Raw genomic sequence first — 52,503 nt, forward strand, 5'->3', positions numbered from 1 at the left:
TGAAACGACCCATCCGACGCCTCCCGCTAACACCTCACAGCATAGCATATTACGTCGTTTTCACACAGCCTCAGTGGAAAGCGGACGTTCGCGATTAAGGTTCAGCGGTCAGCCCATGAGCGGAACGTCGCGATGAGACGGCCTAGATCGCGCGGGCCGCACCAACCCTTGAAATGCGAGCCCTCAACTCGGCAGACTAACCAAGGTACATCGCCGTCCAGTCCTTGAACCGGCTGCTCCTTTTCTGACACTCCCTCGTAGATTGGCGTGAAAGGCAGGCCGTTTAACGAAGTGTCTTGGAGATCGACTTTCAGGCTCCACCCCGGATTGTCGAGCGTGTCGATGTTCACGCCATATTGATGCTCCCAGTCCTCGTCGCAATGCGCGAGATACCATTGCATCAGCCAAGTTAGATCATCAGGCGTGCTCATGCTCTAATCCTACGCACCCGGCGCGAAGGTCCGCAAGTGGGCGAAACGCGACATTCGCCGCTGTCCTACAGACCACCCGCCATGCCATCCCCGCATAATGCGAGCCCAGGTCAGTCATCCAACCGCCATCGCCACCCCGGCCGCCGCAAGTCCTTGTTTTCACAAGAACTGGAAAGACGAATGGCACACCTCCACTTCCTCCACTTCCGCGGCGATTTCGCCGCGCAGAATCGGGCGGACGCCGCCACTCTCCGATGCGCAACGCAGCACACCGGGCGATCGTCACGCGCACGGCACCAGCGCAGCCGGTAGCGCCGACCGTCCGGTCGTTGTAACCAACCCGCATGGTCGCCATCCCCATCACCCGGTCGATCTGGATCGACGACAGCGAGCTGGCCGAAACCGCCACGCGCTCGGGCGGGGCGGGGGGGCAGCATGTGAACACCACCGACAGCGCGGTCATCCTGCGCTTCGATGTCGCGGCGAATACGACGCTGCCCAATGCGGTGAAGAACCGGCTGGCGACGCTGGCGGGGTCGCGGATGACGATCGACGGCGTGCTGGTCCTGCGTGCCGAGGGATCGCGATCGCAGCATCTGAACCGCCAGGAGGCGCGCGAGCGGCTGGTGGCGCTGATTGCGGAGGCCACCATCGTCCCCAAGAAGCGCCGCCCGACCCGGCCAACCAAGGCCAGCCAGACGCGGCGCGTCGACGCGAAAAAGGGCCGCAGCGCGGTGAAGGCGGGGCGGGGGCGGGTTTCGCACGATTGAGCGACCGGGGTCGGCCACACCGGAAAACCGCTGTCCTACACGGCGCGCATTCGCTCTACCCTCATGGATGGCCGTCGCTCCCACCCGCTTCATCGCATCGCGACCGTGTCGCCTCATCGCAGCAGAACGTTTCGCGCGTGACGTGGCGTGTGGTTCGTCCACTTCCGACCCTTCGCGTTTCCGATTCGACCCAATTGCGGCGGACGAATCGTGCCCCATTCCCATGGCTTCTGTCGCATTCCGGAAGCACCGGTTTTGCTTGTGATCGCGGCGGTTGTAAGGTCGGCCGATGTACGCCTTCGCCATCGCCGCCGGCAGCAAGACCGAACTCTACCGCGACCTCCTCGCCGCAGTCGATGCGTTGACCGCCGACGAGCCCGATGCGGTCGCCAACATGGCCAATGCGGCGGCGGTCCTGTGGCAATATCTGCCCGACCTCAACTGGGCGGGATTCTACCGGATGATCGGCGGCGAACTGGTGCTGGGGCCGTTCCAGGGCAAGCCCGCGTGCATCCGCATCGCGGTCGGGGCGGGAGTGTGCGGTGCGGCGGTGGCGACGGGCGCGACGCAGCGGATCGCGGACGTCCACGCCTTTCCGGGCCATATCGCCTGCGACGCGGCCAGTCGGTCCGAACTCGTCGTACCGATCGTGCGGGACGGCGTGGTGATCGGGGTGCTCGACCTCGACAGCCCGGTGCCCGACCGGTTCGACGCGGCCGATGAGGCGGGGTGCGAGGCGATCGTCGCGCTGATCGCCACGCGAATCGCGCCCATGGGTTGATCCGAATCGGGACACGCAGCGCGCTGGCCACTCCGGTCCGAGATTGGTAAGTGACACCTTAACGTAGACATTTGTTCGGCGCAGGGTGGGGCGTCGGAGATTAGGGAGACACGAATGCGTAGCCTTTTGATCGCCACTGCCGCCATCGCCGCGATGACCGCGGGTCAGGCATCGGCACAGCGCATGATCGCGCATGGACCGGGTGCACCCTATGCGACGCCGAACCAGGACCAGACGATGGCCCCGCCGCCGCCGGCAATGACCCGCACGACGAACTCCGTCGGCCATCCGCACGGCGATCGCTGGGGCAGCAAGGTCGGTGGTCGCTGGTGGGCCGGGGCGAACGCGCCGGGCGGCTGGAACGCCTATCGCCAGCCGCGTCGCGGGTCGCATCTGCCCGGCTATTGGAACTCGTCGCGCTTCTACATCACCGATTGGGCTGATTACGGCCTGTCGCAGCCGCCCTACGGCTATAACTGGGCGCGGTATTACGACGATGCGGTGCTGATCGACGATCGCGGCAGCGTGTACGATACCGTGGGCGGGCTCGACTGGGACGGCTATGGCGACGGCTATGCGGGCAACGAGACGGTGTATTCGGGATCGCCGGACGCCGGCTACGCGCAGGGCGGCGCGGTCCAGCAGACCTATGGCCAGTCGACTTACGCTCCCGACTACGACCGGCATCGCAGCAGCGGCGTCGGCGGGGCGATCGCGGGGGCCGCGGTCGGCGGCATCGCCGGCAATCTGATAGCGGGTCGGGGCAATCGTCTCGGCGGCACGCTGATCGGGGCGGGCGTCGGCGGGATCGCCGGCTATGCGATCGATCGCGGGAGCAGCGGCCCGCATCGTCCCCGCTACGGTGCCGACTATGGCCAGCCGCCCGTCGCACCCGCCTATGCGCCGCCGCCGCCTTCCGGCTACGCGCCGCCCCCGCCGCCGCGCGCCGGCTGGGTCTCGCCCGACGGCACGACGACGGTCACGACCACGACGGGCGGCTATAATGGCGGCGGATCGACGACCACGGTCGTCGTCCAGTCCGCGCCGGTCGTCACCACGACGACGACCGAGATCTACGAGGATGCGGTGACCTATACGCCGCCGCACAAGGTCTGGCGCAAGCGCGTCTGGCACAAGCCGGTGTGGCACAAGCCCGCCTGCGGCTGCCGCTGAGCCACCGGGGGGACGGCCCGACCACGGGCCGCCGGGGATGCCGTCCCGCGCGCCGCACGCGGGACGGCATTTTGGTGTCTCGAACAAGCCTTACTCGACGTTGCGCAGGGACTGGGCACCTTTCTTGACCAGTGTGTTACAAACCTATATCACCGCATAGGTAAACCCGTTTACTGTCATGGAATGGAACGCGACATGACCGATTATATGAGCGCTCAAGAGCTTCCGACCAACGGCGTTTTCAACGGCATCATTGATGGCGATGCGCGCGTAAAGCGCGGCTCAGACCTGGACGTTAAAGGCATTATCAACGGCGACCTGTTCGTGGAAGCAGAATCCAGGGTGCGCGTAAGCGGCATCGTGAACGGCCGCGTCATAAGCGACGGTGCCGATGTGGAGCTGAAAGGCATCATCGGCGGGTAGGGCTATGGAGGCTGCGCACCGCGTCAGTTCCGCGGCGGTCGTCCGGCGAAGCTCACCAGGCTCTCCGACCCGTCCGCGGCCAGCGCGGATACGCCGACGAAATGGTCGTCGACCGGCACCTGCGGCAGGATGATCGTCGTAGCGGTCACGTCGCGCTTGTCGGTCCAGTCCTGCAGATCGTCGCGCCGCCACCGGACGCGGTAGCCGACCGCGCCGGGCACCGCGGCCCACTTCACCGTCGTGTCGCGGGACAGCGCGCCCGACATCGACACGCCACCCGGTGCGGCGGGTGCGCTCGCCAGCCGGACGATCGTCGCCATGTTGATCGCGGTCACCTTCGCCAGATACGCGAAGTCCATGCCGTCGATCGTGTCGCCGTAGACGGTGCCGTTCTCGGTGCGCAGGTCCTGATGCTGGCGGTCCCAGTTCTCCGCCGCGACCGAGAAGCGGACCGCTGGATAGCCGAGCTTCAGGAACGGCTCGTGGTCGCCGCCGCGGCCGAACCGGTCGGGGCGGCGATCGACGAACACGTCGAGACCGCCGGGGATGGTGCCGGCGATGCCGTCGATCGCCTTGGCCAGCGCCCGGCTTGGGCCGTCGTCTTCCCCGCCGTCGGCCCGGCGCGCCTGTTGCTGCGGCAGGTCCTCGGCCGCGCGGATCCCTTCGGAGAACACGCGCACCGTCTTCGCTTCGCGGACGCCGCCCTGGCCGATGCTGTTGCCGATGATGTCGTTGTTGAGCATCGCGGATATCTGCCAGCCGCGCGTCTTCGCGGTTTCGGCGAGCAGCGTGGAGCCCCACAGGCCCTGCTCCTCGCCGGAGAAGATCGCATAGACGATCGTCGCGTCGAAATGCCGCTTCGACAGGATGCGTGCCGCCTCCAGCACCAGCGCGACGCCCGACGCATCGTCGTTCGCGCCCGGTGCGTCGGAGGTGGCGTTCATCTCGTTCGTCACGCGGCTGTCGATATGGCCGCCGACGATGACGACGCGGTTCGGATCGCGGCCCCGCTGGATACCGAGCACATCCTCGACCACCACGCCGTTCGGCGCGCGTGGTCCGGTGAAGCTGCGCGATATGCGATCGACCGTAATGCATCCGCCGCAATCCGCCGCGATCGCCCGGAACCGCGCCGCCGCCCAGTCGCGCGCCGCACCGATCCCGCGCTTCGGATCGGTCGTGGTCGATAGCGTGTGGCGCGTGCCGAAGCCGACGAGCGTCGTGACGGTCGCCTTCATCTGTTGTTGCGACGGGGCGGGAAGGGCGGCGGCGAGGAGAAGGGGGATGAGCATGGACGGATGGTGGCCGGAAACGCATCGCTACTCAAGGGCTCGTTCGGTGGCCCTAAAACGCCGTCAGCGCATCGATCGCGCCCTGCAGGATATACGCCGCCGCCATCTTGTCGACCAGTTCCGCCCGCTTCGCACGGCTTGCATCCTGTTCGATGAGCGTCCGCGTCACCGCGACGGTCGACCAGCGTTCGTCCCATAGCAGCACCGGTGCCAAGTCCTCGATGTTGCGCGCGAAGGCGCGGGTGGACTGGCTGCGCGGGCTTTCGCTGCCGTCGAGGTTGATCGGCAACCCGACGACGATCCCGCGCACCGCCTGAGCGGCAATCAACTGCGCGAGGATCGTCTTGTCCTTCTGGAACCTGGTCCGCCGCACGAGCGTCGCCGGGCTGGCGAAGCTCCAGCCCGCATCGCACAACGCCGTGCCTATCGTTTTGGTACCCACGTCCAGTCCCAATAGCCGTCCACCTTCGGGCAGGATGGCCCTGAACGCGCTGCGATCCCCGGTGATCACCGGTCGTCGAATGCGGCCAGCCGGCGCACGGCGTCCATCCGGACATTGGCCCAGAACAGGCTGTAATCGTACACATGGTAGTTGTTCCCCGGCAGAACGTAGCTGCCGAGGTTGGGCGGTTCCCCGATCAGCAGGAAACCGCGCCCGGCGCAGCGCGCGGGGACCCGGCCGGCAAGGATCGTCGCACTCGACAGGTCGGCGGAGGGATAGAGCGTGCCGAGGTTCGCCGCGGCTGGTGCGGCGGCATCCGGCGTGCCGGTCAGCGGATTGATGCACAGGATGGGCGTATTGATCCGCGGGTGACCGTCGAACCCCGTCGTCGCATCATAGGTGTCGAGGATCAGCGACGGATCGGCGGGCTCGGCAAAGCTTTCCCACGACAGGATGCATCCGGGCTGGTCGGCGGCGGCGCAGGCCGGCAGGCCGAGCGCGCCAAGATCGGCGGTCTTCGAGATCGGCCAGCCGATGACGTAGGCGGCGACGATCCGTTTCGCGAGCGCGGGGTCCTTCGCGACGCGGTCGCGCAGCAGTCGCTCGAGATGGAGCGCGCCCTGACTGTGCCCCGCCAGGATGATCGGCCGGTCGGGATCGACCTGTGTCAGGAACGCGTCGAACGCGGCCGATACGTCGCGGTAGGCAAGGTCGAGTGCTTTCCGTGCATCGGCGACGTCGGTCAGGAATGCGCCGAACGTCGCTTGGCGATAACGGGGGGCCCAGACCTGACCCGCCTCGTTGAACGCACTCGCCTGCCCGCGCAGGAATAGCGCGGCGCGGTCGTTCGCCTCCTTGTCGTCGAGCGGCGCATTCCAGTGATCGCGGGCGAGATAGGAGGTGGGATGAATGAAGAACACCGCGGCTTCGGGCGTTTTGCCGGGCGTGTATCCCGCGGGCACCCATAGCGTCGGATTGTCGGTGATATCCGGCCGCGCGATCCACATCGCCTTGTCGGCATAGGCGGCAGCGTCGATCGGCCGCTCGGCCCTGAAAGTCTCGCGGGGGACCAGCGCCAGCCGCAGCAATTGCGTCCCGTAGAGCCGGTACGCGAACGCCCCCGCGATTACGACGACGATCAGGACGGCGACGGCATAGAGGAACTTGCGGGCCAAAACGCTCTCCGGGGCGGACGGCGCTCCGTGCCCCAGCGCATCACCGCTGGCAATCCGGGTTGCGCGTGGGCGAGCCGCGGTGCTAGCCGCGCATCATGTCCGTAGAACCCGCCACCGTGAAGCGGATCGCGAGCCTTGCCCGCATCGCGATCACCGACGAGGACGCACAGCGCCTCGCCCCCGAACTCGACAACATCATGGGCTGGATCGAACAATTGAGCGAGGTCGACACGACCGGCGTCGAGCCGATGACCGCGGTCATCCCCAATACGCTGCGCCTGCGCGACGATGTCGTGACGGAGGGCGGCATCCGCGATCTGCTTATGAAGAATGCGCCCGAGGCGGAACATGGCTTCTTTACCGTGCCGAAGGTGATCGAATAATGGTCGATCTCACCGACCTGGGCGTCGCCGCGATCCGCGACGGGGTACGCGAGGGCGATTTCACCGCGCGCAGCGTCGCCGAGGCGTTCGTCGCCAAGGTGGCGAAGGCGAAACTGCTCAACGCCTTCATCGTCGAAACGCCCGACCATGCGCTCGCCGCGGCCGATGCGGCCGATGCGGCGCGTGCGGCGGGCGAGGTGCCGAAGCCGCTGGCCGGCGTGCCGATCGGCATGAAGGATCTGTTCTGCACGAAGGGCACCGCGACGACCGCGGCGAGCCGCATCCTCGAAGGCTTCGTGCCGCCGTACGAGAGCGCGGTTTCCGAACGGCTGTTCAATGCAGGCGCGGGGATGCTCGGCAAGCTGAACATGGACCAGTTCGCGATGGGATCGTCGAACGAAACGAGCGCATTCGGCAACGTGATCTCGCCGTGGCGGCGCAAGGGAGCCGACGGGATTGGGAGCAACGCCGCGCTCGCACCGGGCGGATCGTCGGGCGGGTCGTCCGCCGCCGTATCGGCGCGGTTGTGCCCCGGCGCGACCGGCACCGATACCGGCGGCTCGATCCGCCAACCGGCGGCGTTCACGGGCATATCGGGTATCAAGCCGACCTATGGCCGCTGTTCTCGCTGGGGGACGATAGCATTCGCCTCCTCGCTCGACCAGGCGGGGCCGATGGCACGCGACGTGCGCGACCTCGCGATCATGCTGGAAGCGATGGCCGGGTTCGATGCGCGGGACGCCACTTCGCTGCAGCTGGACGTGCCCGGCTGGGAAGCCGGATTATCGGGCGATCTCAAGGGTAAACGCGTCGGTATTCCCAAAGAATATCGGGTCGACGACATGCCTGAGGAGATCGACGCGCTGTGGCAACAGGGCATCGCCTGGCTGCGTGACGCGGGGGCGGAGATCGTCGAGGTCTCGCTGCCACACACCAGATACGCATTGCCGGCCTATTACATCATCGCCCCCGCCGAAGCCTCATCGAACCTGGCGCGCTATGACGGCGTCCGCTACGGCCTGCGCGATCTGCCCGCGGGGGCGGGGTTGCAGGACATGTATGCCGCGACCCGTGCGGATGGGTTCGGGGCGGAAGTGAAGCGGCGCATCCTGATCGGAACATATGTCTTATCTGCAGGCTTTTACGATGCTTACTTCACACAGGCAGCGAAGATACGTACACTGATCGCTCGCGATTTTGAACAGGCATGGGCAAGGTGCGACGTCCTGCTCGCGCCGACTGCGCCGAGCGCCGCCTTTGCTCTAGGTAAGAAGTCCGCCGATCCGCTCGCAATGTACCTCAACGACGTGTTTACCGTGCCTTCGTCGCTTGCCGGTCTGCCGGCGATGAGCGTGCCCGGCGGCGTCGACAAGGACGGCCTGCCGCTCGGGCTGCAGATCATCGGCAAGCCATTGGACGAGCAGGGCGTATTGAACGCGGGGCTGGCGATCGAGCAGCGGGCAGGGTTCGTGGCGCAGCCGGAGGCGTGGTGGTGAGCGAGGGAACGATGACGGACAGCTACCGCATCCACGGCGAAACCGGCGAATGGGAGGTTGTGGTCGGCCTTGAGGTGCACGCGCAGGTGACGTCCAACGCCAAGCTGTTTTCCGGCGCATCGGCGACGTTCGGGGCGGAACCCAATACGCAGGTGTCGCTGGTCGATGCCGCGATGCCGGGAATGCTGCCGGTGCCCAATGGCGAATGCATCCGCCAGGCGGTGCGAACGGGCATGGCGATCGATGCGGAGATCAACCGGTGGTCGCGGTTCGACCGGAAGAATTATTTCTACGCCGACCTGCCGCAGGGTTACCAGATCAGCCAGCTCTATCACCCGCTGGTCGGCGAAGGCGCGATCGAGATCGAGGATGGCAATGTCACCAAGGTCATCGGCGTCGAGCGGATCCATGTCGAGCAGGATGCCGGCAAGCTGATGCACGACCAGCATCCGACGCGATCCTATGTCGATCTCAACCGGTCGGGCGTCGCGCTGATGGAGATCGTCAGCCGGCCGGACATGGCGTCACCGGCGCAGGCAGGCGCGTATCTGCGCAAACTGCGCGCGATCCTGCGTTATGTCGGGTCGTGCGACGGCAACATGGAAGAGGGGTCGATGCGCGCGGACGTAAACGTCAGCGTGCGCAAGCCGGGCGCAGAGCTGGGCACGCGGACGGAGACGAAGAACGTCAATTCGGTCCGCTTCGTCATGGCGACGGTCGAGCACGAGGCCCGACGGCAGGTCGGCGTGATCGAGGGCGGGGGGACGATCGTGCAGGAGACGCGGTTGTTCGATCCCGACAAGGGCGTGACGCGGTCGATGCGATCCAAGGAGGACGCGCATGATTATCGTTATTTTCCCGATCCCGATCTGTTGCCGCTCGAACTTGACGACGCGTTCCTGGAGGCCTGTCGCGCATCGCTGCCGGAACTACCCGATGCGAAGCGGAAACGGTATGAGAAAGCGGGCGTAACCCGTTATAATGCCGACGTCCTCACCGCCGAGGTCGAAACCGCACGCTGGTTCGACGCCTTGGTGGAAACCGGCGCGCCTGCGGGGCCGGCGTCCAATTGGGTCACGTCAGAACTGTTCGGCGCGCTCAATCGGGTCGGCAAGACGATCGCCGATAGCCCGGTGGCGCCGGCGCAGGCGGCGGAACTGCTTGCGCTCGTCGCCGACGGCACGCTGTCGGGCAGCCTAGCGAAGCAAGTGTTCGAGGTGATGCTGGAAACGGGAGACGCACCAGCGAAGATCGTCGAGGATCGCGGGCTGAAACAGACCAGCGATACCGGCGCGATCGAGGCGGTCATCGCCGAGGTCATCGCGAAGAACTCCGGCCAGCTGGCGCAATATCGCGGTGGCAAGGAGGCGCTGTTCGGTTTCTTCGTCGGGCAGACAATGAAGGCGACGGGCGGCAAGGCCAACCCCGCGGTGGTCAACCAATTGTTGAAAGCCGCGCTGCAGGGATAGGTTCATTTCTGGTCGCGGTTGTGCGTTGACCGAAGCCGCGTCGGCGCGCTCAATAGTCTCTCGCACGCATCGTGAGGGCTATGGTTACCCATCGCCTTGCTTGTCGCGCGAGCGAAGGGGGCATTCATGGTACGGCGTCGGTTGTTTTCCTTGGCGGTCGCGCTGGGATTATCGTCGGCGGCGTCGTCGCAAAGCTTCGACAACAAGAGCGTCGTGGCGCTCCATAACGCGGGATTGGGCGACAACACGATCATTGCCAAGGTGAACGGGCTACCGTGCGATTACGACGTGTCGACCGACGGTCTGATCGCGTTGAAGCGAGCCGATGTCTCGGACGACGTGATCGCGGCGATGGTCGCGCGCTGCTCGGCATCTCCGCATCTACAGAGCGTCGGTGCAGGCTCTGCCGACCCGGTGGCCGCGCATCCACCGGGAATTTATGTCATGCAGGACTGGCTCGGCACCCCACAGATGCAGCTGATGCGGCCATCCAAGGCGAGCGGCATCAAGGTCACCGGCAACGGCAGCATCCTGCTGCCCTATGTCGGCAAGCTGGTGCTGCCGGACGAACACAGCCGTGTCGGGGTCAAGACCCATCGTCCGGTCTTCTATTTCTATTTCCTCGCCGGCGACCGGAAGGTCAGCGATTTCGGCACCCCGGACTCGGTCGCAGCCCAGTCCCCCGACGAATTCACCCTGGTCCGTTTCAAGGTTAAGAAGAACGAACGGGAAGTCGGTACCGGAAAGGTCTCCGCCTATAGCAGCCGCAGGGGCATCGATACCAGGGACGCGATCCGGTTCGAAACGAGCGAGGTCGGCGAGTCCGCATTCAAGGTGAGCGCATCGCAGGACCTGGAGCCGGGCGAATATGCGTTTGTCCTGACGGGGGCGAACGGGACGGCGCGGGTGTATGATTTTACGATCGCGTAGCCTTGCGTCGCCGTCACCCCGGCCGTGAGCTGTGCCCCGCTTCTTCTTGTCCGCCGAAAAAGCGGGACCCCGGGTCTAGCCCGGAGTGACGGAGGCTGGCCTGCGGACGGGTGCTACGGCCCATCCGATGTCGCTTCACCAGGTAGTTCGAGCGCGCTAGATATTGGCGATGACGAAATGGTTCGCTGCGCTCTTGCTCGCCCTGATAGCCGCGCCCGTGCAAGCGCAGCAACCGGCGATCGACCCGTCACTGCCGCGGGTCGCGATCGACACCACCGCGGGCCGGTTCATCGTGACCGTGGAGGTGATGAAAGCGCCGATTACCGCGGCCAATTTCCTGCACTATGTCGATCAGCATCGGCTCGACGGCGTCGTCTTCTATCGGACCGTCAAGGTCGCCGACCATTTCGGCTTCGTGCAGTTCGGGGTCGACAACGATCCCAAGCGGGTGCTGCCGCCCATTGCACATGAGCCGACGACACAGACGGGGCTACCGCATATCGACGGTACTCTGTCGCTCGCACGGCTGGCACCGGGGCCGGGGCGGGGCGACTTCACGATCGGCGTCGGCGATCAGCGCTATCTCGATGCCGATCCGACCAAGCCCGGCGACAATCTGGGATATGCCACTTTCGCGCGCGTGACCGAGGGGATGGATGTCGTCCTGAAGATCTTCGACGCGCCCGTTTCCCCGACAAAGACGCAGCGCGGCGCATTCAAGGGCGAAGTGCCCGAGACGCCCGTCACCGTCATCACGGCCCGCCGACTGCCATGACGACGCGGCGCGCCAGCTGCCGCTGCGGTCAGCTGACCGCCGTCATCGAGGGCGATCCGGTACGGCTATCGGTCTGCCATTGCGGCGCTTGCAAATTGCGGACCGGCGGCGCTTTCGCCGCCCAAGCCCGCTTCCCGAAGGACGCAGTCACGATCGCGGGCAAATGGAATGTCTGGGAACGCATGGGCGGTAGTGGCGCGAAGGCTTCGTATCGCTGGTGTCCTGATTGCGGCGCGACCTTGGCGTACGTCAACGAGGGGATGGACGATGTGATTGCGATCTCGCTCGGCGCGATCGTCGACGGGCCTCGGCTTCTCGATGTACGAGAACCGAGCACTGCCCTGGGTGGAGATCGTCGGCGAGGATGTCGTCCGCGACTGACGAATTGCTACTGCGCGTCGTCGTCCTGGTTCTTCGTCACGCCGCCGGTTCCGCCAATGCCGTCGGGCAGGCCGGGCTCGGTAATCGTCTCCGGTTCGGGCCCGCCTTCGCCGCGTTCGATCGCATCGGATCGTGCCTCGACCTCTTGTTCCAGGTCGCTTCGAGGGTCCTTTTCCTCGCGAATGCGGCGGGCGTCTTCCATGTCGGTATCGGTCATATGTCGGTCCTTCAGATTTCCGCAGGCTGCGCAGTGCCGGGGTCGGTAGGTATGGTGCCTGGGGAGGGCTGGTCGAAATCGGGGCCGATCGGTGCGATTTCGGGGGGCGGGGCGTCGGGCTGGACCGGCTGGCTATCGGGCACGGGGCTTTCTAGGGGCGGCTGGGTGGCCATCTTCTGCTCTCCTTCGTTCGTTCAACGATCGCATCGTCGCGCGGTTGCGTCGCCGTGCTTGCCCCGGACAGCTTCGCTGGTATAGACGCGCGCGTTCGACGGTGCCTCTCGCGGGCGTGGCGGAACTGGTAGACGCAGCAGGTTTAGGTCCTGCCATCGCAAGATGTGGGGGTTCGAGTCCCTTCGCCCGCACCAGTCCCGCGCGAAAGCGCGGGGTCCACGGCACCCGACATATTCTCCTGATTGAAGGTTTCCCATGCAGACTGTCGAGACGTTGAACGAGGGCCTGAAGCGGGGCTATACGCTGACCATCACTGCGCGCGAGATCGACGCGAAGGTGGACGGGGAACTGAAGCGCTTGGCACCGCAGATCCGGATGCCCGGCTTCCGCCCCGGCAAGGTGCCGACCAACCTGGTGCGCAAGATGCACGGGCCCGCGCTGATGCAGGATGCGCTGAACACCGCGATCCAGGAAGGCGTCCAGGGCCTCGTCGCCGAGAAGCAGTTGCGTCCCGCGATGCAGCCTGCGGTCGAGCTGGCCGAGGGTTACGAACCCGGCAAGGACGCCGCGATTGCGGTGTCGATGGAAGTGCTGCCGCAGGTCCCGACGCCGTCGATCGACGCCCTGAAGCTCGAGCGGCTGACCGTGCCCGTCGGCGACGAAGCGGTGGACGAGCAGCTGAAGACCTTCGCCGACCAGCAGAAGAAATGGGACGAAGCGGCCGAGGATCACGCCGCGGCGATGGGCGATCTCGTCACGATGGACTTCGTCGGCAAGGTCGACGGCGTGCCGTTCGATGGCGGTACGGGTGAGGACATGGCGGTCGAGCTTGGCACCGGCCGGCTGATCCCCGGCTTCGAGAAGCAGGTGGTTGGCGTAAAGGTGGGCGAAGAGCGCCAGATCAAGGTCACCTTCCCCGGCGATTACGCGGCGGAAAACCTGAAGGGTGCGGCGGCGACATTCGATCTGGTCATCAAATCGGTGAAGACCGCCGGCGAGAGCGCGATCGACGACGGTCTCGCCAAGTCGCTTGGACTCGAAAGCCTGGAGAAGCTGCGCGAATTGCTGAAAGGCCAGATCGAGCAGCAGCATAACGGGCTGACCCGCACGCATATGAAGCGAAAGCTGCTCGACCAGCTGGCGGAGGGCCACGATTTCGAGGTTCCGCCGTCGATGGTGGAGGCCGAGTTCGACCAGATCTGGCAGCAGCTCGATCACGAGGCCGGGCATGAGGCCGACCCCGAGGCGGCGCGCGCGGAAATGGAGACCGACCGCGCCGATTACCGCAAGATTGCGGAGCGTCGCGTTCGCTTGGGGCTGTTACTGTCCGAGATAGGCCAGGCGAACGGCGTCGAGATCACCAACCAGGAAATGAACCGGCTGATCGCGCAGGCCGCGCAGCAATATGGGCCCGAAGATCGCAAGCGCTTCATCGAATATGTCCAGGCGGAACCGATGGCCGCGGCGCAGCTTCGTGCGCCGCTGTACGAAGACAAGGTCGTCGATTTCCTGTTCGGGAAAGCCGCGATCACCGACCGCGAGACGACTCGCGAGGAACTGGAAGCCGCGATCGAGAGCGAGGATGGTTTCGCGACGGGCACGCATTCGCATGACCATGACCATGACCATGACCATGACCACGAGCCGAAGAAACCCGCCGGGAAGACGATCGAGGCAACCGACGAGGTCGCGGCGCAGCCGGTGACCGAGAAAGCCGGCAAGCCCGTGAAAAAGGCCGCGACGAAGCCTGTCGCGAAGGGCGATGCCGCGGGTGCGGTCATGGAGCCCGCCCCGGTGAAGCCGGCTACGAAGAAGGCGGCACCGGTCGACGTCGAGACGGCGCTGCTGGAGTCCTCGCCGGTCGCGGCGGAAGCGGCCGAGGGGACCGAGGCTGCCGACGCGCCGGTCAAGAAGCCGCGGGCGAAGAAGGTGAAGGCGGAGGGGTAAGCCATCCGTCATGCCGGACTTGATCCGGCATCCATCGTGCCGCAAACCAAACGGCCGTCGAATGTGCGGCACGATGGACCCCGGCTCAAGGCCGGGGTGACGGAGAGAGAGGCCTTGACCGAACCGACCATCGCCGTCCTGCTACCTTGCTATAACGAGGAAACCGCGATCGCGCAGACGGTTACGGGGTTCCGTGCCGCGCTGCCGACCGCGACGATCTACGTCTACGACAACAACAGCAGCGACCGGACCTGCGAGATCGCCGCGGCGGCGGGTGCGGTCGTCCGGCGCGAGCGCATCCAGGGCAAGGGTGCCGTCGTCCGGCGGATGTTCGCCGACGTCGATGCCGATATCTATGTGATGGCGGACGGCGATGCGACCTATGACGCGGCGGCCGCGCCCGGGCTGGTCGACCGGTTGCTCGACGAACAGCTCGACATGGTCGTCGGCAGTCGCATCCACGAGGCGGCGGAGGCGTATCGTCGCGGGCACCAGTTCGGCAACGCGTTGCTGACCGGCATGCTCGCGCAACTGTTCGGCCGCAGCTTCACCGACATCCTGTCGGGCTACCGCGTCTTTTCGCGCCGTTACGTGAAGAGCTTTCCCTCGCTCAGCGCCGGGTTCGAGATCGAGACCGAGATCAGCGTCCATGCGCTCGAACTGAAGATGCCGATCGCCGAGGTCGAGGCCCGGTATTTCGCGCGGCCCGAGGGGTCGATGTCCAAGCTGAGCACGTACGGCGATGGCTGGCGTATCCTGCAGACCATTGTCACGCTCTACCGGATCGAGCGGCCGTTGTGGTTCTTCGGGGCAATCGGCGGCATCTTCGCGCTGTTCGCGCTCATCCTCGGCGTGCCGCTGGTGCTGACCTATCTCGAGACGCATCTGGTGCCGCGATTTCCGACTGCGATCCTCATCACCGGGCTGGGATTGTTCGCCGCGCTGAACGTTTTCGCCGGCTTGATCCTCGACACCGTCGTACGCGGGCGGCGCGAGGTGCGGCGGCTGGCCTATCTGGCCTATCCGGCACCCCGTCGCAGCACTTGAACAACCAGCGCCAAACGCCGATGTTGGCGGTTCCGAGGGCATAAGAGAGAATTCCATGCACAACCCGTTCGACACCGGCGATTTCGCGCGGCCGCTGGCCAATGCCGGCATCGCCCTGCAGCAGACGCAGGCGGGGCTCGTTCCCATCGTCATCGAACAGTCGAATCGCGGGGAGCGCAGCTTCGACATCTTCAGCCGGCTGCTGCGCGAACGCATCGTCTTCGTGACGGGCGGCGTCGAGGACGGGATGGCGTCGCTCATCACGGCGCAATTGCTGTTCCTTGAGTCGGAAAACCCGAAGAAGGACATCTTCATGTATATCAACTCGCCGGGCGGGGTGGTCACGGCGGGCATGGCGATCCATGACACGATGCAATATATCCGCCCGCGCGTCGGCACGGTCTGTATCGGGCAGGCGGCGTCGATGGGTAGTTTTCTGATGTCCGCGGGCGAAAAGGGGATGCGGATGGCGACCACCAATTCCCGAATCATGATCCATCAACCGTCGGGCGGCGCGCAGGGCATGGCGTCGGACATCGAGATCCAGGCGCGCGAGATTTTGCGGATGCGTCACGATCTTAACACGTTGTACGCCAAGTACACTGGCAAGCCGCTGGAGGAAATCGAGCGCGCGATGGACCGCGATAAGTTTATGTCCGCCAAGGAGGCGCAGGAATTCGGGCTGATCGACGAGGTGTTCGACAAGCGCCCGGCCCCGGCGGACGACCTGGCGAAGGCGGCTTGATAGGACGCAGCGAGCGATCTTACGCGACCAGACGTTCGCATTAGCCATCATTGGCCGTTGAAATGTGACGGAGCCGGGTTACGATGCCCGGCCAAAGCGGGCCGCGCGACCCGAAACTCGCGGCGAAAGGTGATTGAATGCCGAAGCTTGATGGTGGCGACTCGAAGAGCACTTTATATTGTTCGTTCTGCGGCAAGTCGCAGCACGAGGTTCGCAAGCTCATCGCCGGTCCCACCGTGTTCATTTGCGACGAATGCGTCGAACTGTGTAACGACATCATCCGCGAGGAGACGAAGTCCGCGCTGGTGTCGAAGAAGGACGGCGGCGTGCCGACCCCGCAAGAGATCTGCAACGTCCTCGACGATTACGTGATTGGCCAGAAGCGCGCCAAGCGGGTGCTATCGGTCGCGGTGCACAACCACTACAAGCGCCTGAACCACGGTCAGAAGGGCGCGGATGTCGAGCTGGCGAAGAGCAATATCCTGCTCGTCGGACCGACCGGTTGCGGCAAGACGCTGCTCGCTCAAACCCTTGCGAGAATCCTCGACGTGCCGTTCACGATGGCGGACGCAACGACGCTGACCGAGGCCGGTTACGTCGGTGAGGATGTCGAGAACATCATCCTGAAACTGCTCCAGGCGAGCGATTACAACGTCGAGCGCGCGCAGCGCGGTATCGTCTACATCGACGAGATCGACAAGATCAGCCGCAAGGCCGAAAACCCGTCGATCACCCGCGACGTGTCGGGCGAGGGCGTGCAGCAGGCCCTGCTGAAACTGATGGAGGGCACCACCGCGTCGGTGCCGCCGCAGGGCGGGCGCAAGCATCCGCAGCAGGAGTTCCTGCAGGTCGACACGACCAACATCTTGTTCATCTGCGGCGGTGCATTTAGTGGCCTCGAAAAGATCATAGGCGACCGGTTGCAGGGAAAGTCGATCGGCTTCGGCGCTTATGTTGCGGCCCCCGAAGAGCGCCGGACGGGTGAACTGCTTCGTTCGACCGAGCCCGAGGATTTGCTGAAGTTCGGGCTGATCCCGGAATTCGTCGGGCGTCTGCCGGTTATCGCGACGCTCGAGGATCTCGATATCGATGCGCTAGTGAAGATTTTGTCCGAGCCGAAGAACGCGCTGGTGAAGCAGTATCAGAAGCTGTTCGACATGGAGCAGGTCGACCTGAACTTCACCGACGACGCGCTTGTGCAGGTCGCCCGCAAGGCGATAGAGCGCAAGACGGGTGCGCGCGGGCTTCGCTCTATCCTCGAATCGATCCTGCTGGACACGATGTTCGAACTGCCGGGGATGGACGGTGTGGACGAGGTGATGATCGACAAGGACGTGATCGACGGCCGCAAGGAACCGATTCGCGTCTATGCCGAAAAAAAGAAGACCGGCGACGCGGCATAGCGTCGCGCCGATCTGGTGGCGCATATTGCCGGTCCCCCGCGAACGCGGGGGTCCAGGGACACACAAGCGATGACCTGCGTTACCCTTGGCTCCCGCATTCGCGGGAGGCCCTGCCGGAATGACTCTGGAACTGCTTATCGCCGTTCGGCTCTTCACGATGACCTTCGCGTGACCTAGCATACTGCCCGGACGCGGCGGGAGATGGTGGGGTGATGCGTGCATTGATGACTGTCTCGGCGATCGGTGTCCTGGCCATGTCGGCCCCCGCGCTTGCCGAAACCAAGTGCACGGTCGGCCAGCTCATGGAATTCCCGGTGACCATGGTCGGGCTGAAACCGATGGTGACCGCGACGGTCGACGGTCATGAGGCGCGCTTCACGATCGACAGCGGTGCCTTTTACAGCACGATCTCGCCGGGCACCGCAGCCGAGCTTGGCCTGCATCTGTCCAGCGCCCCGGCCGGTTTTCACTTGCGCGGGATCGGCGGCGAGGCGACGAACACGCACGTCGGCACGGTCAAGACGCTGTCGGTGGCCGGTCATGATTTCCACAACGTGCAATTCCTAGTGGCCGGCAGCGAAGTCGGCGGTGCCGGCTTGCTCGGACAGAATTTCCTCGGTCTGGCAGATGTCGAATATGATCTGGCGGGGGGCGTCGTCCGGCTGATGCGGTCGCATGATTGCGACCGGGCGAATCTCGCCTACTGGGTGGCGGTGGGCAAGCCGGTGTCCGAACTGTCGATTGAGCCGCTGCTCGACGCGCGCAATCATACCAAGGGCACGGTGACCCTGGACGGGACGAAGATCGACGCGACATTCGACACTGGTGCGGGTCAGACCCTGCTGTCGACCACCGCGGCGGCGCGGGCAGGCGTTCGGCCGAATAGTCCTGGGGTTACCCCTGCGGGCTATAGCCGGGGACTGGGCCGCAAGTTCGTCCAGACCTGGATCGGCACCTTCAACGAACTGACCATCGGTGACGAGAAGATCCAGAAGATCCGCCTGCGCTTCGGGGATATGAGCGACGGCGGGTTCGACATGCTGATCGGCGCGGATTTCTTTCTGTCCCACCGCGTCTATGTCGACAATCATCGGCACCGGCTGTTCTTCACCTATAATGGTGGACCCGTGTTCGATCTGAAGACCAGGCTGCCCGCGGCGGAAAGCGGCACCGACGCGCCGCCCGCGGCCCAGCCGGTCGCGAGTGCGAGTGCGACACCCGCGGCGGTGCCGACCGGAGCACCGATGACGGCGGAGGCGTTCGCTCGTCGCGGCGCGGCCGAGACGTCGCGGCGCGACTTCGCCGCGGCACTGGCTGATCTCGATCGTGCGACCACGCTTGCGCCGGACGATGCGGACTATCGTTACCGGCGTGCGGTCATATTGACCGAAAGCGGCAAGTTGCCGGCGGCGCGGGCGGATGTCGATCGTGCGCTGACGCTGCGGCCGGGCCATGTCGATGCATTGATGCTGCGCGCCACGCTCCGCTTCATGGCGCGCGATCGCGACGGCGCACGGGCGGATCTGGACGCGATATCCGCGGCGGTGGCGAAGCCCGCGGATGTCCGGCTCGCGCTCGCGAACCGGTATTCGTCGCTCGGGGCGGAGGCCGCGGCGATCGAGCAGCTCGATCAGTGGATCGCCGCGCATCCCGACGACAGCCGCCTGCCCGGTGCGCTCAACTCGCGGTGCTGGGCGCGGACGATGGCGAATGTCGCGATCGACGACGCCATCGCGGACTGCAATAGATCGCTGCGGCTGCGCCCGCACATCGCCGCGACTTTCGACTCGCGCGGGCTTGCCTATCTGCGGCGCGGCGACCTCGATCACGCCGCGAAGGATTTCGAGGCTGCACTAGCGATCGACCCGAAAATGGCCTGGTCGCTGTACGGGCGCGGGATCGTCCGGTCGCGCGGCGGCGACAAGGTCGGCAGCGACTCGGACATCGCCGCAGCGGTCGCGATCCGGCCGGGGATTGCGAGCCAGGCCGAGCATTACGGGATCAGGCCGTAGCGTCTCAAAACACCCCCGGCACGAACCGCCGGACGCGGCGCGCATAGTCGTCATACGCGCCGCCGAACAACGCACCGAGCAGCCGTTCCTCTTCGCCGATCCGCAGCCAGGTTCCGATGGCGTATAAGGGTATGGCACCGATCAGATGGCTGACATGGCCATAGGCGATCGCCATCGCGAGCATGAGCAGGAACAGGGCGACGTAGATCGGGTGGCGGACGATCGCGAACGGGCCGGTTTCGACCAGCCGGTGGTCGTCGCGGGTCCGTGCGACGATGCTCCAGTTGCGCCCCATCGTCCGCGACGCCCATGCGAACAGCCCGACGGTACCCGCCATGAGCAGCGCGACCGCCGCCGCCTCGGCCATCGCCGTCGCGCCGAGCGGGTCGAGCGTCACGTCGATCGGGCCGAAGCCTGCGAGGACGATGCCGACCCCCTGCACCAAAATGCCCAGCATCGATCGCCGCGACCGGGTCGCGTTTCCCCGCGCCTCCGCCCCCGCACGCCGCCTGGCGGCGAGCAGCGCGACGAGAAAGAACAGCAACCCGATCGCGAACGACGCGACTCCAGGCAGCCCGACGGGGTGGTTCCGCCACATCACCGCCGCGGCCGCTGTGCCGCGGCCAGCGCGATGCCGCCTGCGATCTGGAGCAGCCCATACAGCCGCCGTCGCCCCGGACGATCGCCGAACGGGCGGACCAACGCGTCGACCGCGCCGATGTCGCTCCGCCACAGATCGACATGGCGTTCGGGCTGGAGCAGCCCGAGCAATCCGTCGCCGATCATGAAGACCGCCGCCATCTCCGCCGATCGCCGGAGCCCCGTTGCCACCAAGTCGTTCATTTGCGTGCCTTTCTCTGCGCCGATTGCCATGCCTGATAGGCCTCCACCGCCTCCGACCGCTTAAGGATGCGCGCGTTCGGATCGACGACGACCTGCGCGTTTCTGGGGACCGTCAGGGTTGCGCGGCCGCCGGTCATCGCCACACGCTGCAACCGTTCGCCGACCCGAACCTCGACCGGCATCGGGAAGGTCGTGCCGCCGGGCGCGACCCAATCGAGCGTCAGCCTGGTCCCGGTCCGGGTCTGCTCCAGTTCGGGCAATGCCGCCTGGCGCAGATACACGTCGAAGAACCAGCGATAATCCCTTCCCGTCACCTGCCGCACGAAGCGCTCATACTCCGCGGTCGATCCGTAGCGCGGGGTGAAGTTGCCCGGCTTCGGATCGACGCGGCCATAGACCGCCAGCCGGGTCACCGCGCCCCACGCCTTGTCGCCGATCAGCCAGCGAAGCGTATGGAGCATCCACGCGCCCTTGTAATAGATATCCTGTCCGGGCCCCCCGCGCGAGGGTTCGTACACATCCTCCTCGGTGATGACGCGGCCGCGGACGATCGGGACCTTGTTCTCGATCCGGTTACGCTGCCCGTCCATCATCGTCGCGTAGCGTGCATCGCCTTCGCGCCACAGCCCGTAGAGCGGCTGCATATATTCCTCGTAACCTTCGTGCAGCCAGTAATCGTCCCAGTTGGCCGCGGTCAGCTGGTTGCCGAACCATTCATGGCCGAATTCATGCTGGAACAGCCAGTCGAAGCCCTCGGGTGCCTTGGCATATTCATTGCCGTAGCCGTTGATCGTCTGGTGCTCCATACCCTTGTAGGGCGTCTCGACCACGCCGACCTTCTCGTCGCCGAACGGATAGGGGCCGACGACGTTTTCGTAGAAATCCAGCGTCGGTGCGAATTCGGCGAACAGCGCGGCCGCCTGCTTCTGCTCGCCGGGCAGATACCAGTAGAACATCGGGATGCTGTTGCCGAATTTGCTGCGGTAGGTGCCGCTGATGACCTCGTACGGTGCCACGTTGAGCGCGATGGCATAGGTGTTGGGGTGCTTGACCCGCCAGTTCCACGTCGTGCGACCGTCCGCCAGCGTATCGACGCCGAGCAGCACGCCGTTCGAAGGCGCCTTCAGCCCCTTGGGCACGGTGATGTGCAGCGTGACGATGCCCGGTTCGCCGGTCGGGAAATCGAGGCAGGGCCAGAACAGGTCGCACCCGATCCCTTCTGCGGTCGTTGCGAACCAGGGACGACCGTCGGGCGTCTTCGCCCAGACCATGCCCGAGTCCCATGGTGCCTTCACCGCGACGTGCGGCTGGCCACCATAGGCGATGCGCGCGGTGACGGCGCGGCCCGCAGCGACGGGGGTGGGGAGGGTGATCGACAGCCGGCCCTCCGGATTGGCCCACGCGGTTTGCGGTAACGGTGTGCCGTCGATCGCTATCGCGGTAACGGGCAGATTGCGGTCGAGATCGACCTTCAGGACGGTCAGCGGTGCCTTTGCGGTGAAGACCAACGTTGCGATGCCGTTCAGCGTCTGCATGTCGGGCACCACCTCGAACGACAGGTCCGCGCTGTCGAACGCGAGCTTCGCCTGATCGGCATCGATCGGGCCGCCGGACTTCTGCGTCTGCGCCGTGATCGGGGGCTCGCCCTTCTTGGGGAGCGAGGCGGCGGCGGCGAGTGCGAAGGCTAGGGCGATCATCGACACACGATAGGCGAGGACCGTGGCAGGACGAAATGATCTTCATCACCCCGGGCTCGTCCCGGGGTTCAGGGCCACAGGCCGTATCGTTCGTTACTCTGGATGCCGGGACAGGCCCGGCATGACGGAACTTCGGTAAAATGGCGGCTTGCGCCATGGCCCCTTTCCAGCCCCCGAGTCGCAGCCGACGATTGCAGCGGATGCAATCGGAAGTGGACGAACCACACGCTACGTCGGCACGAAAATCACCCTGCGCGAAGGTTTGACGGCGGTGCGTGGACCGGAAGCGGGTGTGGTTGGCTGCCATGATCGCGAGCGGATCAGAAAGCGGCCGTGTAGGACAGCGGTTCCATCAGCTTCGTCATGCCGGGACAAGCCAGCATGACGATCGAGGGTGCCAAAGCTGCGCGATTGATGGAACGTCGATCCACCCCATATAAAGCACCGAGGGCGGTGCCGCATTCGGGCCGCCGGGCGGAGCGTTCATGACCCAATATCCAGTCCTACCCCTTCGTGACATCGTCGTTTTCCCGCACATGATCGTGCCGCTGTTCGTCGGTCGCGACAAATCTGTCGCCGCGCTGGAGGCGGCGATGGCGGCGGACAAGGAGATATTCCTGGTCGCGCAGCTCGATCCCGCGAACGACGACCCGGCGCGCGACGACCTGTACTCGATGGGTGTGACCGCGACCGTGCTGCAATTGCTGAAGCTGCCCGACGGCACGGTGCGCGTGCTCGTCGAGGGCAAGGCGCGGGCGACGCTGGAGACGTTGAGCGATGCGGACGGGTTTCTGACCGCCGCAATCGAACCCGTGCTCGACCGCGAAGTCGAAGGCCCCGAGGTCGCCGCGCTGATGCGGTCGGTGGTCGACCAGTTCGAGAATTACGCGAAGCTCAATCGCAAGCTGTCGTCCGAGACATCGGTGCAGCTGTCCGAGATCGACGATGCGCTGAAGCTGGCCGACGCAGTCGCTGCCAATATCCAGGTCAAGGTCGCCGAGAAGCAGGCGCTGCTGATGGAGGGCGATCCGGTCAGGCGGCTGGAGATGGCGTTCGCGCTGATGGAAGGCGAACTGGGCGTCCTGCAGGTCGAGAAGAAGATCAAGAGCCGCGTCAAGCGCCAGATGGAGAAGACGCAGCGCGAATATTATCTTAACGAGCAGCTGAAGGCGATCCAGCGCGAACTCGGCAACGAGGGCGACGAGGGCGACGGCGACGAGATCGCCGAGCTGGCGCAGAAGATCGCGTCGCTCAAGCTCAGCAGGGAAGCGCGCACCAAGGCGACGGCGGAGCTGAAGAAGCTGAAGACGATGGCGCCGATGAGTGCCGAGGCGACCGTCGTGCGCAACTATCTCGACGTGCTGCTGGGGCTGCCCTGGGGCAAGAGGTCGAAGATCAAGAAAGACATCGCCGCCGCGCAGATCGTCCTCGACGAGGATCATTACGCGCTGGAGAAGGTCAAGGACCGGATCGTCGAATATCTGGCGGTGCAGGCGCGGACCAACAAGCTGAAGGGCCCCATCCTGTGCCTCGTCGGGCCACCGGGCGTCGGCAAGACGTCGCTGGGCAAGTCGATCGCCAAGGCGACGGGGCGGGAGTTCATCCGCCAGTCGCTGGGCGGGGTGCGCGACGAAGCGGAGATCCGCGGCCATCGCCGGACCTATATCGGCTCGCTGCCGGGCAAGATCGTCACCAACCTGAAAAAGGCCGGTGCGTCGAACCCGTTGTTCCTGCTCGACGAAATCGACAAGCTCGGCCAGGATTTCCGCGGCGATCCGGCGTCCGCGCTGCTGGAGGTGCTCGACCCGGAGCAGAACGGTAAGTTCCAGGATCATTATCTGGAGATCGACCTCGATCTGTCGGACGTCATGTTCGTGTGCACCGCGAACACGCTGAACCTGCCGCAGCCGCTGCTCGACCGGATGGAGATCATCCGGCTGGAGGGCTATACCGAGGACGAGAAGGTGGAGATCGCCGAGCGGCATCTGGTCGCCAAGCAGATCGAGGCGCACGGGCTGAAGGCGGGCGAGTTCGAACTGACGCATGACGGCCTGCGCGCGCTGATCCAGCGCTACACGCGCGAGGCCGGCGTGCGCACGCTGGAGCGCGAGATCGCGAAGCTGTGTCGCAAGGCGCTGCGCCGCATCCTGGAAGGCAAGGCGACGAGCGTGACGGTCACGCCCGACAACCTGTCCGAGTTCGCGGGCGTCCAGAAATATCGCCATGGCCTCAGCGAAACCGAGCATCAGATCGGCGCGGTCACGGGACTGGCCTGGACCGAAGTCGGCGGCGAGTTGCTGACGATCGAAAGCGTGACGGTGCCGGGCAAGGGCGCGGCGAAGATCACCGGCAAGCTGGGCGACGTCATGAAGGAGTCGATCGAAACCGGCTTCAGCTACGTCAAGGCGCGCGCGCCGTCCTACGGGATCAAGCCGAGCCTGTTCCAGCGCAAGGACGTCCATATCCATCTGCCCGAGGGCGCGGTGCCCAAGGACGGACCGTCGGCGGGGATCGGAATCGTGACGTCGATCGTCTCGACGCTGACCGGCGTACCGGTGCGGCGCGAGATCGCGATGACCGGCGAAGTGACGCTTCGCGGGCGCGTGCTACCGATCGGCGGCCTGAAGGAGAAGCTGCTCGCCGCGCTTCGCGGGGGCATCGAGACGGTGTTGATCCCGGCGGAGAACGAGAAGGATTTGGCGGAGATCCCGCAGAATGTGAAGGACGGGCTCCGGATCATTCCGGTCGCGCATGTCGACGAGGTGCTGCGATTGGCGCTGACCGAACCGCTTGCGGCGATCGACTGGACGGATGCGGACGAGCTGGCCGCTCTGCCGCCCGCGCCGATCCTGCCAGTCGGCGGCGAACTCCATCATTGATCGATTCCGGTGGTGACGATCGCGCGGGACTTTGCGTCCCGCGTGGTGGTTTCGTTTGACTCGGGCCGCGGGGACCGCCTTATTGGAAATTCGGCGTGCGCGATTCCCTGGCGGAACGGCGGCTCGCATCAATGTCGAACGGGGGGTATGGATGAACAAGCAGGAGCTGATCGGGACGGTTGCGGACACGTCGGGGTTGACGAAGAGCGATGCGTCGAAGGCGGTCGAAGCCGTGTTCGACGCGATCTCGTCGTCGCTCAAGAAGGGGGACGAGGTCCGTCTCGTCGGTTTCGGCACATTCTCGATCTCGAAGCGCAAGGCATCGACCGGCCGCAATCCGCGGACCGGAGAGCCGATGACGATCAAGGCATCGACCCAGCCCAAGTTCAAGGCGGGCAAGGGCCTGAAGGACTCGGTCAACTAGGCGTCCTCCGGGCGGGGCTGGACAGTCCGGCCCCCGCCGCCTAAAGGCCCGCTTCCGGCTCCGACACGGGCTCCGGGGCGCGTAGCTCAGCGGTAGAGCACACCCTTCACACGGGTGGGGTCACAGGTTCAATCCCTGTCGCGCCCACCATTTTCCCGAGGCGCACGTTTTTCGATCGGAGGGCGGCCGCTTTCGTTGCTCTGCGTTTCCCGTCTTTGCCGTTGCGCCGGAACATGGCAATGGAGGGCCGAGTGGCGGGGACCGGCCGATGCGATTGAAGATGAATGCGCGGACGCGTCGGCTGCTGGCGAGATTGCCCGCGGCCAATGTCTATTCGGTTATGGAATTGGCTTTGCTCGCCGCGCTGGCGGTGCAGGTCGCGCGGTTGCTGTGGGTGGTGGTCACGCCGGTCGGGCCGGTTGGCGACTGGCGTCCGGCGCAGCCGAGCGTGGCCGGGTCGGCGCGCGACATCCTGAGCGGCTTCGATCCGTTCTTCCGCTTGAGCGGCACAGGCCAGCCCGCCAGCGTCACCGCGCTGAACCTGACCTTGTTCGGCACCCGAATCGACGAGGCATCCGGCCGGGGCTCGGCGATCATCGCGGGCGCGGACAAGCTGCAGAAAAGCATCGCGGTCGGCGAGGAGATCACCGCCGGGGTCAAGTTGAAAGCGGTGGCGTTCGATCACGTCACGATCGACCGCGGCGGCGCGAGCGAGGATCTCTACATCGATCAATCAGGTGTCGCGCCGCCGATGGTGCCCACCCCCGGCCCCGCAGCGCCGCCACCGATCACGCCGTCACCGGTCGCGCAATTGCGCCAGGACATCGGTTTCAGCCCGCGGATCGACGACGGCCGGATCAGCGGACTGGTCGTTCGGTCGCAGGGCAGCGGCGTGCTGTTCCGCCAGGCGGGCCTGCGCGACGGCGATGTCGTCACCGCGATCGGCGGCCGTCCGGTGACCGGCCCGCAGGATGTCGACCGGGTCGCGCGCGATTTCGCCGGTGGCGGCGCGATCCCCCTCACCGTCGAGCGCGGCAGCACGACATTGCCCCTCTCCATCACGATCGCGCCGACCAAATGAGCATGAGATTTCGTCCGCTCCTCATGGTGCCCCTCGCGCTCGCGCTCGCTGCGCAGGCACCTGCGCAGACGACGCTGAACGTCCGCGACGCCGATATCCGCGCGTTCATCGCCGATGCGGCGAAGGTGACCGGCCGCACGTTCATCATCGACAACCGCGTGGCCGGGAAGGTGACGGTGGTGACGGACCGGCCGCTGTCGAGATCCGAATATTTCGAGGTGTTCCTGTCGACGCTGCGCGCGAACGGGCTGATCGCGGTGCCGACCGCGAACGGTGCGCTTCGTGTCCAGCCGCTCGACAATGCCGCGTCGCAGCCGAGCCATGTCGGGACCGCGGGCGTCGGCCGGAACAGCTTCGTGACCGAGATCGTGCGGTTGCATTCGATCGATGCGCAATCCGCGGTCGATACCATCCGACCGCTGGTCAGCACGCAAGGATCGGTCACCGCGAACCGCGCGGGCAACAGCCTGGTGATCGTCGATTTTGCGGACAATATCCGTCGTATCCGCGAAGTGATCGGCCGGATCGATACCGATCGTTCGGCGACGCGCGTCGTCGCGCTGCAGAATGCCGGCGCGCGCGAGATCGCGACCGCGCTGAACGCGCTGATCGGGCAGGGGGCGGGTGCCGCCGGTGCGGCAGGTGCCCCTGGCGGGGCTGCCGGACCGAGCGCGACCGTCGCCGCGGTCGAAAGCTCGAATTCGGTCCTGTTGCGCGGCGATCCGCAGACCGTGTCGCGGCTGGCGGGCGTGGCGCAGGAGCTGGACCAGAAGGCGCGCAACGGTACGCAGATCAAGGTCGTGTTCCTGGAGAATGCGGACGCGGAGCAGATGCTGCCCGTGCTCCAGCAACTGGTCGGGCAGCAGCCCGATTCGATCCAGGAAACGACGCTGTCGCACGGCAGTTTCAGCCAGGCGAGCGGCAGCAGCGGCGCCAGTACCAGTTCGGGGATCAACGGCGGCACGATCCAGGCTGCGCCGCAACAGATCGTGCAGCAGCCGCAGCCCGCCGCGCCCGGCGGCGGGGCTAACGCGCAGAGCGGACAGCAGGCCGCGATCAGCACGCAGGGCGGACGAAGCGCCGCGGTCGTGACCCGCTTCGCCGGGGCCAACGCGATCGTGATCGCCGGCCCGGCGGAGGTGCAGCGTCAATTGGCCGACGTGATCCACCAGCTCGATACGCGGCGCGAGCAGGTCGAGGTCGAGGCGGTCGTCGCCGAAGTCTCCGACGCGACGGCGAGCCAACTGGGCGCGCAGATCCTGGTCGGCAATCTGAGTGGCGGCGCGTTCGCCGCGACGAGCTTTGCCAACACCGCGCCCAGCCTGCTGACGATCGCCGGTGCGATCGGCGCGCGCGCGCTCAACACCTCGACGACGACGATCAACGGCAGTGTCGTCACGACCAGCACCAACAGCACGATCAGCGATACGCTCGCGCAATCCGCGTTGACCTCGATCCTCGGGACCAGCGGCGGGTTCGTCGGCGGCGCGGGCAAGATCGGCAGCACCGTCCTGGGCGCGATCGTCAACGCGGTGAAGAGCGATACCGCGTCGAACCTGCTCCAGACGCCGCACCTCATCACGCTGGACAATCAGCAGGCGCATCTGCTGGTCGGGCAGGAAATCCCGGTCACGACCGGGCAGGCGCTGTCGCTGGCATCGGCCAACCTCAGCAACGCGTTCCAGACGATCCAGCGCGAGAATGTCGGCATCACGCTGGACGTGAAGCCGCAGATCAACTCGTCCGGATCGATCAAGATGTTCGTGCGGCAGGAGGTTTCGTCGATCGCCGGGCCGGTGTCCGCGACGAACCAGGAACTGATCCTCAACAAGCGAGGGATCGAGAACACGTTCGTGGTCGACGACGGCGCGATCGTCGTCATCGGCGGGTTGCTGAGCGACGACGAACGGCGCACGATCGAAAAGACGCCGTTCCTCGGCGACATCCCCGTCGTCGGCAACCTGTTCCGATCGAAGGCGACATCGCGGACGAAGACGAACCTGATGATCTTCATCCGCCCGACGATCCTGCGCACGCCCGACGACAGCCGCCGCCTGACCGAGCAGCGTTACGGCTATCTGCGTCAGTTGCAGGGCTATGCGCAGCCGGGCGTCGAGCCGTCGATCGACCAGCTGGTGCGCGATTACATGAACGCCGCGCCGCCGATCCCGTCCGCGCCGCTGCCGGGCAATATCGCCGATCCCAACATCGCGGTGCCGGTGCAGACGCGCTCGTCCAAGGTCATCCGGCGGGGCGACAAGTGATGGCGACCGCAGTGGCGATCGACGATATCGCGCCGTTGCCGCAGTTGACGTTGCCCTACGGCTTTGCGCGTAAATTCGGCGTAGTGGTGCAGCATAGCGACGTCGACAGCCACCTGACCGTGGCCCTCAGGGAAGGCGCGGACCCGAAGGCGTTGCTGGAGGTGCGGCGGCATCTGGGGAGACCGTTCGATATCGGCGTGGTCGATGCGGCAGCGTTCGACCGGCTGTTGTCCGACACCTATGCGATGGACGGCCAGGCGACCGCGATGGCGATGGGCGGGATGGGCGAACTCGACAGCCTGGCGGAAGGGATTCCCACCGCCGAGGATCTGCTCGATACCGCCGACGACGCACCCGCGATCCGCCTGATCAACGGCGTCATCGCGGATGCGGCGCGCAATGGCGTGTCGGATATTCATATCGAGCCGTACGAGACCGGGCTCGTCGTCCGGATGCGGATCGACGGGGTGCTTCGCGAAACGCTGAAGATGCCCGCGCATGTCGCGCCCGTCGTCGTCAGCCGGATCAAGGTCATGGCGCGGCTCGACATCGCCGAGCGGCGCGTGCCGCAGGATGGGCGGATGGGGCTGACCCTGGGGGGCAAGCTGCTCGACGTGCGTGTCTCCACGCTGCCCAGCCGGGCGGGGGAGCGCGTGGTGCTGCGTATCCTCGACAAGGACAATGCGGGCATCGACCTGGAGGCGCTGGGACTGACACCGGCGATGTACGCGCTGTTGCAGGGGGTGCTGGCCGAACCCAATGGCATCGTTCTGGTCACCGGGCCGACCGGATCGGGCAAGACCACCAGCCTCTACGCCGCGCTCCGGCTGCTGAACGACGGCAGCCGCAACATCCTGACCGTCGAGGACCCGGTCGAATATGCGGTCGACGGGGTCGGACAAACGCAGGTCAATCCCAAGGTCGGGCTGACCTTCGCCGCCGGGCTGCGCGCGATCCTGCGCCAGGACCCCGATGTCGTGATGATCGGCGAGATCCGCGACCGCGAGACCGCGGAGATCGCGGTGCAGGCGTCGCTGACCGGGCATCTGGTGCTGTCGACGGTCCACACCAACGACGCGGTCGGCGCGATCACGCGGATGCGCGACATGAAGGTGGAACCGTTCCTGCTCGCCTCCACGCTACGCGCGGTGATCGCGCAGCGGCTGGTGCGCCGACTGTGCCCGAATTGCCGGCAGCCGGTCGCGGCGCGCGAGACGGTGGCACCGCTGCTGGGGATCGATCCGGAGGCGATCGTGTTCGCCGCGAACGGGTGCGACCAGTGCGGGCATAGCGGGTTCAAGGGCCGGATCGGGGTGTTCGAGGCGGTGCGCGTCGACGAAACGATCCGGCGGCTGATCAACGACAGCGGCGACGAGGGGGCGATCGCGGCGCACGCGTTCCGCAATGCACCGACGCTGGCGAGTGCGGCGCGGGAGCTGGTGCTGGCGGGGGCGACGACCGCGGAGGAAGCGGTGCGCGTGTCGCGGCGGGATGCGGTGGAGGGGGAGGGTGAGACTCCCTCTCCCCCTGTGGGAGAGGGAAGGGCCCCGCTCGCTGCTAGCGAGTGGGAAGGGTGAGGGGGACGTTGCGGTCTTCACTCCCCCTCACCCTTCCGCGCCTTCGGCGCTCCCTCCCTCTCCCACGAGGGGAGAGCGAATAGGTGGACTTCGACTATATCGCCATCGATACCCGCGGTGCGGAGAAGCGCGGGCATGTCGCTGCGACCAGCATCGACGCGGCGCGCGACCGGCTCGACCGGCAGAAGCTGTACATCGTCCGGATCGACCCCGGCGCACCGCCGCAGGCGAAGAGTCGACCGTTGTTCGGCCTCCAGCTCGGCCGCCCGAAGATGTCGGGCAAGAACCTCACGCTCTTCACCCGCCAGCTCGCGACGCTCAACCGCGTGTCCCCGCTCGAGGAAAGCCTGCGGACGATTACGCGCCAGACCGAACAGGACAGCGTCCGCGAGATCGTCTCCGTCGTCCATGCGGGTGTCGTCGAGGGCCGCCGCCTCGCGGACGCGATGGCGCGCGAGCCGAAGAGCTTTCCGCCGCTGTACCGCGCGATGGTGTCGGCGGGCGAGAGTTCGGGATCGTTGCCGACGATCCTCGACCGCCTCGCCGTGCTGCTGGAGCGTCAGGCGGAGATCCGCGGCAAGCTCATCACCGCGCTCGCCTATCCGACGATACTCGCGATCGTCGCGATGGGCGTGGTGACCGCATTGATGATGTTCGTCGTGCCGCAGGTCGTCGAACAGTTCGATACGGTCGGCCAGACGCTGCCGTTCCTGACCCGGATGGTGATCGGGGTGTCGAACCTGCTGGTGCACTGGTGGTGGGTCATGCTCGTGGTCGTCGCGCTGATCGGGTTCGGCGGCTGGCGGCTGTTGAAGGATCCGGCGATCCGGTTGGCGTTCGACGGTCGGCTGCTGCGCATCCCGCTGCTCGGGCGGCTGCTGCGCGATCTCCATGCGGCGCGGATGGCGCGGACGCTGGGGACGATGGTCGCGAGCCGCCTGCCGCTGCTCGAAGGGCTGACGCTGACCGCCTCGACGATCCACAACCGGCGGCTGCGGCTGGCGTCGGACGAGATCGTCGAGGCGATCCGAGGCGGCGGCAGCCTGTCCGCCGCGATGCGCCGCGCGGGCGTCTTTCCCCCGCTGCTGACGTATCTCGCTGCGAGCGGCGAGGCGGCTGGACGGCTGGACGAGATGCTGGAACGGGCGGCGGATTATCTGGAGCGCGAATTCGATCGCTTCACCGCGACCGCCCTGTCGCTGCTGGAACCGGCGATCATCGTCATGATGGGCGGTATCGTGGCGACGATCGTGCTATCGATCCTGCTGCCGATCCTGCAGCTCAACACGCTGGCGGGACAGTGAATTTGTGAGGACGTTCATGCGGTTTCCTTCCCCCACCGTCACCCTGGCCTCGTGCCGGGGTTCAGAGCCACGCACGCATCGCTCGCGGCCCTGGATGCCGGGACGAGCCCGGCATGACGACAGAGGGGAAGAACACGGCTTCACGCCCCTGAGGCGTTCCGCCGAACACGGCTTCACGCTGGTCGAGCTGATGGTCGTAATCGTCATCATCGGCCTGCTCGCGACGATCGTGGCGATCAACGTCCTGCCCGCGGGCGACAAGGCGAAGGGCGTGAAGGCCAAAGCGGATATCGCCAACATCCAAGGCGCGCTCGATCTCTACAAATTGCAGGTCGGCGCTTACCCGACGACCGCGCAGGGGCTGGCCGCGCTCAGCACCCCGCCCGAGGGCGTATCGGCCGCGGCGTACCAGCGCGGTGGCTATCTGAAGGGCAAATTGCCCGAGGATCCGTGGCATCGCGCCTATCTCTACGCGTCGCCGGGCAAGCATGGCGACGCGGACGTCTGGACCTATGGTGCGGACGGCAAGGAAGGCGGCGAGGGGATCGATGCCGATATCGGCAGCTGGGAATAGGGCGGCCGCGTTTCCACAGCGCGGCTTTACCCTAGTGGAGTTGATGGTCGTCGTGACCATCATCGCGCTGGCGTCTGCGGCGGTCGTCTGGGCGATCCCCGACCCCCATGGGCGCGTGCTCGACGAGGCCACGCGGTTCGCGGCGCGCGCGCGGGCGGCGCATGACGAGGCGATCGTCGGCGGCAAGCCGGTCAGCCTGTGGGCGACGACCGCAGGCTATGGGTTCGAGCGGCGGGAGGGCAGACAATGGTCGGCGATCGCGGACAAGCCGTTGCGGGTCGAACGCTGGTCCGAAGGCACTCGCGCGGCGGTCGGCGAGACGAGCGGACGGGTGCGGGTGGTGTTCGATCCCACCGGGCTGGCGGATCGGCCGGCGGACATCCGCCTCGATCGCCGCGGCGCTGGTGCGGTGGTTCGGATCGGGGCCGACGGCAGCGTGCGCGCCGATGCGGTCTGATCGCGACACCGGCTTCGTTTTCCGACGGCGTTACGCCGAAGACGGCTTCACGCTGATCGAGGTGATGGTCGCGCTTGCCGTCTTCGGGCTGGCGGCGCTGGCGTTGATCCGGCTGGAGTCCGCGACGATCCGCGGCGCGGCGACGCTCGACGGAACGGTCCTGGCGCAGATGGTGGCGGAGAGCGTCGCGGTCGATGCGGTCACGAGCGCGCAGCCGCCGGTGCTGGGACCGGCACAGGGCGCGATGGTGGACGGTGGCCGCAACTGGACCTGGACGCGCGTCGTCTCGCCGTCGGGGGGCGGCGGGATATTGCGGGTCGATGTGTCGGTCGCGGATGCCCGGGGGCAGGTGCTGGGGCGGTTGACGATGGTTCGGCCGGGCACGGTTTCATGAGTCGGAAACTGCCCTCACCCTTCGCCGCCTTCGGCATCTTTTCCCTCTCCCAATGGGAGAGGGAGGGGGGCGCGCAGCGCCGGAGGGGTGAGGACACGCAAGGCCAAGAAGGCTTCACCCTCATCGAAGTCATGGTGTCGCTCCTGATCTTCGGCATGATCGCGCTCGCGGGTATCGCGATCCTGTCGTTCAGCATCCGCGCGCAGGCAGCGACCGGGGCGAAGCTCGACGATATCGGTGCGATCGATCGCACCATGTCGACGCTCGGTGCCGATCTCGCCCAGGCGCAGGCGCGACCGAGCCGGGACGAACGGGGCACGCCGCGACCGGCCTTCGCCGGCGAGGGCGGCTCCGCGGTCGCGCCGATGCTTTCGCTCGTGCGCGGCGGGTGGACGAACATCGATGCGGTCCCGCGCGCGACCGCGCAGAAGGTCGTGTGGCGGCTCGACGGGCATGTGCTGGTGCGACAGGCCTATCCGATGATCGACGGCGCGGCACCGCTTGCCCCTGCCGCGATGATGGCGCGGGTGAAGAGCGTCGCGCTTCGCTATCGTTACGCCGGGGCCTGGACCGGCCGCTGGACGGGTGCGGCGGGACCACCGCTGCCGCAGGCGATGGCGGTCGATATCGTGCGCGACGACGGCACGCTGTTCCGGCAGTTGTTTCTCGTGTCGACGGGTTACGACCCCGTGCCGACTCCTGCGGCGACGCCCCATGCGCCCTGATCCCGCCGAGCGCGGTGCCGCGCTGCTGACCGTCCTGCTGCTGGTCGCGGTCGTCGCGGTAATGGCGGGCACCGCGCTGGAGAAACTGCGGGTCGCGACCCGGCTGACCGGCAATACCGTCGCGACCGGGCAGGCGCGCGCGTTCGCGAACGCCGCGGAGACGATGGCGATGGCGCGCGTGACCAACCTGCTGGCGTTCGACCGCGACAAGGTGACGTTGCTGGGCGGCTGGAGCGATCGACCGTTCGGCCTGCCGCTGCCCGGCGGTGGCAGTGCGATGGCGCGGGTGACCGACGGCGGCAACTGCTTCAACCTCAACGGGCTGGTTCAACAGACGGGACCCGGCGTCTACGTCGATTATGCCCCCGCGCGGCTGGAATTCGTCCGGCTGATGGAGCTCGTCGGCGTCCCCGGCAATGCGGCGAACCAGATCGCGGCAGGCGCGCAGGATTGGATCGACAGCGATCAGGACGTCCAGCCCGGCGGGGCCGAGGACCCGACCTACCTGGCGCAAGCGACGCCGTACCGCACTGCCGGTACGCTGATGACGGACCCCAGCGAATTGCGCGTAGTCGCCGGGGTGACGCCCGATATCTACCGCGCGATCGGCCCTTGGGTCTGTGCGCTGCCGCCCGCGCGGCCGGTCGCGATCAACATCGACACACTGGCCCCCGAACGCGCCCCGCTGCTGGCGATGCTGGCCCCCGATACGCTGTCCGTCGGCGCGGCGCAGCAGGCGCTGTCGCGGCGGCCCCCGACAGGCTTCCCGGACACCGGCGCGTTCTGGCAGCAGCCATCGCTCGCATCGATCGGCAACCTCGGCGGGGCGGCGGGGCGTACGGCGGTGACGACGACGTGGTTCGCACTGCGGATCGATGTCGCGCAAGCATCGACCACGCTGACCGAACGCGCGACGATCGACGCGAACAGGCTTCCCGTCCGGCTTGTATCGCGGCAATGGGGGGAGGATCCGTGACGACACTGCTCTTCCTTCCCGGCGACGATCGCGGCTGGTCCTGGATGCGGATCCACGCCGACGCGCGAGTCGAAAGCGGGGAGGGTATTCCCGTGGATCAAGGCGACACCGTCGCGGTCGCGCCGGCGGATGCGGTGACGCTGCACTGGGCGGAACTTCCGGTACGATCGGCTGCGCAGGCGACCGCCGCCGCGCGCATTCTCGCCGGTGAAGCGAGCGCCGGTCCGGTGGCCGAACTCCATGTCGCGGTCGGCGAGGAAGGGCGGGCAGACCGGCCGATCGGCGTCGTGGGCGCGGGCCGGATGCGTGCATGGCTGGAGGCGCTGGCGGAGCAGGGAATCGACCCGGTCGCGATCGTCCCCGCGCCGATGCTGCTGCCGCGCCCGGAGGCCGGTTATGTCAGCGGCGAGATCGGCGGGCGGGGGGTCGTGCGCGGCATCAGCAGCGGCTTCGCGGACGAGGCGCGGCTGACCGATCTGGTGACGGGCGGCGTCGCCCCCGATGTGCTGGACCGCGATGCGTTGGCGCAAGGGATCGCGGCCGGGTCAAGCAACCCCGCGCTCGACCTGCGGCAGGGGATGTTCGCGCGTCGGCGCAGAAGGGCACCCGACTGGGCGCTGATCCGGCGGCTGGCGGTGATGGCGCTCGTCGTGCTGGCGATCACATTGGCGATCGACGTGGTGAAGATCGCAAAATACGAATTCGCGGCGGGTGCGCTGGAAGAACGCGCGGATTCGCTCGCGCGCACCGGGCTGCCGCGCGGCGAAAGCGTGAACGATGCGGATCGTCAGCTCGACGAACGATTGGCGCGGTTGCGCGGGCCGGGTCAGGGCTTTTCCGCGACGACCGCCGCGGTCTATGCCGCGGTGCGGAGCGTGCCGGGCAGCGAGATAACCGCGATCGATTTCGGCGCAGGCGGCACGCTCCGCGTGGCGCTCGCCACCGACCGTCAGGCCGCCGTGCTCGACGTGAAGAACGCCATCGAGGCGCTTGGCTACAAGGTCGACGCCGGCGTGTTCCAGTCCGCGGCCGGACGCGTGTCGGGCGAGATGACGGTGAGCGCGCCATGAGACCCCTGTTCGCCTGGTTCGACGGCCGGTCACTGCGCGAGAAGCGGCTGCTGCTCGTCGCCGCCGCGCTCGCGGTGCTGGCGCTGCTTTGGGGCGGGGTCGTCCGCCCCGTCGGCGATGCCCTGTCGAGCGAACGGGAACGCTATGCGGATGCGGTGTCGCGGCTTGGGTCGACCGAGGCGCGGGTCGACGCGGTTGTGGACATCGCACGGAGCCGTGCAGTAGCGATTGGCCCGATCGCGGACACGGTCCGCGCCGCGGCCGGGCAGGCGGGTTTCACGCTCGCAAGCCTCGATCCTGCCGGGCCCGACGCGGTGAAGGTCAATATCCAGTCGGCGCGCCCGGCGGCGCTCGCCGCGTGGTTGGCACGGCTCGAGGCGTCGGGCGTGCTCGTGGGATCGGCATCGCTGACGAACAATGGCGACCGGACGCTCGGCGTGACGATCACGCTGAGGGCACGGGGCAGTTGATGCAAATCCGGCTCGCCACTCGCCCGGCGGCACTGTTCGGCGCGATGCTCGTCGTCATGCTGCTCGCACTGCTGCCGATGCGCGCCGCGCTCGGCTGGATCGGTGCGGGCGATGATGGGCTGGTCGTGCGAACGGCGAGCGGCAGCGTGTGGGACGGGCGACTGACCGATGTCCGCTTCGGCGGCCTGGCGCTCGGCGACATGGACGCTGCCGTCTCGCCCTTCGCGCTTCTGCTTGGCCGGGCGCGGATCGCGGTCGACGGGCGCGATCCCGCACAGCCGGTCCATGGCGCGGCGAGCCTCAGCCGCCACGGTGTCGCGGTCGACTCGATGACCGCGCATATCCCGACCGGATCGCTGTTCGCGCCGGTGCCGGTCAGCGCGATCGATCTCGATACGGTCAGCGTCCGCTTCCGCGACGGCCAATGCGAAAGTGCGGACGGCCGGGTCACCGCGACGCTGGCAAGCGGGGGGATCGCCGGTATCACGCTGCCGGCGACCTTGTCCGGGCCCGCGCGCTGCGACGGCGGATCGCTGCTCGTGCCGCTCGTCAGCCAGGCGGGGACGGAGGGGATCACGATCCGGATTACGGGTGCCGGCAGCTATCATGCCGACCTGTCGCTCCGCCCTGGCGATCCGGCCGCGGTGGCGCGGCTGACGGGGGCCGGGTTCGCCGAACAGGGCGGCACGTACCGGTTGTCGATCGACGGCCGCTTCCGCCAATCCTGACGCTACGTCCTTGACGCCGCGGGCAAGCGACCGCTAGGGGCGCAGGCTTCGCGGCGACCGTAGTTCAATTGGTTAGAGCGTCGGCTTGTGATGCCGGAAGTTGCGGGTTCAAGTCCCGTCGGTCGCCCCATTCCCTTGCGCCAATTCCCGAGATTTCGAACGATGACCAGCGGCTGGGGTTTTCCCGATTTCGACGATCATGAGGGCGTGCACCTCTTCACCGATCCCGCTTCTGGGCTGCGTGCGGTGATCGCGATCCATTCGACCGCGATGGGGCCGGCCGCGGGCGGCGCGCGCTTCTGGCATTATGCGGACAGCGACGGGGCGATCACCGACGCGCTGCGCCTGTCGCGCGGCATGAGTTTCAAGAACGCGATGGCGGGCCTGCCGCTCGGCGGCGGGAAGGGTGTCGTGCTGGCGGATGCGCCGGGTGCGACGATCGGCGACGCGCAGCTCCGGGCGTTCGGCCGCGCCGTCGATTCGCTCGGCGGGCGCTACGTGACGGCCGAGGATGTCGGCATGTCCGAAGCGCGGATGAAGGTGATCGCCAGCCAGACGCGTTACGTCTCCGGCCTGCCGGTCGCAAGCGGGGCGGCGGGCGGCGATCCCGGCCCTTACACCGCGCAGGGGGTGTATCTGGGCGTGAAGGCCGCAGCGGCGCGCGGGCTGGGTGCGACGGACGTGAAGGGCGTCCGGGTCGCGATCCAGGGCGTCGGCTCGGTCGGGGGCGGGCTCGCGCGGTTGCTGGCGAAGGACGGCGCGGAGCTGACGCTGGCGGATGTCGACGAGGCGCGCGCGCAGGCGCTGGCGGAGGAACTGGGCGCGGTCGCGGTGTCGGCGGAGGCGATCCTGTCGGCAGACGTCGATCTGGTCAGCCCCAACGCGCTCGGCGCGATCCTGCACGAGGGCAGCATCGCCGCACTGAAGGCGAAGGTCGTGGCGGGTGGCGCGAACAACCAGCTGGCAACGCCCGCGGACGGCGACCGCATCCACGATCGCGGCATCGTCTATGCGCCCGATTACGTCATCAACGCGGGCGGCATCATCAATGTCGGGCTGGAATATCTGGGGCAGGGCAACGAGGCGGAGGTGATGGCGCGGATCGCGCGGATTCCCGCCCGGCTGGGCGAGATCTGGGACGAAAGCGAACGGACCGGCACGCCCGCGGCGCATGTCGCCGATGCGATCGCGCGGCGGCTGATCGGACGCTGAGCCGCGCTGCGGTTGCGTGCCCTCGATACCCGTCCTATCTCATGAAGCGATGACCGGTACGGGGGACGCGCGACGCCATGACCATTTTCGACGACCGCGAGCGCGGCTTCGAAGCCAAGTTCGTCCATGATGAGGAAATGGCGTTTCGCATCGTCGCCCGCCGCAACCGTCTGCTCGGGCAATGGGCGGCGGACCACATGAAATTGACCCCCGAAGAAGCCGATGCCTATTCGCGATCGGTCGTGCATGCCGAGTTCGAGGAAGCGGGTGACGAGGACGTCGTGCGCAAGCTCGTCGGGGACCTGTCCGCGGCGGGGGTCGAGATCGACGACGCGCAGGTGCGCCAGGCGCTGGCCGACAAGACCGTCGACGCGCGCCGACAGCTGATGGAATTGAAATAACATGCCGATGGCCGCCGACGACATCGCCGCGATGATCCGCGCCGGTATCCCCGATGCCGAGGTGGAGATCACCGATCTGGCGGGCGACGGCGACCATTATGCCGCCCGTGTGGTCGCGCCCGGCTTTGCCGGCATGAGCCGGGTGAAGCAGCATCAGCAGGTTTATGCCGCGCTCGGCGGCCGCATGGGTGGCGTCCTCCACGCGCTGCAACTGACCACCGCATCTTCCTGAGGAATTCCGTGATGTCCGACCCGACGACCGAAGACACGCTCGCCCGTATCGATACGCTCGTGAAGGCCAGTCCTGTGGTGCTGTTCATGAAAGGCAGTCCGCTGTTCCCGCAATGCGGCTTCTCCAGCCGCGCGGTCGCGATCCTCAATCATCTGGACGTCGCGTTCGAAAGCGTCGACGTGCTGCAGGATCAGGCGATCCGTCAGGGGATCAAGGGCTATTCCGACTGGCCGACGATCCCGCAGCTTTATGCGAAAGGCGAATTCGTCGGCGGGTCGGATATCATGATGGAAATGTACGAAAGCGGCGAACTGGCCGATCTGCTCGTCAAGGGTTGAAGGCCGGGTGCGGGCGGGCGACGCGAGATCGGTAGCAGCGTCGGCCCGCCCTGCTGAAGCGCGCTGCGCTCGGCTGTCAGACGTCCCGCAGTGTTCGTGCCAGCCCAGGCGATCGGCGGTTTTGTGAGGGTTCGGGTGGTTAATGGACATGGCCGTTGACCTGCGCCTGTAAGAAATGCCGACATCATGCGCATTGTCGGCACGTTCGGCTTTCTCCGTCGGGAGGGCCAACCGGACACCGGGCGAGTGAGAAGCGTCTGCGCGCCCGATGACCCGGCAAGACTTGCCAACGGTGGCTCTCGCCGCCACTTCGTTCGCCATGGACGAGGCCACCGGAATACCGATCGCGCTCGAACCGCTGGTCACTCGCGTTCTCGCCCCCAATCCGTCGCCCTACACCTTCACCGGCACGCAGACGCACGTCGTCGGTACGACCGACCTCGCGGTCATCGATCCCGGACCCGATGATCCCGCGCACTTGGCGGCGCTGACCGCGGCCATCGCGGGGCGACCGGTGCGGGCGATCGTCATCACCCATCATCACCGCGACCATAGCCCAGCGAGCCGCCCCCTCGCGTTTGCGACGGGCGCGCCGATCGTCGGTGCGGCACCATTCGCCATCCATGACGAGGGCGCGCAGACCGACGCGGCGTTCGATGCCGACTATGCGCCGGACCGGGTGCTGGAGGACGGACAGGGGATCGCCGGAGACGGCTGGACGCTGACCGCGCTGGCGACCCCGGGGCATAGCTCGAACCATCTCGCCTTCGCGCTACCGGAAGCGCAGGGCGGCGCGGGCGCGCTGTTCAGCGGCGATCACGTCATGGGCTGGTCGACCACCGTCGTCTCGCCACCCGACGGCGACATGGCGGCGTATATGGCCAGTCTGGAGCGGCTGAAGGGGCGCGACGAGGCGATCTATTATCCCGGCCATGGCGACGCGGTAGAGAACCCGCGCCGGCTCGTCCGGCACATGATCGGTCATCGCCGCCAGCGCGAGGGGCAGGCGCTGCGGCTGCTCGGCGAGCGCGCGTCGGCGCTGCCCGAATTGACCCGGGCGATGTATGCCGGGCTCGACGAACGGCTGCTGCCCGCGGCCGAGCGCTCGGTGCTCGCACATCTGATCGACCTCGAGCGTCGGGGCCGCGTTCGCCGCGACGGGGAGCGGTGGGCCATTTGAGGCGATTGCTCGAGGCGCTGGCGATCGTCGTTCTGCTCGGCGTGGGCTATGCGGGGTGGCTCCGCTATCGGGAACGCTATGTCGTCGAGACTCGGGACGACGGCGTGGCGGTGGCGAAGGTCGTCGCTGAGCGCTTCGCCCGCTCCGCGTCGCTGCGGGTCGGCACGCTGTCGGGCGTGGTGCAAAGCACCGCAAGCGATGTGCGCGGGCTCGGCCTGCTCCGGTCCGATCGGGTCGTAAAGGCACCGTACGCCGTCGATTATTTCGTCGACGCGGGGCAGATCGGGCCGGGGGCCATGCGCTGGGATGCGAACGCGCGCACGCTGCTCGTCGATGCGCCGGACGTGACGGTCGGCCCGCCCAGCATCGACGAGGCGCATCGCACGCTCACGCGCGATCGCGGCCTGTTCGTCACCCGCGGCGCGTTCGAGGACATGAGCCGGGCCACCGCCGTCAAGGCGCAGGCGATGGTGGAGGCGCGGGCGCGCGACCCGAAGAACGTGGCGCTCGCGCGCAACAACGCCCGCGTCGTGATCGCCGATCTGCTCGGTGCCCCGCTCCGCGCGGCGGGCTTCCACGGCGTGACGGTCCGCGTGCGCCTTGCGGGCGACGCGAGGCCGTCCGAGGATCGACGTCGCTGGGACGTGTCGCGCTCGATCGAAGACGTGCTGAGGGAACCGTAAGACTTTGCTTTCATGGCAAAGTAGGCGTTAACTTGCATTATCTTCCTGATCTAAATAGACGGCGACCTTCGCAGGGAGGCCTTGATCGATGGCGACTATAGCGGCGCGGGTTTGGACCACCGACCGGAGAGACCGGTTCTTCGGCCATCTGGCGATCGCCATGGCGCTGACGGTCGTCATCGGCTTTTCGACGCAATTGATCGCCGGTCGTTCGAGCTTTCATGTCCGCCCTCTGATCCATCTTCACGCCGTGGCGTTCATGGGCTGGACGGCGTTGTTCACAATCCAGGCGCAACTCGGGGTGCGGGGTGGGACGCTGTCGCTCCATCGCCGCCTCGGCTGGATCGGCGCGGGCTGGGCGGTCGCGTTGGTCGTGCTGGGGTGCGCGCTGACGGTCGACGTGACGCGGCGCGGGAACGTGCCGTTCTTCTTCCCCCCGCAAATGTTCCTGATCGCCAACCCGGCGACCGTGTTCGCGTTCTTCGGCTTCACCGTCGCGGCGATCCGGATGCGGCGACGGACCGACTGGCACCGCCGGCTTCACCTCTGCGGCATGACCATGATCATGGGCCCCGCGCTCGGTCGCCTGCTGCCGCTGCCGTTCCTGACGCCCTGGGCGTTCGAGTGGGGAAGCGGGACGCCCGTGGTCTTCCTCCTCGCGGGGATGGCTCATGACCGGCGGCGGCTCGGGCGCATCCACCCGGCGTGGCCGTGGGGGACGGCGGTGCTGGTCGCGGTTCTGGTCGGCGCGCGGCTGATCGCCTTCTCGCCCGCGGGCGACGCGATCTACCGCGCGGTGACGGCGGACGCGCCCGGGGCGGCCGTTCCGGGCAGGCTGCTCGGCTCGCCGCCAAGCGGGTTGCGGAGGCCCGCCCAAGCCGCCATTTGAGGGACATGACTCACCAGCCCAACGTCCTGCGCGGCCTCGACCTGCGCGCCGAGATCGACCGACTGCGCAAGGATCGCAACGCCGTCATCCTCGCGCATTATTATCAGAAGCCCGAAATCCAGGACATTGCGGACTTCGTCGGCGACAGTCTGGATCTCAGCCGAAAGGCGCAGGCGACCGACGCCGACGTCATCGCATTCTGCGGCGTTCGTTTCATGGCGGAGACCGCGAAAATCCTCAGCCCGCAAAAGATCGTCGTTCTACCCGACATGGACGCGGGGTGCAGTCTGGAGGACAGCTGTCCGCCCGATCAGTTCGCCGCGTTTCGCAGCGCTCATCCCGATCACATCGCGCTCACATACATCAATTGCTCCGCTGCGGTGAAGGCGCTGAGCGACGTCATCGTCACATCCTCCTCGGCGGAGACGATCCTGGCCAAACTGCCGGCGGACCAGAAGATCATCTTCGGCCCCGACAAGAATCTCGGCGGCTATCTCGCGCGCAAGACCGGCCGTGATATGCTGCTATGGCCGGGGGTGTGCATCGTCCACGAGGCGTTCAGCGAGACCGAGTTGCTGAAGCTGCAATTGCTGCATCCCGGCGCGCCGATCGCGGCGCATCCGGAATGTCCCGCGGTGATCCTGGACCATGCCGACTATGTCGGATCGACCCGCGGCATCCTGGAATTCGCCCAAAGCTTTCCCGGCGACACGCTGATCGTCGCGACCGAGCCGCATATCATCCACCAGATGGAGCGGGTGCTGCCGAACAAGCATTTCATCGGTGCGCCGGGGGCGGATGGGAACTGCAACTGCAACATCTGCCCGTACATGGCGCTGAACACGATGGAGAAACTATACGCGGCGCTGCGCGATCTCGAACCGCGGATCGAGATCGAGGAAGGGTTGCGGCTGAAAGCGAAGAAGAGCCTCGACGCGATGCTGTCGATGGCGAGTGCCACGATCGGGCAGGGTGACCTCGGCCCGGCGCGCGTGACGGGCGACTGACATGGCGTTCGTGCTCGACGGGTTCGATCTCGACGCTTTCTTGGCCGCGACGCTGGCAGAGGATCTGGGTGACGGAGGCGATATCACGTCCGCGGCGGTCATCCCGGCGGAAGCGCGGTTCCGGGGGGTAATGGCGAGCCGCGACTCGATCACCGTCGCCGGGCTTGGCGTGGCCGCGGGGTTCTTTCGTGCGCTCGATCCGGAAGTGACGATCGTACCGCTGGTCGAGGACGGTGCCGCGATTGCGGCCGGCGGCGTGCTGATGCGGCTGGAGGGCAGTGCGCGCGCGATGCTGACGGCCGAGCGATCCGCGCTGAACACCGTGCAGCATCTGTCGGGCATCGCGACGCTGACGCGCGCCTATGCCGATCGCATCCTGGGGACGGGCGCGATCCTGCTCGACACGCGCAAGACCATCCCCGGTCTGCGCCGGCTGGAGAAATATGCGACCCGGATGGGTGGCGCGCAGAATCACCGGATGGGGCTGTGGGACGCGGCGATGATCAAGGACAATCACGTCGCGGTGGCGGGCGATGTCGGCGAAGCGGTGGCGCGCGCGAAGGCGGCCGGGATCGCGCGGATCATCGTCGAGGTCGACCGGATCGATCAGATCGAACCCGCGCTGGCGGCAGGCGCGACGCATCTGCTGCTCGACAACATGACGCCAGCGGTGTTGCGCGGGGCGGTGACGCTCGTCGGCGGGCGCGTACCCACCGAGGCGTCGGGGGGCGTCACGCTGGAGACGATCCGCGATATCGCCGCGACGGGGGTGACGTACGTTTCCGTCGGGCGATTGACGCAATCCGCGCCGGCGGCGGATATCGGGCTGGACTTCGCGCTGGTCTGATCGGGCTTGGCGATCCGCGCGGCAGGCGATACCCATCTTTTGTCATAGGGGGGTTTCGATGGTCCGTCCGCAGTCGATCGTTCGCTACGAACGTTTGTATCTTTCTTCGTTCGCGTTGGGATTGCTCGCGTCCGCACTGACCTGGTCGGCCCGCGCCGACGCGCTTTCGATGAACCCGCTGCTGGTGGGGAAGACCTGGCTGTTATGGGTGACGCTGGCGCTGGGTATCGTCATCTCGCTGCTGCTCTGGCGTTTTACCGCGCGTGCGCCGAGCATCGTGGCGAAATGGATCGTCGCGGTCTTCGCGATCTTCTCTGCAATGGGGATCGCGTTTGCGATATTTCAGCTTGCCACCGCGCGCATCCCATTCGGCAAGCCGGTGCTTCTCATGGCCGCAGTGAATATTCTCTACATTGCCGCCGCTACGTTGTTGTTCCACCGCGATGCGGTGCAATGGTTCGGTGAAATCCCGGTCGGTGAGGAGCCCTTCGCATGAAGATCGCAATTCGCGCGGCGGCGCTGCTGTCGCTTGCATGGCCAGCGGCCGGCTGGGCGCAGGTCAATGATTGCATGCCGCCGACCGCGCCGGTGCCCGTCCATCCGGAATTGCCGACCGCGGAACAGCCCGCGCGGCAGGAACCGATCGGCGGCTACACCCTCGCGCTTATCTGGACACCGCATTTCTGTCGCCAAGCAGGTAACAAACCCGGCGCGGACTTCGAATGCGGCAATCACGCCGGGGGGCGGTTCGGCTTCGTGCTGCATGGACTGTGGCCGGACGGGATGGGCGCGACCTGGCCGCAATATTGTACGACCACGCCACTGCTGCCTGCGCACGTGATCCGCGGCGCGATGTGCACGACTCCGTCCGCGCAATTGCTGCAACACGAATGGGCCAAGCACGGGACGTGCATGGCCGGCTATGATCCCGCGCGGTATTTCCGTCTGTCAACCGGGTTGTATGCGAAGCTTCGCTTCCCCGATATGGATGCGCTTGCCGCCGCGCCACTGAGCGCGGGCGATCTCGCGCTTGCGATGGCAAAGGCCAATCCCGGTCTGCGCGCGGACGGCATGCGGATCACGACCGACCGTCAAGGCTGGCTCGACGAGATCTGGCTGTGCCTGGACAAGACCTTCGCCTTCGTCCGCTGCCCCGCCGGTCATGGCGGCGTGTCACCCGGCACGTCGCTCAGGATCGCGGGCAGGACACCCTAACCCTCGATCGTCATGCCGGCGGGAAAATGGCGATCGAGATGGCGGTGGATGATCTTCAGGTTGCGACTGTTCGACCGGAAAAAGAAATCCGGGACCGCGCCGATCAGCGGGATGATGCCGAGCGCCCAGTCGACACCGACATTGCCGAGCATCCGCGCCATCTGCAGCTTCGACATCCCGATATTGCGCGCCTCCCACACCATCCATGCGCCCAGAGCGGCGGCGATGCTGGTGCCCGCGAACGGCAGCGCGTCGAGGATGACGTCGAGCCCGATCCGGCGGTTTATGCCGGGGATCACGAACAGCCCCTCGAGCAGATGCTCCATCGCTTCGACTCTGCGACGCACCGAGACGGGATCGCGACCGACCGGCAGGCGGTCGAGAAGGGTCTGGCCCATACGGCTCCGGTCGATCGTCATTGCGGGTAACTGGTGTCGGCGCGAAGCCGGTTCAACGGGTGCCAGGCCCGAGGGTTGGGCTGGAACTGCCGTAACCGGGTCGCCACCAGCGACCACCGAAGCGGACGCGCGATCGGGATGAATGCCACGTCCTGCGCCAAGGCGAGGTCCGCGTCCGCAAGCCGATGGCTTCGTTCCTCAAGCGTCGGCGCATCGCGTGCCGCGAGCATCGCCGTCAGCGCCGCAGCCCCGCACGGCGCGCATGCGTTCGCGAAATACCAGCGCGCGCTGTCATAGGGGGCGACCCGGTCGATCAGGCGAAGGTCGGCGTCCGCAGTTGCAGCGACCCGGGTCGGGACGGCACCGATCGCGATCAGCGAGGCCGCGATCTGCCCGTAGAGCAACGTCGCGCCGGGGCCGGTCGGCAGTGCGATCCGCAATACCGGTTTGACCGGCCATAAGCGGACTTGCGCCCTGGCCGCCGCCACGCGGTCGGCGAGCGGCGCTTGTGACCAGACGGGAACGACCGGCGGCGCGGCGGAGTCGAGCGCCTCGGGCAGGATCTGTTCGGTCGATGCCCAGTTGGGACGAACCGCAGCGGTCGCGGCACCGCGGTCGATCGCTTGCGCCACCGCGGCGCGGTTGACGGGATCAGCGAGAAAGCCATCGCGATCGGCGAACGCAAGCCCGAACAGTCCGGCCGCGGGGTCGACCTGGATGTTGGCGGGGGCGATCGATGCCTGCGCCAGGATCGGCCAGTCGACGAACGTGCCGCCAGCGACGAGATCCGAATCGCGATGGGCGAAGCGCGCGATGGCTCGCGACGCCCGCTCGCCGATGAGCCGGACCTCCGTTTCCGGCGCAAGCGTGCGCTGGTCGTCCGGATCGGCACGATCGCGATCGAAGGCGGGGCGCAGGAGGGGGCTGTGCCCTCCTGCCACGATCCGGAAAGGGCCGCTGCCGCCCGGCGGATTCGTCCGTACCAGTGCGAGTTCGGGTTGGGCAAACAGCTTCAGCAGGTCGGGCCGCGGGCGTTTCAGCCGGACCTCGATCACCTGCGGCGTCATCACGACGATGTCGCCGATTGCGGTGAGAAAGGGGGCAAGCGGATTGCGCGAACCGGGGGCGATCTGTCGTTTCAGGATGGCGACCACCTGATCGGCGGTAACGTGGTTGCCGTCCTGCCACTCGGCATCGCGCAACCGGAAGATGTAGGTCAGGCCGCCGTCGATCACGATCCAGCGTTCGGCCAGCCCCTGTTCGATCTGTCCGGCGGCATCGAACCGGACAAGCCCCTGTGCGAGCGCATCGACCATCAGTTTTTGCGCGCTATCGGGTCGACCGCGCGCGGCATCGACCAGCGCCGGCGTCCCCCCGATCGCGCTGACGATCACCGGACCCTTGTCCGGACGGCGGTCGCAGCCGGTCAGGGCGATCGCCAACAGGATGGTGCGGACGGCGGGACTCGAACCCGCACTCCGATGGAAACCGATTTTAAGTCGGCAGCGTCTACCGATTTCGCCACGTCCGCGCACCGGGATACGAGAAGCGCAGCGAAGCACGACCGTCAAGGCGCGCCACGCACCCTATACGTTCAAACGGACGCGCATGTCCTTGCCCGGCTTGAAATACGGCACGCGCTTCGCATCGACCGGTACGGTTTCGCCGGTACGCGGGTTGCGACCGCTCCGCGCGTCCCGCGCTCGCGTCGAAAAGGAACCGAAGCCGCGAAGTTCGACTCGGCCGTTCGAGGCCAGCCGGTCGGAGATGGCGTCGAAGAAGGCACTGACGATCGCCTCGACGTCGCGCAGGGCGAGCGTCGGGTTGGCGTCGAGGATATTCTGGACAAGTTCGGAACGGATCATCGTCGCTATCCCCAGCTGCCGTCCCACTCTCGCCAATCGATTGATCCAGGTCAATCGAAAATCCTGCGCCAGAAACACGAGCGCTACAACCTGCCGTCGCGGAACCGAATAGCGAGCACCTTAAACGCAAAACGGCCGGGATGCGGTATCGCACATCCCGGCCATCTCGAATCGATCGAGGCGTCGATCAGTCCTTGTTCGTTTCGCCCCGCGCCTTCAGCGCCTCGCCGAGGATGTTGCCCAGCGTCGCGCCCGAATCGGACGAGCCATATTGCGCCACCGCCTGCTTCTCTTCGGAGATCTGCATCGCCTTGATCGAGAAAGTGGGCTTCTTCGACCGATCGAACCCTGTGACCATCGCGTCGAATTTCTGCCCGACCTGGAACCGCTCCGGCCGCTGCTCGTCGCGGTCGCGGCCGAGATCGGTGCGCTTGATGAAGCCGGTCGCGCCGTCGTCGCCGGCCTGGACCTCGAGACCCGCGTCGCGGACTTCCAGAACGGTGACGGTGATGACCGCGTTCTTGTTCAGGCGATCACCCGATGCCGCAACGCCGCCGGCCGCCGGCCCGCCGCGTTCGAGTTGTTTCATGCCGAGCGAGATACGCTCCTTCTCGGCATCGATGTCGAGCACGATCGCTTGGACCGTCTCGCCCTTGCGGTGCAGGTTCAGCGCGTCCTCGCCCGCCACGCCCCACGCGATGTCCGACATATGCACCATGCCGTCGACATCGTTGTCCAGACCGATGAACAGGCCGAACTCGGTCGCGTTCTTGACTTCGCCCTCGACGGTCGAGCCGACCGGATGCTCGGCCAGGAACGCTTCCCACGGATTGGCCTGTGCCTGTTTGAGGCCCAGCGAGATGCGGCGCTTCTCCTGATCGACCTCGAGCACGACGACATCGACCTCCTGGCTGGTCGAGACGATCTTGCCGGGGTGGACGTTCTTCTTCGTCCACGACATTTCGGAGACGTGGACGAGGCCCTCGATACCCGCTTCCAGTTCGACGAACGCGCCATATTCGGTGATGTTCGTGACGCGGCCCGACAGCTTCGCGCCGATCGGATACTTGGTCGACGCGGCATCCCAGGGATCGCTCTCGAGCTGCTTCATGCCGAGCGAGATTCGCTGCGTGTCCTTGTTGATGCGGATGATCTGCACCTTCACGGTATCGCCGATGTTCAGCACTTCGCTCGGATGGCCGACGCGCTTGTAGCTGAGATCGGTGACGTGGAGCAGACCGTCGATCCCGCCCAGGTCGACGAACGCACCGTAATCGGTGATGTTCTTGACGACGCCGTCGATGATCTGGCCCTCGGCCAGGCTGAGGATCAGGCCCGAACGCTGCTCGGCGCGAGTCTCTTCAAGAACCGCGCGGCGCGACACGACGATGTTGCCGCGCTTGCGGTCCATCTTCAGGATCTGGAACGGCTGCGGAATGTCCATCAGCGGGGTCACGTCGCGGACCGGACGGATATCGACCTGCGAGCCGGGCAGGAACGCCACGGCACCGTTCAGGTCGACGGTGAAGCCGCCCTTCACGCGGCCGAAGATCACGCCCTCGACGCGGGTGGTCTTCGAGAATTCCTGCTCTAGCTTGTCCCAGGCGGCTTCGCGGCGGGCGCGGTCGCGCGACAGCATCGCCTCGCCATGCATGTTCTCGACCCGGTCGACATAGACCTCGACCTCATCGCCGACCTTCAGCTCCGCCTTCTGGCCGGGGGCGGCGAATTCGCGCAAGGGAACGCGGCCTTCTGACTTCAGCCCGACGTCGATGACGGCCATGTCGTTTTCGATCGCGGTGACGGTGCCGTGCACCACGCGACCTTCGAAGCTGTCGGCACCGCCGAACATCTCGTCCAGCATCGCGGCAAAGTCATCGCGGCTCGGCATTACCTGGGTAGCCATAAAGTCCTGTATTCCTAAATCGTTCGTTGCCGGCCGGCCGGTTGTATCCGACGGTCTTGGCTTTCACACCGCCGCGCAGACCCCGTGCCGGCGCGGCATCCGACATCGGACGTGCACGGAGGGCTAGACGCGAGATGCGAAAAGGGCGCGTGAAGACCATGCTTCCGCGCCTACCTCCGCGACCGTCTGTCCGCCGGATGGTTCGTCCTTAGCGTTCGGGGCTCCGGCGCGCAAGATCGGAACGCCTATTGCAGCAGCCGAGCCGCCTCCACGATCGCGATCGCCTTCTGCACGCTCGAATCGATCGACAGGAAACTGGTATCGAGCAGCGCCGCGTCGGCCGCCATGACGAGCGGCGCGGCGGACCGGCTACTGTCGCGTTCGTCGCGCTGTCGAATATCGGCCAGCACGCGGTCGAAGCTGGTAAGGTCGCCGCGTCCCTGGAGTTCCGCATGTCGACGCTTCGCCCTTATGCGCGGCGTCGCCTTCACGAACAGCTTGGCATCGGCATCAGGCGCGATGACGGTGCCGATGTCGCGGCCATCCAGGATCGCGCCGCCCGGCTGATGCGCGAACCGCTTCTGGCGCTGCAGCAGCGCGGCGCGGACGAGCGGGTGCGCCGATACGATCGATGCGAGCCGCCCGATCCGGTCGTCCCGCAAGCGTGGGTCCTCCAGCATCCGCTCTTCGAAATCGCATGCTGCGACCGCATCGGCTTCCTTTTCGGGGTCGAGGTCGAGCTGTCCCACCGCAAAGGCCACCGCGCGGTACAGCAGCCCGGTATCGAGATGCGGCAGCCGGTAATGCCGCGCCAGCGCCTTCGCGATCGTGCCCTTGCCGCTGGCCGCCGGCCCATCCACCGCGATGATCATGCCCGCCCCGTCAGTCCATCGAGCGTGGCGAGGAAATCGGGGTAGCTGGTGCGGATCGGTGCGATATCGTCGATGGTGACGGGGTTCGTCGCGTGGAGCCCCGCAACCGCCGTGCTCATCGCGATCCGGTGATCCAGCTTCGACGCGACCGTCGCGCCGCCGGGGATGGCCTCGCCGCCGCTGCCGGTAATGGCCAGACCGTCGTCATATTCCTCGACCGCGACGCCGCAGGCACCGAGCGCCGCGTTCATCGCCGCGATCCGGTCGGATTCCTTGACGCGCAGTTCGTGCGCGCCGCGCGCGACCGTCCGGCCGCTTGCAAAGGCGGCGGCGACGAACAGCACCGGATATTCGTCGATCATGCCCGGTGCGAGATCGGCGGGGACGTCGATGGCCGACAAGGCCGCGTGGCGGACGCGCAGATCGGCGACCGGCTCGCCACCGACGGTGCGCGGATCGATCGCCTCGATATCGGCCCCCATCAGACGCAACGCGCTCAGCAACCCGGTACGCGTGGGGTTCAATCCGACATTCGCGATCGTCACGTCCGATCCAGGGACGATCGACGCCGCGACCATCCAGAACGCCGCCGAGGACGGGTCGCCGGGAATGGTGATCGATTGCGGGCGGAGTTCGGCCTCGCCGGTCAGCGAGATGATGCGGCCCGCCAGCGTCCGTTCGACGCTCAACGCCGCCCCGAACCCTGCCAGCATCCGCTCGCTATGGTCGCGCGTCGCGACCGGTTCGATCACGCGGGTCGTGCCGGGCGTATTGAGCGCGGCGAGGAGGATCGCGGATTTAACCTGAGCGGAGGCGACGGGCAGTGTGTATTCGATCGGCACCGCGGGGCACAGCCCGCGCAGCATCAGCGGCAGCCGTCCGCCGGGGCTTGCGGTGATGTCTGCCCCCATGCGCGACAAGGGTTCGATCACCCGGGCCATCGGACGACCCGACAGCGACGCGTCGCCGACGAAGGTCGCGGTGATCGGGTGGCTTGCGACCAGTCCCATCAGCAATCGCGTCGAAGTGCCCGAATTGCCCATGTCGAGCGCGGTCGTCGGCTGAAGCAGCCCGCCGACCCCGACGCCAAGGACGCGCCACACACCGTCCGGGTCGCGCTCGATCGTCGCGCCCATCGCCCGCATCGCCGCGGCGGTTGCAAGGACATCCTCGCCCTCCAGCAGCCCCTCGATCCGGCTTTCACCGACCGCGAGGCTCGCGAACATCAGCGCGCGGTGACTGATCGACTTGTCGCCGGGAATGGTCAGCGTCCCCCGCAACGCGCCGCGCGCGCCGATCGTCATTGGCGTGGGGGAGGGGGCTTTCATCGCGGCGGCGCTTTGACAGTCGTGCCCCGCTATGGCAAGGCGCGCCCCACTTCGCAGGGCACCCCTGACGACGACCCATCCGAAAGGTTTTGACGGCATGATACAGCCGGAATGGGGCACGAAGCGTACGTGCCCGAAATGCGCGACGCGTTTCTACGATCTCGCCAAGGACGATCCCGTGGTCTGCATCAACTGCAGCCATAGCTGGGAACCGGAGCCCATCCTGAAATCCAAGCAGCCCTTGCCGTTCGAGGTCGCGAAGCCCGATACCAAGAAGGCGGATGCCGATCTCGAGGGTGGCGACGAGGACGAGGATATCGCCGCGATCACCGGCGAGGACGAGGAACCGTCCGCGGACGACGAGGTCGATCTGGGCGGCGACGACGATCTGGGCGTCGAGACGACGAACGACGAAGACGAGCATTGATGTGGACGCAATGGCAAGCGGCCGGCCGGTCGCTTGCCATCGGTGCGCACCCCGGCTAGGGGACGCGCCTTCCCGGGAAGGTTGGGGGCCGTAGCTCAGCTGGGAGAGCGTTCGCATGGCATGCGAAAGGTCAGGGGTTCGATCCCCCTCGGCTCCACCATCCCCGACACGAACGCCTGAAGCATTCAGTCCGATGCTCGAGAGGCCCCGAACCCGGCGATCAGCCGCTTCAGGCCGGGCTCTTCGACGGCGGCGCTGGCATCCGTCGGCAAGAACCAGCGTGTTTTGCGTTGCAGACGTTCGGGCCAATCCTCGGCCTGGGCGGTGACCGCGAGCGGAAAGACCGTGACCGACAATTCGCGGTCGCGGCGTGCCCCGCGCCGCTTGACGTAGCGGAAATCGCCGATCGGCGACGGATCTGCGATCCCGCTGAGGCCGGCTTCCTCGAAGGCTTCCTGTGCGGCAGCCTCGTGCGGCGCGAACCCCTTCATCGGATTGCCCTTCGGCACCACCCAGCGGCCCGTCTCACGCGACGTTATCAGCAGGACGCGGGTCAAGCCGTCGGCGTCCAGTCGGTAGGGGAGGGCTGCGATCTGGTCGATTATCGGGGTCCGTCATTCTCGTGCATTGCCAAGAGCAGGTATTTCACGGATTCCGCCGGTATATCAACCGGACGTTCCGCTTGACGCCTTTTTTTGGCGATTATATACCTTGCAAACACAGCACTGATCGGGCATAAGGATCTGGCAAGGAGCAAGTCCGATGTCCGCCCTG

Annotated in this window: 55 protein-coding genes, 5 tRNA genes and 1 pseudogene; 45 read left to right on the forward strand and 16 right to left on the reverse strand. The window is 66.7% G+C overall.

Features of this window, described 5'->3' with window-relative positions; all coding sequences use genetic code 11:
- Positions 1-101: 101 nt before the first annotated feature.
- Entirely contained in the window at positions 102-431 is a 330-nt protein-coding gene (locus HUU99_RS11805) for an immunity 53 family protein (protein ID WP_174286786.1), read from the reverse strand.
- Between the two features lie 344 nt (positions 432-775).
- Here HUU99_RS11805 and arfB point away from each other — a divergent pair, with 344 nt between their 5' ends.
- The 4 genes from arfB to HUU99_RS11825 all read left to right on the forward strand — a co-directional run bounded on the left by arfB (position 776) and on the right by HUU99_RS11825 (position 3,578).
- A complete protein-coding gene (gene arfB / locus HUU99_RS11810) occupies positions 776-1,201 on the forward strand; it encodes an alternative ribosome rescue aminoacyl-tRNA hydrolase ArfB (RefSeq protein ID WP_174286787.1) in 426 nt (141 codons plus the stop codon).
- A gap of 289 nt (positions 1,202-1,490) precedes the next feature.
- Complete coding sequence (locus HUU99_RS11815; RefSeq protein WP_174286788.1) at positions 1,491-1,982, forward strand: GAF domain-containing protein; 492 nt, start codon at positions 1,491-1,493, stop codon at positions 1,980-1,982.
- Positions 1,983-2,096: 114 nt separating this feature from the next.
- Positions 2,097-3,155 carry an RcnB family protein gene (locus HUU99_RS11820; RefSeq protein WP_174286789.1) on the forward strand — a complete coding sequence of 353 codons (1,059 nt, stop codon included), beginning with the start codon at positions 2,097-2,099 and terminating at the stop codon, positions 3,153-3,155.
- Between the two features lie 195 nt (positions 3,156-3,350).
- The gene (locus tag HUU99_RS11825) at positions 3,351-3,578 is read left to right on the forward strand and encodes a hypothetical protein (RefSeq protein WP_254603146.1); all 228 of its coding nucleotides are present in this window, start codon (positions 3,351-3,353) and stop codon (positions 3,576-3,578) included.
- Between the two features lie 23 nt (positions 3,579-3,601).
- Here the strand turns inward: HUU99_RS11825 and HUU99_RS11830 are convergent, their stop codons facing one another.
- The 3 genes from HUU99_RS11830 to HUU99_RS11840 are packed head-to-tail and all read right to left on the reverse strand — an operon-like array spanning position 3,602 to position 6,487.
- Positions 3,602-4,870, reverse strand: a complete 1,269-nt coding sequence (locus HUU99_RS11830) for a M20/M25/M40 family metallo-hydrolase (protein ID WP_174286790.1) — start codon at positions 4,868-4,870, stop codon at positions 3,602-3,604.
- Between the two features lie 52 nt (positions 4,871-4,922).
- Complete coding sequence (gene ruvX / locus HUU99_RS11835; protein WP_174286791.1) at positions 4,923-5,381, reverse strand: Holliday junction resolvase RuvX; 459 nt, start codon at positions 5,379-5,381, stop codon at positions 4,923-4,925.
- A complete protein-coding gene (locus tag HUU99_RS11840) occupies positions 5,378-6,487 on the reverse strand; it encodes a DUF3089 domain-containing protein (protein WP_174286792.1) in 1,110 nt (369 codons plus the stop codon). The genes ruvX and HUU99_RS11840 overlap by 4 nt, the downstream gene beginning before the upstream one ends.
- A 95-nt stretch (positions 6,488-6,582) precedes the next feature.
- Here HUU99_RS11840 and gatC point away from each other — a divergent pair, with 95 nt between their 5' ends.
- From gatC to HUU99_RS15620, 6 genes and pseudogenes are all read left to right on the forward strand, one after another.
- Positions 6,583-6,870 (forward strand): Asp-tRNA(Asn)/Glu-tRNA(Gln) amidotransferase subunit GatC, encoded by a 288-nt coding sequence (gatC, locus tag HUU99_RS11845; RefSeq protein ID WP_174286793.1) that lies wholly within the window; start codon positions 6,583-6,585, stop codon positions 6,868-6,870.
- Positions 6,870-8,366, forward strand: coding sequence for an Asp-tRNA(Asn)/Glu-tRNA(Gln) amidotransferase subunit GatA (gene gatA, locus HUU99_RS11850; RefSeq protein ID WP_174286794.1), 1,497 nt, complete (start codon positions 6,870-6,872; stop codon positions 8,364-8,366). The genes gatC and gatA overlap by 1 nt, the downstream gene beginning before the upstream one ends.
- A gap of 11 nt (positions 8,367-8,377) precedes the next feature.
- Entirely contained in the window at positions 8,378-9,835 is a 1,458-nt protein-coding gene (gene gatB, locus HUU99_RS11855) for an Asp-tRNA(Asn)/Glu-tRNA(Gln) amidotransferase subunit GatB (protein ID WP_174286835.1), read from the forward strand.
- 126 nt (positions 9,836-9,961) lie between these two features.
- Entirely contained in the window at positions 9,962-10,765 is an 804-nt protein-coding gene (locus HUU99_RS11860; RefSeq protein ID WP_174286795.1) for a hypothetical protein, read from the forward strand.
- Between the two features lie 169 nt (positions 10,766-10,934).
- On the forward strand, positions 10,935-11,540 hold the full coding sequence (locus HUU99_RS11865) for a peptidylprolyl isomerase (RefSeq protein WP_174286796.1): 606 nt from the start codon (positions 10,935-10,937) through the stop codon (positions 11,538-11,540).
- Positions 11,537-11,782: pseudogene (locus tag HUU99_RS15620) on the forward strand (GFA family protein); the annotation flags it as partial. The gene HUU99_RS11865 and the pseudogene HUU99_RS15620, both read left to right, overlap by 4 nt.
- Positions 11,783-11,928: 146 nt before the next feature.
- Here HUU99_RS15620 and HUU99_RS11875 read toward each other — a convergent pair.
- Positions 11,929-12,138 carry a hypothetical protein gene (locus HUU99_RS11875; protein WP_174286797.1) on the reverse strand — a complete coding sequence of 70 codons (210 nt, stop codon included), beginning with the start codon at positions 12,136-12,138 and terminating at the stop codon, positions 11,929-11,931.
- A gap of 283 nt (positions 12,139-12,421) precedes the next feature.
- Here HUU99_RS11875 and HUU99_RS11880 point away from each other — a divergent pair.
- From HUU99_RS11880 to HUU99_RS11905, 6 genes are all read left to right on the forward strand, one after another.
- A tRNA-Leu gene (locus tag HUU99_RS11880) sits at positions 12,422-12,506 on the forward strand.
- Positions 12,507-12,567: 61 nt separating this feature from the next.
- Positions 12,568-14,259 (forward strand): trigger factor, encoded by a 1,692-nt coding sequence (gene tig, locus HUU99_RS11885; RefSeq protein ID WP_174286798.1) that lies wholly within the window; start codon positions 12,568-12,570, stop codon positions 14,257-14,259.
- A gap of 114 nt (positions 14,260-14,373) precedes the next feature.
- A complete protein-coding gene (locus HUU99_RS11890) occupies positions 14,374-15,306 on the forward strand; it encodes a glycosyltransferase family 2 protein (protein ID WP_174286799.1) in 933 nt (310 codons plus the stop codon).
- A gap of 55 nt (positions 15,307-15,361) precedes the next feature.
- Positions 15,362-16,051 carry an ATP-dependent Clp endopeptidase proteolytic subunit ClpP gene (clpP, locus tag HUU99_RS11895; RefSeq protein WP_174286800.1) on the forward strand — a complete coding sequence of 230 codons (690 nt, stop codon included), beginning with the start codon at positions 15,362-15,364 and terminating at the stop codon, positions 16,049-16,051.
- Between the two features lie 137 nt (positions 16,052-16,188).
- Positions 16,189-17,454 carry an ATP-dependent Clp protease ATP-binding subunit ClpX gene (gene clpX / locus HUU99_RS11900; RefSeq protein ID WP_174286801.1) on the forward strand — a complete coding sequence of 422 codons (1,266 nt, stop codon included), beginning with the start codon at positions 16,189-16,191 and terminating at the stop codon, positions 17,452-17,454.
- A 212-nt stretch (positions 17,455-17,666) separates the two neighbouring features.
- Positions 17,667-19,466 carry an aspartyl protease family protein gene (locus HUU99_RS11905; protein WP_174286802.1) on the forward strand — a complete coding sequence of 600 codons (1,800 nt, stop codon included), beginning with the start codon at positions 17,667-17,669 and terminating at the stop codon, positions 19,464-19,466.
- A 4-nt stretch (positions 19,467-19,470) separates the two neighbouring features.
- On the opposite strand, the gene HUU99_RS11910 is transcribed toward HUU99_RS11905, so the two are convergent.
- The 3 genes from HUU99_RS11910 to HUU99_RS11920 are packed head-to-tail and all read right to left on the reverse strand — an operon-like array spanning position 19,471 to position 22,006.
- Positions 19,471-20,064 (reverse strand): methyltransferase family protein, encoded by a 594-nt coding sequence (locus HUU99_RS11910; RefSeq protein WP_174286836.1) that lies wholly within the window; start codon positions 20,062-20,064, stop codon positions 19,471-19,473.
- Entirely contained in the window at positions 20,064-20,309 is a 246-nt protein-coding gene (locus HUU99_RS11915; protein ID WP_174286803.1) for a hypothetical protein, read from the reverse strand. The genes HUU99_RS11910 and HUU99_RS11915 overlap by 1 nt, the downstream gene beginning before the upstream one ends.
- Complete coding sequence (locus tag HUU99_RS11920; RefSeq protein WP_174286804.1) at positions 20,306-22,006, reverse strand: M1 family metallopeptidase; 1,701 nt, start codon at positions 22,004-22,006, stop codon at positions 20,306-20,308. Before HUU99_RS11920 ends, HUU99_RS11915 begins: the two co-directional genes overlap by 4 nt.
- Positions 22,007-22,491: 485 nt before the next feature.
- Here HUU99_RS11920 and lon point away from each other — a divergent pair, with 485 nt between their 5' ends.
- From lon to HUU99_RS12055, 27 genes are all read left to right on the forward strand, one after another.
- Positions 22,492-24,885: an endopeptidase La gene (gene lon / locus HUU99_RS11925; protein ID WP_174286805.1), complete on the forward strand. Its 2,394-nt coding sequence runs from the start codon at positions 22,492-22,494 to the stop codon at positions 24,883-24,885.
- 151 nt (positions 24,886-25,036) lie between these two features.
- Positions 25,037-25,309, forward strand: coding sequence for an HU family DNA-binding protein (locus tag HUU99_RS11930; protein WP_174286806.1), 273 nt, complete (start codon positions 25,037-25,039; stop codon positions 25,307-25,309).
- Between the two features lie 75 nt (positions 25,310-25,384).
- Positions 25,385-25,459: transfer RNA gene (locus HUU99_RS11935), tRNA-Val, on the forward strand.
- 118 nt (positions 25,460-25,577) lie between these two features.
- Complete coding sequence (locus tag HUU99_RS11940; protein ID WP_174286807.1) at positions 25,578-26,390, forward strand: type II secretion system protein N; 813 nt, start codon at positions 25,578-25,580, stop codon at positions 26,388-26,390.
- A 2-nt stretch (positions 26,391-26,392) separates the two neighbouring features.
- Positions 26,393-28,654, forward strand: coding sequence for a type II secretion system secretin GspD (gene gspD / locus HUU99_RS11945; protein WP_174286808.1), 2,262 nt, complete (start codon positions 26,393-26,395; stop codon positions 28,652-28,654).
- Positions 28,654-30,231 carry a type II secretion system ATPase GspE gene (gene gspE, locus HUU99_RS11950; RefSeq protein ID WP_174286809.1) on the forward strand — a complete coding sequence of 526 codons (1,578 nt, stop codon included), beginning with the start codon at positions 28,654-28,656 and terminating at the stop codon, positions 30,229-30,231. Before gspD ends, gspE begins: the two co-directional genes overlap by 1 nt.
- A gap of 83 nt (positions 30,232-30,314) precedes the next feature.
- Positions 30,315-31,535 (forward strand): type II secretion system inner membrane protein GspF, encoded by a 1,221-nt coding sequence (gene gspF, locus HUU99_RS11955; protein WP_174286810.1) that lies wholly within the window; start codon positions 30,315-30,317, stop codon positions 31,533-31,535.
- 94 nt (positions 31,536-31,629) lie between these two features.
- A complete protein-coding gene (gene gspG, locus HUU99_RS11960; RefSeq protein ID WP_174286811.1) occupies positions 31,630-32,109 on the forward strand; it encodes a type II secretion system major pseudopilin GspG in 480 nt (159 codons plus the stop codon).
- Entirely contained in the window at positions 32,084-32,566 is a 483-nt protein-coding gene (locus HUU99_RS11965) for a GspH/FimT family pseudopilin (RefSeq protein WP_174286812.1), read from the forward strand. Before gspG ends, HUU99_RS11965 begins: the two co-directional genes overlap by 26 nt.
- Positions 32,556-32,960: a type II secretion system minor pseudopilin GspI gene (gene gspI, locus HUU99_RS11970; RefSeq protein WP_174286813.1), complete on the forward strand. Its 405-nt coding sequence runs from the start codon at positions 32,556-32,558 to the stop codon at positions 32,958-32,960. Before HUU99_RS11965 ends, gspI begins: the two co-directional genes overlap by 11 nt.
- Positions 32,957-33,685: a type II secretion system minor pseudopilin GspJ gene (gene gspJ, locus HUU99_RS11975; protein ID WP_174286814.1), complete on the forward strand. Its 729-nt coding sequence runs from the start codon at positions 32,957-32,959 to the stop codon at positions 33,683-33,685. Before gspI ends, gspJ begins: the two co-directional genes overlap by 4 nt.
- On the forward strand, positions 33,675-34,661 hold the full coding sequence (gspK, locus tag HUU99_RS11980) for a type II secretion system minor pseudopilin GspK (protein ID WP_174286815.1): 987 nt from the start codon (positions 33,675-33,677) through the stop codon (positions 34,659-34,661). Before gspJ ends, gspK begins: the two co-directional genes overlap by 11 nt.
- A complete protein-coding gene (gene gspL, locus HUU99_RS11985; RefSeq protein ID WP_254603151.1) occupies positions 34,658-35,731 on the forward strand; it encodes a type II secretion system protein GspL in 1,074 nt (357 codons plus the stop codon). The genes gspK and gspL overlap by 4 nt, the downstream gene beginning before the upstream one ends.
- Positions 35,728-36,201 carry a type II secretion system protein GspM gene (gspM, locus tag HUU99_RS11990; protein WP_174286817.1) on the forward strand — a complete coding sequence of 158 codons (474 nt, stop codon included), beginning with the start codon at positions 35,728-35,730 and terminating at the stop codon, positions 36,199-36,201. The genes gspL and gspM overlap by 4 nt, the downstream gene beginning before the upstream one ends.
- Entirely contained in the window at positions 36,201-36,929 is a 729-nt protein-coding gene (gene gspN / locus HUU99_RS11995) for a type II secretion system protein N (protein ID WP_174286818.1), read from the forward strand. The genes gspM and gspN overlap by 1 nt, the downstream gene beginning before the upstream one ends.
- Before the next feature lie 53 nt (positions 36,930-36,982).
- Positions 36,983-37,059 (forward strand) — tRNA-His (locus HUU99_RS12000).
- Positions 37,060-37,091: 32 nt separating this feature from the next.
- Positions 37,092-38,141 carry a Glu/Leu/Phe/Val family dehydrogenase gene (locus tag HUU99_RS12005; protein ID WP_174286819.1) on the forward strand — a complete coding sequence of 350 codons (1,050 nt, stop codon included), beginning with the start codon at positions 37,092-37,094 and terminating at the stop codon, positions 38,139-38,141.
- Between the two features lie 77 nt (positions 38,142-38,218).
- The gene (locus tag HUU99_RS12010) at positions 38,219-38,542 is read left to right on the forward strand and encodes a DUF1476 domain-containing protein (protein WP_174286820.1); all 324 of its coding nucleotides are present in this window, start codon (positions 38,219-38,221) and stop codon (positions 38,540-38,542) included.
- Between the two features lies 1 nt (position 38,543).
- Positions 38,544-38,774: a BolA family protein gene (locus HUU99_RS12015; protein ID WP_174286821.1), complete on the forward strand. Its 231-nt coding sequence runs from the start codon at positions 38,544-38,546 to the stop codon at positions 38,772-38,774.
- A gap of 11 nt (positions 38,775-38,785) precedes the next feature.
- The gene (gene grxD / locus HUU99_RS12020; RefSeq protein ID WP_174286822.1) at positions 38,786-39,112 is read left to right on the forward strand and encodes a Grx4 family monothiol glutaredoxin; all 327 of its coding nucleotides are present in this window, start codon (positions 38,786-38,788) and stop codon (positions 39,110-39,112) included.
- Positions 39,113-39,431: 319 nt separating this feature from the next.
- On the forward strand, positions 39,432-40,292 hold the full coding sequence (locus HUU99_RS12025) for an MBL fold metallo-hydrolase (RefSeq protein WP_174286837.1): 861 nt from the start codon (positions 39,432-39,434) through the stop codon (positions 40,290-40,292).
- Positions 40,289-40,975 (forward strand): DUF4230 domain-containing protein, encoded by a 687-nt coding sequence (locus HUU99_RS12030; protein ID WP_254603152.1) that lies wholly within the window; start codon positions 40,289-40,291, stop codon positions 40,973-40,975. Before HUU99_RS12025 ends, HUU99_RS12030 begins: the two co-directional genes overlap by 4 nt.
- 88 nt (positions 40,976-41,063) lie before the next feature.
- Positions 41,064-41,864, forward strand: a complete 801-nt coding sequence (locus HUU99_RS12035) for a hypothetical protein (RefSeq protein WP_254603153.1) — start codon at positions 41,064-41,066, stop codon at positions 41,862-41,864.
- A 5-nt stretch (positions 41,865-41,869) separates the two neighbouring features.
- Positions 41,870-42,871, forward strand: coding sequence for a quinolinate synthase NadA (nadA, locus tag HUU99_RS12040; RefSeq protein WP_174286824.1), 1,002 nt, complete (start codon positions 41,870-41,872; stop codon positions 42,869-42,871).
- Between the two features lies 1 nt (position 42,872).
- Complete coding sequence (nadC, locus tag HUU99_RS12045; protein ID WP_174286825.1) at positions 42,873-43,718, forward strand: carboxylating nicotinate-nucleotide diphosphorylase; 846 nt, start codon at positions 42,873-42,875, stop codon at positions 43,716-43,718.
- A 169-nt stretch (positions 43,719-43,887) separates the two neighbouring features.
- The gene (locus tag HUU99_RS12050) at positions 43,888-44,214 is read left to right on the forward strand and encodes a hypothetical protein (protein WP_174286826.1); all 327 of its coding nucleotides are present in this window, start codon (positions 43,888-43,890) and stop codon (positions 44,212-44,214) included.
- On the forward strand, positions 44,211-44,933 hold the full coding sequence (locus tag HUU99_RS12055; protein WP_174286827.1) for a ribonuclease T2 family protein: 723 nt from the start codon (positions 44,211-44,213) through the stop codon (positions 44,931-44,933). Before HUU99_RS12050 ends, HUU99_RS12055 begins: the two co-directional genes overlap by 4 nt.
- Here the strand turns inward: HUU99_RS12055 and HUU99_RS12060 are convergent.
- The 7 genes from HUU99_RS12060 to aroA form a co-directional block, all read right to left on the reverse strand.
- Complete coding sequence (locus HUU99_RS12060) at positions 44,930-45,352, reverse strand: DUF4112 domain-containing protein (protein ID WP_174286828.1); 423 nt, start codon at positions 45,350-45,352, stop codon at positions 44,930-44,932. The genes HUU99_RS12055 and HUU99_RS12060 overlap by 4 nt on opposite strands.
- The gene (locus tag HUU99_RS12065) at positions 45,349-46,773 is read right to left on the reverse strand and encodes an ABC transporter substrate-binding protein (RefSeq protein ID WP_254603154.1); all 1,425 of its coding nucleotides are present in this window, start codon (positions 46,771-46,773) and stop codon (positions 45,349-45,351) included. The genes HUU99_RS12060 and HUU99_RS12065 overlap by 4 nt, the downstream gene beginning before the upstream one ends.
- 5 nt (positions 46,774-46,778) lie before the next feature.
- Positions 46,779-46,862: transfer RNA gene (locus HUU99_RS12070), tRNA-Leu, on the reverse strand.
- 55 nt (positions 46,863-46,917) lie between these two features.
- On the reverse strand, positions 46,918-47,196 hold the full coding sequence (locus tag HUU99_RS12075; RefSeq protein WP_174286829.1) for an integration host factor subunit beta: 279 nt from the start codon (positions 47,194-47,196) through the stop codon (positions 46,918-46,920).
- A 187-nt stretch (positions 47,197-47,383) separates the two neighbouring features.
- Positions 47,384-49,102, reverse strand: coding sequence for a 30S ribosomal protein S1 (gene rpsA, locus HUU99_RS12080; RefSeq protein WP_174286830.1), 1,719 nt, complete (start codon positions 49,100-49,102; stop codon positions 47,384-47,386).
- Positions 49,103-49,347: 245 nt separating this feature from the next.
- Positions 49,348-49,974: a (d)CMP kinase gene (gene cmk, locus HUU99_RS12085; protein ID WP_174286831.1), complete on the reverse strand. Its 627-nt coding sequence runs from the start codon at positions 49,972-49,974 to the stop codon at positions 49,348-49,350.
- Positions 49,971-51,302 carry a 3-phosphoshikimate 1-carboxyvinyltransferase gene (gene aroA / locus HUU99_RS12090; RefSeq protein WP_174286832.1) on the reverse strand — a complete coding sequence of 444 codons (1,332 nt, stop codon included), beginning with the start codon at positions 51,300-51,302 and terminating at the stop codon, positions 49,971-49,973. The genes cmk and aroA overlap by 4 nt, the downstream gene beginning before the upstream one ends.
- A gap of 97 nt (positions 51,303-51,399) precedes the next feature.
- Between aroA and HUU99_RS12095 the strand changes: the two genes are divergently transcribed.
- Both HUU99_RS12095 and HUU99_RS12100 read left to right on the forward strand, forming a co-directional pair.
- Positions 51,400-51,729: a TIGR02300 family protein gene (locus HUU99_RS12095; protein ID WP_174286833.1), complete on the forward strand. Its 330-nt coding sequence runs from the start codon at positions 51,400-51,402 to the stop codon at positions 51,727-51,729.
- Positions 51,730-51,813: 84 nt separating this feature from the next.
- Positions 51,814-51,889, forward strand: a tRNA-Ala gene (locus HUU99_RS12100).
- Between the two features lie 25 nt (positions 51,890-51,914).
- Here the strand turns inward: HUU99_RS12100 and HUU99_RS12105 are convergent.
- A complete protein-coding gene (locus tag HUU99_RS12105; RefSeq protein ID WP_254603155.1) occupies positions 51,915-52,286 on the reverse strand; it encodes an NUDIX hydrolase in 372 nt (123 codons plus the stop codon).
- Positions 52,287-52,503: the final 217 nt, after the last annotated feature.

The sequence above is a fragment of the Sphingomonas bacterium genome (genome assembly GCF_903642285.1).
GTDB lineage: Bacteria > Pseudomonadota > Alphaproteobacteria > Sphingomonadales > Sphingomonadaceae > Sphingomonas.

What these genes read in the sequence shown, in the direction of transcription:
- HUU99_RS11805 (WP_174286786.1), bottom strand. Translation starts at nt 431, where the DNA reads ATGAGCACGCCTGATGATCTAACTTGGCTGATGCAATGGTATCTCGCG.
- arfB (WP_174286787.1), top strand. Translation starts at nt 776, where the DNA reads ATGGTCGCCATCCCCATCACCCGGTCGATCTGGATCGACGACAGCGAG.
- HUU99_RS11815 (WP_174286788.1), top strand. Translation starts at nt 1,491, where the DNA reads ATGTACGCCTTCGCCATCGCCGCCGGCAGCAAGACCGAACTCTACCGC.
- HUU99_RS11820 (WP_174286789.1), top strand. Translation starts at nt 2,097, where the DNA reads ATGCGTAGCCTTTTGATCGCCACTGCCGCCATCGCCGCGATGACCGCG.
- HUU99_RS11825 (WP_254603146.1), top strand. Translation starts at nt 3,351, where the DNA reads ATGACCGATTATATGAGCGCTCAAGAGCTTCCGACCAACGGCGTTTTC.
- HUU99_RS11830 (WP_174286790.1), bottom strand. Translation starts at nt 4,870, where the DNA reads ATGCTCATCCCCCTTCTCCTCGCCGCCGCCCTTCCCGCCCCGTCGCAA.
- gatC (WP_174286793.1), top strand. Translation starts at nt 6,583, where the DNA reads ATGTCCGTAGAACCCGCCACCGTGAAGCGGATCGCGAGCCTTGCCCGC.
- gatA (WP_174286794.1), top strand. Translation starts at nt 6,870, where the DNA reads ATGGTCGATCTCACCGACCTGGGCGTCGCCGCGATCCGCGACGGGGTA.
- gatB (WP_174286835.1), top strand. Translation starts at nt 8,378, where the DNA reads ATGACGGACAGCTACCGCATCCACGGCGAAACCGGCGAATGGGAGGTT.
- HUU99_RS11860 (WP_174286795.1), top strand. Translation starts at nt 9,962, where the DNA reads ATGGTACGGCGTCGGTTGTTTTCCTTGGCGGTCGCGCTGGGATTATCG.
- HUU99_RS11865 (WP_174286796.1), top strand. Translation starts at nt 10,935, where the DNA reads ATGACGAAATGGTTCGCTGCGCTCTTGCTCGCCCTGATAGCCGCGCCC.
- HUU99_RS11875 (WP_174286797.1), bottom strand. Translation starts at nt 12,138, where the DNA reads ATGACCGATACCGACATGGAAGACGCCCGCCGCATTCGCGAGGAAAAG.
- tig (WP_174286798.1), top strand. Translation starts at nt 12,568, where the DNA reads ATGCAGACTGTCGAGACGTTGAACGAGGGCCTGAAGCGGGGCTATACG.
- clpP (WP_174286800.1), top strand. Translation starts at nt 15,362, where the DNA reads ATGCACAACCCGTTCGACACCGGCGATTTCGCGCGGCCGCTGGCCAAT.
- clpX (WP_174286801.1), top strand. Translation starts at nt 16,189, where the DNA reads ATGCCGAAGCTTGATGGTGGCGACTCGAAGAGCACTTTATATTGTTCG.
- HUU99_RS11905 (WP_174286802.1), top strand. Translation starts at nt 17,667, where the DNA reads ATGCGTGCATTGATGACTGTCTCGGCGATCGGTGTCCTGGCCATGTCG.
- HUU99_RS11910 (WP_174286836.1), bottom strand. Translation starts at nt 20,064, where the DNA reads ATGTGGCGGAACCACCCCGTCGGGCTGCCTGGAGTCGCGTCGTTCGCG.
- HUU99_RS11915 (WP_174286803.1), bottom strand. Translation starts at nt 20,309, where the DNA reads ATGAACGACTTGGTGGCAACGGGGCTCCGGCGATCGGCGGAGATGGCG.
- HUU99_RS11920 (WP_174286804.1), bottom strand. Translation starts at nt 22,006, where the DNA reads ATGATCGCCCTAGCCTTCGCACTCGCCGCCGCCGCCTCGCTCCCCAAG.
- lon (WP_174286805.1), top strand. Translation starts at nt 22,492, where the DNA reads ATGACCCAATATCCAGTCCTACCCCTTCGTGACATCGTCGTTTTCCCG.
- HUU99_RS11930 (WP_174286806.1), top strand. Translation starts at nt 25,037, where the DNA reads ATGAACAAGCAGGAGCTGATCGGGACGGTTGCGGACACGTCGGGGTTG.
- HUU99_RS11940 (WP_174286807.1), top strand. Translation starts at nt 25,578, where the DNA reads ATGCGATTGAAGATGAATGCGCGGACGCGTCGGCTGCTGGCGAGATTG.
- gspD (WP_174286808.1), top strand. Translation starts at nt 26,393, where the DNA reads ATGAGATTTCGTCCGCTCCTCATGGTGCCCCTCGCGCTCGCGCTCGCT.
- gspE (WP_174286809.1), top strand. Translation starts at nt 28,654, where the DNA reads ATGGCGACCGCAGTGGCGATCGACGATATCGCGCCGTTGCCGCAGTTG.
- gspG (WP_174286811.1), top strand. Translation starts at nt 31,630, where the DNA reads ATGCCGGGACGAGCCCGGCATGACGACAGAGGGGAAGAACACGGCTTC.
- HUU99_RS11965 (WP_174286812.1), top strand. Translation starts at nt 32,084, where the DNA reads ATGCCGATATCGGCAGCTGGGAATAGGGCGGCCGCGTTTCCACAGCGC.
- gspI (WP_174286813.1), top strand. Translation starts at nt 32,556, where the DNA reads ATGCGGTCTGATCGCGACACCGGCTTCGTTTTCCGACGGCGTTACGCC.
- gspJ (WP_174286814.1), top strand. Translation starts at nt 32,957, where the DNA reads ATGAGTCGGAAACTGCCCTCACCCTTCGCCGCCTTCGGCATCTTTTCC.
- gspK (WP_174286815.1), top strand. Translation starts at nt 33,675, where the DNA reads ATGCGCCCTGATCCCGCCGAGCGCGGTGCCGCGCTGCTGACCGTCCTG.
- gspM (WP_174286817.1), top strand. Translation starts at nt 35,728, where the DNA reads ATGAGACCCCTGTTCGCCTGGTTCGACGGCCGGTCACTGCGCGAGAAG.
- gspN (WP_174286818.1), top strand. Translation starts at nt 36,201, where the DNA reads ATGCAAATCCGGCTCGCCACTCGCCCGGCGGCACTGTTCGGCGCGATG.
- HUU99_RS12005 (WP_174286819.1), top strand. Translation starts at nt 37,092, where the DNA reads ATGACCAGCGGCTGGGGTTTTCCCGATTTCGACGATCATGAGGGCGTG.
- HUU99_RS12010 (WP_174286820.1), top strand. Translation starts at nt 38,219, where the DNA reads ATGACCATTTTCGACGACCGCGAGCGCGGCTTCGAAGCCAAGTTCGTC.
- HUU99_RS12015 (WP_174286821.1), top strand. Translation starts at nt 38,544, where the DNA reads ATGCCGATGGCCGCCGACGACATCGCCGCGATGATCCGCGCCGGTATC.
- grxD (WP_174286822.1), top strand. Translation starts at nt 38,786, where the DNA reads ATGTCCGACCCGACGACCGAAGACACGCTCGCCCGTATCGATACGCTC.
- HUU99_RS12025 (WP_174286837.1), top strand. Translation starts at nt 39,432, where the DNA reads ATGGACGAGGCCACCGGAATACCGATCGCGCTCGAACCGCTGGTCACT.
- HUU99_RS12035 (WP_254603153.1), top strand. Translation starts at nt 41,064, where the DNA reads ATGGCGACTATAGCGGCGCGGGTTTGGACCACCGACCGGAGAGACCGG.
- nadA (WP_174286824.1), top strand. Translation starts at nt 41,870, where the DNA reads ATGACTCACCAGCCCAACGTCCTGCGCGGCCTCGACCTGCGCGCCGAG.
- nadC (WP_174286825.1), top strand. Translation starts at nt 42,873, where the DNA reads ATGGCGTTCGTGCTCGACGGGTTCGATCTCGACGCTTTCTTGGCCGCG.
- HUU99_RS12050 (WP_174286826.1), top strand. Translation starts at nt 43,888, where the DNA reads ATGAACCCGCTGCTGGTGGGGAAGACCTGGCTGTTATGGGTGACGCTG.
- HUU99_RS12055 (WP_174286827.1), top strand. Translation starts at nt 44,211, where the DNA reads ATGAAGATCGCAATTCGCGCGGCGGCGCTGCTGTCGCTTGCATGGCCA.
- HUU99_RS12060 (WP_174286828.1), bottom strand. Translation starts at nt 45,352, where the DNA reads ATGACGATCGACCGGAGCCGTATGGGCCAGACCCTTCTCGACCGCCTG.
- HUU99_RS12075 (WP_174286829.1), bottom strand. Translation starts at nt 47,196, where the DNA reads ATGATCCGTTCCGAACTTGTCCAGAATATCCTCGACGCCAACCCGACG.
- rpsA (WP_174286830.1), bottom strand. Translation starts at nt 49,102, where the DNA reads ATGGCTACCCAGGTAATGCCGAGCCGCGATGACTTTGCCGCGATGCTG.
- cmk (WP_174286831.1), bottom strand. Translation starts at nt 49,974, where the DNA reads ATGATCATCGCGGTGGATGGGCCGGCGGCCAGCGGCAAGGGCACGATC.
- aroA (WP_174286832.1), bottom strand. Translation starts at nt 51,302, where the DNA reads ATGAAAGCCCCCTCCCCCACGCCAATGACGATCGGCGCGCGCGGCGCG.
- HUU99_RS12095 (WP_174286833.1), top strand. Translation starts at nt 51,400, where the DNA reads ATGATACAGCCGGAATGGGGCACGAAGCGTACGTGCCCGAAATGCGCG.